This is a genomic window from Yersinia proxima (assembly GCF_902170785.1).
In the GTDB taxonomy this organism is placed as follows: domain Bacteria; phylum Pseudomonadota; class Gammaproteobacteria; order Enterobacterales; family Enterobacteriaceae; genus Yersinia; species Yersinia proxima.
Genome location: NZ_CABHYG010000013.1, coordinates 1 through 57671, shown reverse-complemented (window position 1 = coordinate 57671; position 57671 = coordinate 1). Strand labels below are relative to the sequence as shown.

Genomic DNA, 57671 nt, shown 5'->3' with positions numbered 1-57671 from the left:
CAGCGCGTAAAATTAACCTTATTATTTTGCTGCTCATGGCCGTTACATTTATCTCCATGCTGCACTATGAGCTCAATCGGGGTGGTGCCGGACTGCATCTTCCTCATAACATCATCATCTGGGTCATGATGGCGTTGCTGGTGATCGCACTCTATTGGCCGCAAAGTGAAGAGCATCAGGTGGTGAGTTCTCCGGGCAAGCTATGGCTGCTGATTGGCGCACTAATGATAACGCTTCCTGGATTGTGGCCGACATCATTGCAACATGTCGGTGCCTGGTTGCCACGCGTGCTCGGTTTGTGGGGAGGGATAGTACTGCTACTGGGGTTGTTTCGGCTGAAATTAAGCCCCGCAGCTCGGCAGGGATGGTTGCTGCTAATACTGTTATCAGTTTGGGGACAAGCCATACTGACCTCACTGCAATGGTTTGTTTTTACAGCGGATAATTGGATGGAGTTTGATCCTGCCCAACGTCCTTATGGCATCTTCCAACAAGTTAATGTTCTGGCTAGCTATTTAGCAACCGGCTATGCCATAGCAGCCTATCTATTTATGGTCTCGGGTAATCGTGCCATACAAAGCATAAGTACCCTTACGCTACTGGTTTTCCCCGGCATGTTATTGCTGTTGCAATCAAGGATTGGCTGGCTCGGAGGGGGAACAACCTTATTATTGCTTTCTCTCTATTACTGGCGTCAGCGAAAAATGGCTGGGTTGTGGCTATGTAGCCTGTTCAGCCTCTTGGTGGCTTCTTATCTGCTGGAGCAGGTGATAGGCGGCACGCTGGTATCTAAAGAGGGAAGTAACAAAGAACGTTGGTTAATACTCGAATACACCTGGCACATGATACGACAGCAACCGTGGCAAGGCTGGGGTTATGGTCGCTTTGAATCTGTCTTTGCCCACGCTCTGGCGCAAGCCGGTAAAGTACCGAATCACTTTTCTTACCCTTCTCATCCCCATAATGAAGTGCTTTATGGCTGGGCCGAAGGCGGTATTGTGGCGCTGGTAGGGATGGTGGTATTAGCTATCGGCTACATAAAACCGCTATTGATTCAGCCCAGGATAGTTTTTCCTCTCTGGGTGCTAACTTTACCCATTGCGTTACATCTGATGACCGAATTGCCTCTTTATCAATCTGTCGCACATTGGCTGGTACTGATTTTATTGGGCAGATTGATGGTTCCAGAACACATGTTGATATCAAGGCCTCTTCCCCAACCTCATTGGCGAAGCCGGCTGTATGGCATAATTGTGCTATCAGCCTTTTGCACCTTGCTATTTATGATAACGGGCTTCCACACAGGGCGAGTACTGACACTGAGTGAAAGAAGTGGTTTGGTTAACATGCAGCCGCTGGATAACCTGATAAACCCTTATATACAGTGGGAGAGATACCAATATATTCGACATATCAACCTGTTATTGCAATTTAACCACAACCCTGACCCAGTATTGCTGACCCAGTTCAGAGTATGGGGTGAGCAATACATTCAATTGCACAATGATCCTAATGTTTATCAAAGCCTTATTATGATTACCCAGTATCAGAACGATCTCGTCCTGGCTAATCACCTGCACCAAACAGCTCACGCACTGTTCCCAGATAATCCTGTTTTCCGATAATCCCATTTCAATCAGCGGATAATCACTGAATAGCCCCTTAATTCAGGGGCTAATCTGGTTAGTTTGCGAACCTTCTACAGCTTTTACCTATGTCAGTTTTCGGGCTGCTGGGCTAGTATATCGGCTGGAAAAAGGACTTAACTAGAAAACATAACCGCATGAATAATACTGACAAGCTAGATTCCCACACCCCGATGATGCAGCAGTATCTTCGGCTCAAGGCCCAACACCCTGAAATACTCCTGTTTTATCGGATGGGAGATTTTTATGAGTTGTTCTACAGTGATGCCAAGCGCGCATCACAATTGCTGGATATCTCACTGACAAAACGGGGGGCCTCCGCCGGTGAACCTATTCCTATGGCAGGTGTTCCCTATCATTCGATAGAAAACTATCTGGCAAAACTGGTTCAATTGGGTGAGTCAGCGGCTATCTGTGAGCAAATCGGTGATCCGGCCACCAGCAAAGGGCCGGTTGAACGTAAAGTCGTGCGAATCGTTACCCCCGGTACAGTGAGTGATGAGGCCTTGCTGCAAGAGCGGCAAGATAATCTTCTCGCCGCCATCTGGCAGGATGCACGCGGATTTGGTTACGCAACACTGGATATCAGTTCAGGCCGTTTTAGAGTCGCAGAACCCGCAGACCTCGAAACCATGGCTGCCGAGTTGCAACGCACCAATCCAGCTGAGTTACTTTATCCAGAAAACTTCGAGCAAATGTCGTTGATCGAACATCGACATGGCTTACGCCGCCGCCCATTGTGGGAGTTTGAGCTGGAAACAGCCAAACAGCAGTTAAACCTGCAATTCGGCACCCGAGATTTAATCGGTTTTGGTGTCGAACAAGCCCATCAGGCACTGCGGGCTGCGGGCTGCCTACTGCAATATGTCAAAGATACCCAGCGCACCTCCCTGCCCCATATTCGTGGCTTGACCATGGAGCGTCAGCAAGATGGCATTGTTATGGATGCTGCGACCCGTCGTAATCTTGAACTGACGCAGAATTTATCGGGTGGAACGGAAAACACGCTGGCCGCGATCCTCGATTGCACGGTAACCGCTATGGGCAGCCGCATGTTGAAACGCTGGCTGCATATGCCAATCCGTGACACCAAAGTGTTGACTGATCGCCAGCAAGCCATTGGCGGTCTGCAAGATATTACCGCTGAACTGCAAACACCACTGCGTCAGGTTGGAGATTTAGAACGTATCCTGGCACGACTGGCACTGCGAACCGCTCGCCCGAGAGATTTGGCAAGAATGCGGCATGCATTCCAACAACTACCTGAAATTCATCGTTTATTGCAGCCGGTGAATGTTCCCCATATACAGAATTTACTGTCACAAGTCGGCCAGTTTGATGAATTACAAGATTTACTGGAACGCGCAATTGTTGAAGCGCCGCCAGTATTGGTACGAGATGGCGGTGTCATCGCCCCTGGCTACAATGCAGAATTAGACGAATGGCGAGCGCTGGCTGATGGTGCCACCGATTATCTCGACCGGTTAGAAATCCGTGAACGCGAAAAGCTGGGGCTGGATACCCTAAAAGTCGGTTTTAATGGTGTCCATGGCTATTACATTCAGGTTAGCCGTGGTCAGAGCCATCTGGTGCCAATTCATTATGTTCGCAGACAAACATTGAAGAATGCCGAGCGCTACATCATTCCAGAGCTGAAAGAGTATGAAGATAAAGTTCTGACTTCGAAAGGCAAGGCTTTGGCGATTGAAAAAGGTTTGTACGAAGAAATTTTCGATCTGCTGCTGCCGCATTTACCTGAATTACAAACCAGCGCCAATGCTCTAGCCGAGCTTGATGTTTTGGCTAATCTGGCCGAAAGAGCCGAAACACTCAACTACAACTGCCCTGTACTGAGTGATAAACCGGGGATCAAAATTACTGGCGGCCGTCATCCGGTAGTGGAGCAGGTGCTCAGTGAGCCTTTTATTTCTAACCCGCTGACACTCTCACCTCAACGACGAATGCTGATCATTACTGGCCCGAATATGGGCGGTAAAAGTACCTATATGCGCCAAACCGCATTGATAGTCTTACTGGCACATATGGGCAGCTACGTTCCTGCAGACCAAGCCACCATTGGGCCAGTTGACCGCATCTTTACTCGAGTCGGTGCTGCTGACGACCTGGCATCCGGCCGCTCAACCTTTATGGTCGAAATGACAGAAACGGCCAATATTCTGCATAATGCCACCGAACAAAGTTTGGTATTAATGGATGAAATTGGTCGCGGCACATCAACCTATGATGGCTTGTCATTAGCCTGGGCCTGCGCTGAAAATCTGGCTAGCCGTATCAAAGCCATGACGCTATTTGCTACTCATTACTTTGAACTGACGACCCTGCCGGAAAAAATGGAGGGGGTGGTCAATGTTCATCTTGATGCATTGGAACATGGCGAAACTATCGCCTTTATGCACAGTGTGCAAGATGGTGCGGCGAGTAAAAGTTATGGTTTAGCTGTTGCAGCCTTGGCCGGTGTGCCACGTGATGTAATTAAGCGTGCGCGGCAAAAACTGAAAGAGCTGGAATCGTTGTCGAATAATGCAGCGGCAAGCAAGATTGATGGCTCGCAACTCACGTTGCTAAATGAAGAGGTATCGCCAGCAGTGGAAGCCTTAGAGGCATTGGACCCAGACTCACTATCACCACGCCAGGCGCTTGAGTGGATTTATCGCCTGAAAAATATGGTGTAACTCGGTTAGAGATTCATTGCAGCCATAAAAAAACGGTGAACTAATGTCCACCGTTTTTGTGTTTTCTTGTGATAACTCTATTTATACCCTAAATAATTCGTGTTACAGGAAAGCAGCAACCTGAAGTATAACGGATATCTTTATTCGCGGAACAATGCCTCGATGCTCAGTCCTTGCGCTTGCAGAATTTCCCGCAAACGACGTAACCCTTCAACCTGAATCTGGCGTACACGTTCACGTGTTAAACCAATTTCACGGCCAACATCTTCCAGCGTTGCAGCTTCATATCCTAACAAACCAAAACGACGGGCCAGAACTTCGCGCTGTTTTGCATTCAATTCAAACAGCCATTTAACGATACTTTGTTTCATATCGTCATCTTGCGTGGTGTCTTCTGGGCCATTTTCATTTTCGTCAGACAGAATATCTAACAAGGCTTTCTCTGAGTCGCCGCCTAAAGGCGTATCAACAGAAGTGATACGTTCGTTAAGGCGTAACATACGGCTCACGTCATCGACCGGCTTGTCGAGTTGCTCAGCAATCTCTTCTGCACTCGGTTCATGATCCAATTTATGAGAAAGTTCTCGTGCTGTACGCAAATAAACGTTTAATTCTTTAACGATATGGATGGGCAGGCGGATAGTACGGGTTTGGTTCATTATTGCCCGTTCAATCGTCTGACGTATCCACCAGGTGGCATAAGTGGAGAAACGGAAACCGCGCTCAGGATCGAACTTTTCCACTGCACGGATAAGACCGAGGTTACCCTCTTCAATCAAATCCAGCAGCGCTAAACCGCGATTACTGTAACGGCGGGCAATCTTCACTACCAGCCGCAAGTTACTTTCGATCATACGCCGACGTGAAGGCACATCTCCGCGCAATGCACGCCGGGCGAAATAAACCTCTTCTTCTGCAGTCAACAACGGCGAATAACCAATCTCACCAAGATAGAGCTGCGTCGCATCCAGCACTCGCTGGGTAACGCCTTGCGCCAACAGCTCATCTTCTGCTAACTCGCTTTCAGTAGGTTCATCTTCTACTAATGCTTTTTCGTCGAAAATTTCAGTTTCCGTACTGTTCTCATCAAAATCAGCATCTTCATGCAACTCGTTAACTTTCAGCGTATTTTGGCTCATATGCTGCTCCTACCCGTGAATCCGGCGAGCAGAATACAGCGTATTCTGCCCAATCTATCGCTGCGGAAGGTAACGCAGCGGGTTTACGGATTTCCCCTTGTAACGAATTTCAAAGTGCAATCTTACTGAACTGGTTCCGGTGCTACCCATGGTTGCTATTTTTTGACCCGCCTTCACTTCTTCTTGTTCCCGGACCAGCATTGTATCGTTATGAGCGTAGGCGCTCAGGTAATCATCATTGTGTTTGATGATGATTAGATTACCGTAACCGCGCAGTGCGTTCCCAGCATATACCACTCGCCCATTTGCTGTAGCGAAGATGGGTTGCCCGCGAGAACCGGCGATATCAATCCCTTTATTGCCTCCTTCGGAAGCAGAGAAACTATCGATCGTTTTACCTTCAGTTGGCCATTTCCAGTTACTGACTGGACCACCATTACTGGTAGGGTCACTGATAGTACTGCTTGGTGCGGTAACAGGTGCGGTTGTAGCGACAACAGCTCCTGATGATGGCAACATTTTGCCAACATTCTGTTTACCCGAGTTTTCAGAATACGCGCTAGTTGATTGAGAATCAACCGTTGTAGTTGTGTTCTGAATATTTGACGGCGGTTTCGTTAGTCCGCCTGATGTAGCATCCGTTGCGGCTAACATTCCACCACCAGAACCATTACCCAACTGGATAGATTGCCCCACATTCAGGTTATAAGGCTCAGCAATATTATTTTTTGCCGCCAGATCACGGAAGTCATTCCCCGTTATCCAGGCAATATAAAACAGCGTGTCACCACGTTTAACGGTATAGGTGTTACCACTGTAACTTCCTTTGGGGATATTGTCGTAACTACGGTTATAAACGATGCGTTCACCCGAGCTATTAGTGTCCGAGCCACTTAGCATAGTACCGGAACGATCACCACCGACACTGCTGATGGGCGCAGATGTTGTATTATCATTACTACAACCAACCAACCATAAACTCATAACCGTACATGCCGCTACCCGGCGTAATGTAATCATTGGGCTTCCCGTGCTCATGCTTCCCCCATGACAGCAATAATAAGCGATATATCCAATAGAGATGCGCGCATGCTATCAATAGCGCCCCTGCCATACCATATAATTTATGTTACTGATTTTTGTCCAATCTTTAGCACAAAAAAACCACACTTCGACTTTAGTCGAAAATTAAGACTGAAACATACCCTAAATAATTCGAGTTACAGGAAGGCGGCAATTGAGCGCCCCCCCAAGTGCTTACACAAGTAAGTGACTGGGGTGAACGAAAGCAGCCAACGCATATGCAGCTTGAAGTATGACGGGTATAATGACTTTCTGTCAGGCCTCAGGCCAACTCGCCTTTAACTAAAGGCACAAAACGAACCGCTTCTACTGTCTCGACCTTGAATTCATTGTTGCGGCGCTGCACACACTTCAATGTTTGAGCCTGTTCTCCCACAGGCAGAACCAATATCCCGCCCTCATCCAATTGCTCTAATAAAGCATTCGGTATTTCTGGTGGGGCAGCGGTCACAATGATCGCATCAAATGGCCCGCGGGATGCCCAACCTAGCCAACCATCACCATGGCGGGTAGAGACATTATGCAGATCCAGCTGTTTCAGGCGACGTTTTGCCTGCCACTGTAACCCTTTGATTCGTTCAACTGAGCAGACATGTTCGACTAAATGCGCCAAAATAGCGGTCTGATAACCCGATCCGGTGCCTATCTCTAATACGCGCGAAGTGGGTGTCAATTGCAACAACTCCGTCATACGCGCCACCATATAAGGCTGAGAAATAGTTTGCCCTGAGCCTATAGGCAAGGCTGTGTTCTCATACGCTTTATGGGATAACGCCTCATCAACAAAACGCTCACGCGGCACCGCTTCGATCGCTTGTAACAAGCGCTCGTCCTGAATACCCTGCTGACGTAACAGCATCAACAATGTTTGCATGCGTTTATTTACCATTCCCCGTCGACCTCATATTGGTTAATCAGTCATGCTGGCTAACCAGTTTTCAACCACGTCTTGAGCCCCATAAGCCGTTAAATCAACCTGCAACGGCGTGATAGACACATAACCTTGCTCAACAGCAGCAAAATCAGTGTCCTCCGCAACATCAAACTTCTCCCCAGGGGGGCCAATCCAATAGAGATCTTGCCCACGCGGATCTTGCTGACAAAATACCTGCTCTGCCGGATGACGGCTACCACAACGCGTCACCCGCATCCCTTTAATTTCAGATAAGGGTAAGTCAGGTACATTAATATTCAGTATCTTGCCGGTACGCAACGGTTTATGTTGTAACGCGCGCAAGATACGGCAAGTGACCGCTGCCGCCGTCGCATAATGCTGATGCCCATTGAGTGAAACCGCTAAAGCAGGAAAACCCAAATGCCGCCCTTCCATCGCTGCGGCTACCGTACCTGAGTAAATAACATCGTCCCCCAGATTAGGGCCAGCATTAATGCCAGAAACCACAATATCTGGCCGCGGGCGCATTAACGCATTGACCCCCAGATAGACGCAATCTGTTGGCGTCCCTTGCTGTACTGCAATATCGCCATTCGATAAAGTGGTAATGCGCAAGGCGCTATCTAGCGTCAATGCATTAGAGGAGCCGCTGCGATTACGATCGGGTGCTACGATTTGTACCTGCGCGAACTCCCGCAATGCGGCAGCCAGCGTCTGTATGCCCGGCGCAGTAATACCATCATCGTTACTCAGCAATATCCGCAGCATCGGCATTATCCTGATTCATGATTTCGCGCACCACACTGGTAGCAAAACTACCGGCGGGTAACCAGAAGCTGAGTTCCAACGTGACCTCATCCCACCAGTTCCATGCCATATTCTGCGGTTTCAGCAAAATGGCCCGGCGTGCCCCTTCAACACGTTCGCGTTTAATCAGCGCCAGTAACTCGGTTTGATCCGCTAAACATGCCTGCTCGAAAGCTAATGCTGCGCCTTGCGTGCCCAGCTCACCATCACCGGGCAATGGCGCAGTAATATTCAGTTCGCCCGCATCGACTCGCTGCTGTAACAAAGCCAACTCATCAGCTGCGGCCACAAACCAACTGCCGCGCCCCGAAAGCTGTAATGCATCACCTTCCAGCACCGTCGTCGCCTGCTGTTGAGCCAAACGCTCACTGCTAATCAGGTTGAACATGGCGCTACGGCTGGCGGATAAGTAAAAGCTACGTTTACTGCGCTCTTTCACCCGAATTTCATTGTTCGCCCACAAGCGAGCCTGCACCAGATTATTGCCACCACGACCAAATCGTTGGCTACCAAAATAGTTAGGTACGCCATGCGCGGCTATCTGTTGCAAGCGTTGTTCTACGTCCTGATTATCTGTTATGTGGCGCAATACCAAGGTAAAAGCATTGCCCTTCAATGAACCAATACGTAACTTTCTTTTCTGCCGCACAGACTCCAGCACTTCACAACCTTCCAGCTCGAAAGTCGAAAGATCCGGCGCTTCTTTACCCGGCAAGTGCAGACAAAACCACTGCTCGGTGACAGCGTGACGATCTTTCAAGCCCGCATAGCTCACCAAGCGTGGGTGAATTTTGGCGAAACGCGCCAGATAATCAGCAACAAATTGGGTGTTACAGCCATTTTTGCGGATACGAACCAATAAATGCTCGCCTTCACCGTCCGGCTCAAAACCCAGATCTTCCACTACCACAAAATCTTCCGGGTTGGCTTTTAAAACACCACTTGCCTTGGGCTTGCCGTGCAACCAGGTTAGATTGTCCATATCCATCAGTTATGCCTTAAGCCTGTTCAACTTTAATTAATAGCGCTACCGCTTCACACGCAATGCCTTCACCACGGCCGGTAAAACCGAGCTGTTCAGTGGTGGTCGCTTTTACGTTGATGTCATCCATATGACATTGTAGATCTTCTGCCAAATGAACGCGCATTTGCGGGGTATGCGGGGCCATTTTCGGTGCCTGCGCGATAATCGTGATATCCAGATTACCCAACCGGTAGCCTTTCGCCAGAATGCGGCGATATGCTTCACGTAATAAAGCGCGGCTATCAGCCCCTTTAAATGCCGGATCAGTGTCAGGGAATAACTTACCGATATCACCTAACGCCGCTGCACCCAATAATGCGTCGGTGGCGGCATGTAAGGCGACATCACCATCAGAATGTGCCAACAAGCCCTTTTCGTAAGGAATGCGCACCCCACCAATAATCAGCGGGCCGCTGCCATTTTCGCCAAATTTATGAACATCGAAACCATGACCAATTCGCATTAATTGCACTCCAATCACTTTGGATATTGCCGTTGGGTTAAATAAAACTCTGCCAGCGCCAGATCCTCTGGGCGCGTCACCTTAATATTATCCGAACGTCCCGAAACCAGTATCGGATGATAGCCGCAATGCTCTAAAGCTGAAGCCTCATCGGTGACCACTGCGCCGTCTTTTAAGGCGCGGGATAAGCACATTTTTAATAACTCAAGCGGGAAAAGTTGCGGTGTAAGGGCATGCCACAGCGCTTGACGATCAACAGTATGGGCAATGGCTTGAACCCCAGCCTCACTCCGCTTCATGGTGTCACGAACCGGTGCGGCCAGAATGCCGCCGACCTTGCTGTGTTCGGTAATCGCTAACAGCTTTTCAAGATCGCCTTGGTGCAAACAAGGGCGAGCCGCATCATGGACTAATACCCATTCAGCCTGCCCAGCCTGCTGCAAACCTGCCATGACAGAATCAGCTCGCGCATCACCGCCGTGAACCATGCTGATACGGGGATCATCGGCGATAGATAAGTGCGAGAATTGCGTGTCCTGCGGGTGTATCACCACAATAATCCGCTGAATTCGTGGGTGGCCAAGCAAAGAAAAAATAGCATGTTCAATGATAGTCTTGCCCCCCACGATTAAATACTGTTTAGGGCAATCAGCCTGCATGCGGCTACCAATACCGGCCGCCGGTACTATCGCTATAACTTCAGGAAGGGAAACTGCGAAATTACTCATTATTTATTGTTGTGCGTTATTTTGTGTCGAAGGGATACTCGCATTGCGTCTGGATTGGTCAGGAACCAAACGATAGAAACTTTCGCCGGGTTTAATCATACCCAGTTCGTTACGTGCGCGTTCTTCGATCGCCTCTTGACCACCGTTTAAATCATCGATTTCAGCAAATAGCTGATCGTTTCGGGCTTTAAGTTTGCCGTTATTGACCTCTTGGAGCGCCACGTCATCCTTAACCCGAACAAAATCATGAACACCATTCTTGCCCAGCCACAATGAATACTGTAACCAACCAAGTAAAACCAGCAATAGTAGCGTAAGTTTTCCCATTCCCGCCCCCTGAAAAACTGCCTAATCATCCCACAACTCTTCGCCGGACTCCACAGTGTGACGGAAATAGGCCACAAGCTGCAGATTAAGGAGAATTGGCGGCAAAAATACCATGTAATTCGGCAAAATGTCATTAAATGCTAATTTTCAACACACTTTCCCGCCGCCATTATCAATTAAGAAACTAGCAACCTTATGCAGAGATAAACACTGTAAATATTGATTCTGCCATTAACTTGCACTGGTCAACAGATTAAATATGCACATTTAATATCGCCATAAATAAATAACCCTCATCATAGTTGAGTTTATATTTATAAAAGTTTATTTTTATGCACTCAAACTGCATAAATAAAATCAGGCTTTTACTCATCTTTAGTTTTTAACCGGGAGATTTACATGTTTAAACGTTTAATGTTAGTCGGGACTTGTCTGGCCGCCGTATTGTCTGCAGGCGCTGCTATTGCCGCCGAACCGACTTATGTAGTTGGTTCCGGTGGCACTTATCGTCCATTCGAATATGAGAACAGCCAAAAACAACTGGAAGGTTTTGATATCGATATCATTAAAGCGATCGGCAAAGCGGAAGGTTTTCAGGTCAAATTGGTGAATACGCCGTGGGAAGGTATTTTTGCCACTTTAGGCTCAGGTGATCGCGATATCATTATTTCTGGGATTACCATTACCGATAAACGTAAGCAAATGGTTGATTTCTCAAACCCTTACTTCCCAGCAGAACAAACTATCGTCGTTCCTAAAGGCTCCAAAGTTGATTCTATTGCCGCATTAAAAAACCTGAATGTTGGCGTCGTGAATTCCAGCACCGGGGATATCGTGGTATCCGATGTTTTGGGAAAAAACAGCACAGCAATCAAGCGCTTTGATAATACTCCGCTGATGCTGCAAGAGTTATATGAAGATGGTATAGCCGCAGCAGTAGCTGATGTGGGCGTTGCCAAGTTCTATCTGAAAACCCATCCGGAAAAAGCCTTTGAACTGGTGGCTGATGATAAGTTTGAGCGTCAATATTTCGGTATCGCAGTGGCGAAAGGTAACGAAGAACTACGCAGCAAAATCAACAGTGGCCTGCAAAAAATCGTCGCTGACGGCACTTACGCCAAAATTTATGAAAAATGGTTTGATGCTCAGGTTCCAACCCTACCTGCAAAATAAATATCGTCTTATTTTAGCCACCGAGTAGCTGCGGTGGCACTCGTTTTACTTCACTGACCAGGTTGTTTGTCTTATGTCGGGATTTCGTTGGGAAATCATTCAGGAATACGCCCCACTGTTCATGGACGGTGCCTGGATGACAATAAAGTGCACCATTATTTGTGTCATTTTGGGAACCACTTGGGGATTAACTTTGGGTCTGGGGCGGTTAGCCCAGGCACCTCATGGTATCTGGAAGCCCATCCTGTATTACTTTGTTCAATGGCCGGTGCGAATCTATATCAGTGCCATTCGCGGGACTCCACTCTTTGTGCAAATAATGGTGGTGCACTTTGCTCTGGTGCCGCTGTTTATCAATCCACGAGATGGCATTCTGGTCACTAATGGCATTATGTCCTCTGATTTTGCCAGAATGCTGCGTTCTGATTACGGCGCATTTTTATCCTGTATCGTCGCTATCACATTAAACGCCGGGGCTTATGTTTCCGAAATTTTCCGGGCGGGGATTCAATCCATTGATCGCGGTCAAATGGAAGCCTCCCGCTCACTGGGGATGAGTTATGGCAAAACCATGCGCAAGGTTATCCTGCCGCAGGCTTTTCGCCGCATGTTACCGCCGCTCGGTAACAATGCCATCGCTATTGTGAAAGATTCATCACTGGCATCTGCCATTGGACTGGCTGACTTAGCCTATGCCGCGCGTACCGTCTCCGGTGCCTATGCGACTTATTGGGAACCCTACCTGGTCATTTCCGTGGTGTATTGGGTTATCACATTCTTACTTTCGCTGTTAGTTCGGCATATGGAAACGAGGTTCGGTAAAAGTGATTCACGTACATAACCTGCAAAAACAATTTGGCGAAACCCATGTGCTACGCGGTATTTCATGTGAAATCCAGCCAAAAGAAGTGGTTTGTATCATCGGCCCCTCGGGATCAGGAAAAAGTACCTTTTTACGCTGCATTAATGCACTGGAAACCTTATCCGGTGGCGAAATAACGGTGAATGGTTTTGAGATCCATAACCCAAAAACCGATCTCAACCGTATGCGCGAAAGTGTCGGCATGGTGTTCCAACGTTTCAATCTGTTCCCTCATATGACAGTGTTGGAAAACCTGATTATGGCGCCCATGGATGTCAAAAAACTGCCACGCGCGCAGGCCATCGAACGAGCTGAGTTGCTCCTGCGTAAAGTGGGTTTGTTGGACAAAATTGATGCCTATCCCAGCAGCCTGTCAGGTGGGCAACAGCAGCGCGTCGCTATCGCCAGAGCCTTGGCGATGGAACCTGAAATCATGCTGTTTGATGAGCCAACCTCGGCGCTCGATCCGGAACTGGTGGGCGAAGTGCTGGCGGTGATGAAAGCATTGGCTCTGGAGGGCATGACCATGGTGGTGGTCACGCATGAAATGGGCTTTGCCCGTGATGTTGCCGACCGGGTATTGTTTATTGATCAGGGAGTGATTCAGGAAGAGGGCAAACCGGAAGAGATCTTTACTGCGCCTGGCAACCCGCGCACGCAAGCATTTCTTAGCAAGGTGCTGTCCGCACAAAGATAAACGCTATCTGAGTAAACTTGTCACAAATTGAAGCGGGCTGTCATAAAATCAAACCGGGCAGCCCGCCGATTCACCACTCACCAACCGGTGAGAAATGAAAACAGCATCCAGAATAAACACACTACCGCAATCCCCGTTCCCCCCACGGTGATGAGTACATTACCGCGCGATAGCATACTGAGCGTCATCCCGATCAACACCGACACCGGCATCAAAGCTAAAAAGAACGGCCAGGTGTAGAGCAAGAAGAAGACAGTATTGGGGCCATAGACAAAGAAAGGGATCGCGAACGCCAGCCAATAGAAAACAAAACCTGTAACGCCACCGAGAAAGGAGTAAGACGGCTCCTCCCGTTCCCGTTGTTCGTCGATAGTAATCTGGGTGATATTGAGCATAGAAATCCTGTGGGTACAGTTTACCGGCACGCTCTGAGGGCGTTTTGCCTATACATAAAATACCCAAGGTCATTGGCTCAAAAACGAAGGGTATATATCAGGATTTGATAATAGCTCGACCACGCAGTACGTCTAACAATTGTTCAATCAAATTTGTTACTAATTGTTCACCCTGCAAATGAATATCGGGATGCTCAGGAGATTCATAAATAGAGTCGATGCCAGTGAAGTTTTTCAGCTCACCGGCACGGGCTTTTTTATACAATCCTTTCGGGTCACGGGCTTCGCAAATTGCCAACGGCGTATCCACAAACACTTCAATAAACTGGCCTGATGCCAGCATATCCCGCACCATATTTCGCTCTGCCCGATGCGGAGAGATAAACGCAGTTAGCACCACCAGACCGGCATCCACCATCAATTTAGCCACTTCTCCAACCCGACGAATATTCTCGCGTCGGTCAGTATCAGAAAAGCCCAAATCACGGCATAAACCGTGGCGCACGTTGTCGCCATCAAGTAAGTAAGTACTGACACCGCGAGCAAACAGTGCCTGCTCCAGCGCACCGGCTACCGTAGATTTACCGGAACCAGACAAGCCAGTGAACCACAGCACTACGCCCTGATGCCCATGCTGTTGCTCACGATCTTCTCGGGTCACCGCATGGGGATGCCAGACGACATTTTCGTCGGCTAGCGCGCCTTCCCGCTCATTGACACCCACATGATTAGTCTGATCGGCGTGCACGTTATTTCCCCCCTAACAGGTCACGTGCACCCCAATGTGGGAAGTGGCGGCGGACCAGCGCATTCAGCTCCAGTTCAAAGGCACTGAACTCAGTATTTTCCTGATAAACCGACTCTAGCGTTTCACGGATCAACCCAGCCCCCACCGTGACATTACTCAATCTGTCGATGAAGATCATACCGCCGGTATCGCGATTGCGTTGATAGCTGTCCAACACCAGCGGCTCATCAAACGCCAGTTCAACCAAACCAATACCATTGAGTGGCAGGCTTTCAACTACCCGCTGGGTCAGCGAGTTGATTTCAACCTGATACTGAATATTTTCGACTCGCGCACGGGTCTTTTTCCCGGCGATTTTGATGTCATAACTTTGCCCGGCCACTAATGGCTGTTCCGCCATCCATACCACATCTACCAGCGCATTTTGCGCCGCTTTCAGGGTTTCACTGGCATCAACCAATAAATCACCACGGCTGATATCTACTTCATCGGTCAGCACCAGCGTGATAGCTTCACCGGGGCCAGCCTGAGTTAAGTCGCCATCAAAAGTAACAATGCGCGCAACAGTGGATTCCACTCCTGAGGGCAACACTTTGATTTTTTGCCCAACTCGCACGATACCGGCAGATAAGGTGCCAGCATAACCACGAAAATCCAGATTTGGCCGGTTAACATATTGCACCGGGAAGCGCAGCGGCTGCTGGCGGCTGGCATTAACCACATCAACACTTTCCAGTACTTCAAGCAGTGTCGGGCCAGAATACCAATTCATCTTCTCACTGGGAGAGGCCACATTGTCGCCATCCAGCGCGGATAGCGGGACAAATTTAATATCCAGATCAGTGGGAAGTTGCTGGGCAAAACTCAGATAATCTTGTTTAAATTGCTCAAAAACACTTTCCTGATAATCGACCAAATCCATCTTATTCACGGCCACCACCAAGTGGCGGATACCCAGTAAGGTGGCGATAAAGCTGTGACGGCGAGTTTGGTCCAAAACCCCTTTACGGGCATCGATCAGCAAAATAGCCAAATCACAGGTCGAAGCACCCGTCGCCATATTGCGCGTGTATTGCTCATGCCCTGGAGTATCGGCAATGATAAATTTGCGCTGTTCTGTCGAGAAGTAACGATAAGCGACATCAATAGTAATGCCCTGCTCACGCTCAGCCTGCAAGCCATCCACCAGTAACGCCAGATCCAGTTTTTCGCCTTGAGTACCAATACGCTTACTGTCGGTGTGCAGCGTAGTGAGCTGATCTTCGTAGATCTGGCGAGTATCATGCAATAAACGACCAATTAACGTACTTTTACCATCATCCACGCTGCCGCAAGTCAGAAAACGCAGCATGGTTTTATGTTGTTGCGCATGCAGATAGGCTTCCACTCCGCCTTCGTTAGCGATTTGCTGGGCGATAGAGGTGTTTTGTAAAATCATGGATTTAGTTTCTTCAATCGGCTGATTTTCTGCCACTGATTGGTTTTGAAATTTGGTGTTCATCGGGCGCTCCTCAGAAATATCCCTGACGCTTTTTAAGCTCCATGGAGCCGGATTGATCGCGGTCGATCATACGACCCTGACGTTCACTGGTGGTCGAAATAAGCATCTCTTCGATAATGGCAGGCAAGGTTTGCGCCTCGGACTCCACCGCACCTGTCAGTGGCCAGCAACCTAACGTGCGGAAACGCACCATCTTCTGAGTGATCACTTCGCCTGGCTGCAAATCAATACGATCGTCGTCCACCATCAGCAACATCCCATCGCGCTCCACCACTGGCCGTGGTTTCGCCAAATACAACGGCACAATGTCGATTTTTTCCAGGAAGATATATTGCCAGATATCCAGCTCAGTCCAGTTAGAAAGCGGGAAAACGCGGATACTTTCACCTTTGTTAATCTGGCCGTTGTAGTTATGCCACAGCTCCGGGCGCTGGTTTTTCGGGTCCCAGCGATGGAAACGGTCACGGAACGAATAGATACGTTCTTTGGCGCGAGATTTCTCTTCATCCCGCCGCGCTCCACCAAAAGCCGCATCAAAACCGTATTTGTTCAGCGCTTGTTTAAGGCCTTCAGTTTTCATGATATCGGTGTGTTTGGCACTGCCGTGAACAAATGGGTTAATCCCCATCGCCACTCCTTCCGGATTGCGGTGCACCAGCAACTCACAGCCAAACGCTTTAGCCGTGCGGTCACGGAATTCATACATTTCACGGAATTTCCAGCCGGTGTCCACATGCAACAATGGGAATGGCAAGTTACCGGGGAAGAATGCCTTGCGCGCCAAATGCAGCATCACAGAAGAGTCTTTACCGATGGAATAGAGCATCACCGGGTTACCGAATTCGGCGGCCACTTCACGGATGATATGGATACTCTCCGCCTCCAATTGCCGCAAATGAGTGAGTCGTTTTTCGTCCATAACAGATCCTTTATGCCAAATTCACGACTGACGGGCTGATGGCCTGTTCAGTCTGAGGTTGTTGCCCAAACCAGGCAATTTGGTGATGTAAATCCACCACTTCGCCGATAACCAACAGTGCCGGTGTCGGGGCCTGATGCGCTAATAATTCCAACTCTGCCAATGTGCCCGTCAGGACTTGTTGATCAGCACGCGTGCCCCGACCAATCACCGCTACTGGCGTGGTACTGGCCCGGCCGTGGGTGATTAATTGCTGGCTGATCTCAGCCGCTTTCACTGTGCCCATGTAAATTGCCAACGTCTGGCGACCACGGGCCAGCGCCTGCCAATCCACATCATCGCCATCAGCGCGGCAATGCCCGGTAATAAATGTCACGCTTTGTGCGTAGTCACGATGAGTCAGAGGAATACCCGCATAGGCTGTCGCCCCGCTAGCGGCTGTCACCCCGGGCACGATGTGAAAGGGGATGCCCGCACGCGCCACAACTTGCAGCTCTTCACCACCACGACCAAAGATAAAAGGATCGCCCCCTTTTAGCCGAACCACGCGTTTGCCGCGCTGCGCTAAGGTGACTAATAATTGATTGGTTTCTTCTTGGGCAACCGAGTGCGATCCCGCTCGCTTACCAACACAAATGCGTTGCGCATCACGGCGCACTAAATCCAGCACTTCTGGGCTAACTAAATGGTCATACAGCACCACATCAGCCTGCTGAATAACTTGTAGACCGCGTAAGGTCAACAAACCGGGATCTCCGGGGCCTGCCCCCACCAAAGCGACTTCCCCCTGATTGCGGTTCTGCCCCTCCAATGATAATTGCAACTCTTCTTCAGCCTGCGCTAACTGACCACGGCTGATCAAGCTGGCGAAACGGCCACTGAACGCATTCTCCCAGAAGCGGCGGCGCTCACCCATTGAAGCAACATGCTGTTTAACCCGACCACGCCAACGCCCGGCGACAGCGGCCATATCGCCCAAGCTGCTGGGTAACAAGGCTTCTAACTTCTCACGCAATATACGTGCCAGTACCGGCGCCTGACCGGCGGAGGAAATCGCCACCACCAGCGGAGAACGATCGACAATCGACGGGAAGATGAATGAGCAGCGGGGTTGATCATCAACCACGTTCGCCAGAAGATGCCGTTTATCTGCTGCCGCGAAAACTGCTGCATTCAGCGCAGTATCATTGGTAGCGGCAATCACCAAAAACACCTCATCCAACTGCTCGGGCAAGAAGTCTAATGCCAGCCAGTGAATGCGGCCATCCTGATGAAGTTGCTCGAGTTCGGATGAGAGAGTCTGTGCCACTACCCGCACCTGTGCGCCCGCGCGGTGGAGTAAGTCAATTTTTCGCGCAGCAACTTCACCGCCACCAACGACCAGTACCGGGCGTCGTTTCAAGTCGGCAAAAAGAGGTAGATAGTCCACAGCATCCTTCAATTACATAATAAGCATATACGTAGGGTGACTATAGGGGGGGGTTATGACCTTATGAAATGACTAAAAGTAATTACAAGTTCCATAATGATATATAGGCGTGATAGTAAGGTTCCCAGCGATGTTACTCAGATTATCACTGCGGACAATTTTCTTATCTGCTGACATAAATATCTGCACTTTAGGAGCCATACGGATTGTCTATTACACACGACACTCCCATACTAATGACGTTATCTATGCCAACAGGTATAGCGCAGACTATAAACAAGGATATTTCGGTATGCTTTCCCGTCGTTGCCTAAAGTGGGCACTCTTTACGCTGAGTTTAACGACCGTCCTGCCACTTCAGGCAGCGACATCTCCCGCCACCGGTCAAATAGCTGAACAACAAGTTCGCCATATCAGCACCTACTTTCCTGGCCGCATGGCAGGCAGTCCTGCTGAATTACTGGCAGCGGAGTATATTAATCATCGTTTTCAGCAGATGGGCTATCAGAGTAATTTACGTGGCTTCAATACCCGTTATCTCTATACCAGTAAAAATGGCAAGCAAAGCTGGCGCAACGTCAGTGCCACCTCGGTAATAGCTGCCCACAACGCATCGACCAATAAAGAAGATGATCAAAAACAGATAGTCATCATGGCGCACTTTGATACTTACACCCCGCAAAGTGATAAAGATTTAGATAAAAATCTGGGCGGTCTGACCTTACAAGGTGTTGATGACAATGCCGCGGGGGTCGGAGTGATGCTGGAACTGGCGGAGCGCCTCAAAAAAGCGCCGTTGCGCTATGATGTGCGTTTTGTCGCGCTCAGTGCCGAGGAAATTGGCGCGCAAGGCACTGAAAATTATCTACAACGAATGAGTCCGGCAGAGAAAGCCAACACCTTGCTGGTCATCAATATAGATAACCTGATCACTGGCGATCGCCTCTATTTTAATGCCAGTAACCAACCCTCGGCTCAGGCTGCCAGGGATCAGGCACTGACGCTAGCGCGCCGCTATGGCATTACAGCCTCCACCGTAAAAGACAAAGTCACTTCGCCATGCCGGGTAGAGAAGGATGCTTTTGATTCTACAGGGATACCGGTGTTATTCGTCGAGGCTAGCAACTATACATTAGGCAATAAAGATGGCTGCCAACAACGAGCTATCAGTAAGCATTTCCCACAGGGAACCACGCGTCATCAAAGCCAACTGGATAACTTAAATTATCTGGATAAATTCTTACCGGGCCGAATCACCAAACGTACACACGATACCGTACAGATATTGCTGCCACTGATACAAGAGTTAGCTGCCGCTAAAAAATAGTTTCCACTATGCGAAACATCACGCAAAACAAGTAAAAAAACCAATTAATTCAAATCAAAGGCGATCAGTACGATCGCCCTTTTCCGTGTTTTCAGCGTATAACTTTTGGTAGGTATGATACCTATAAACAATTGACTCAATCTTGCTGGTAGGTATGATACCTACCAGCACTCACCAGGAGGTCACATGGAGAGTGGCGAATTAATAAAGCGATTGCAGGATGCGGGCTGGCAAATCAGAGGAGGTAAAAAAAACAATGGTGGGAGCCATATCACTCTGTGTAAACCAGGTATCCGTAAAGTTATTACGCTCCCTCATCCACGCAAAGAGTTATCCAAAGGCATGCTGCGGCAAGCTCAGCAGATTTCCGGGATTAAATTGATTTAAGCAACGCGGTATACCCTAAATAGTTCAAGTTGCACATCTCCAAGAGCTTACACAAGTAAGTGGCTGGGGCAGCCAACACAGATGCAGCTTGCTGCCAGACAGGTATAAACAGCTTGGGGAGTTAACCATGATCTACCCTATTTTCATCTTCAGTACTGTAGAAGGATTCGACGGCTATTTTCCCGATATTGACGGCTGCTTCTTTGCGGGTAATACCTTTGCGGAGATTAGTCAGCATGCTGAAGAAGCCTTTGCCACTCATATTGAGGCGCTAATGGATGAAGGTTTTCCATTACCAACGCCCCCCAAAGATCCACAACGGTATATCAATGATCCGCGTTTAAAAGAAGATGGCGGCATTTTAGGGTTTGTCGAGATCGATCCGGCCAAGTATGAAAGTAAGGCAATAAAATTTAATCTGACGATGTCACAGAATCTACTCACTGCGATTGATAAGTTTATCGCCACCCATCGTGGTTATAAGAATCGTAGTCAGTTTCTGGCCGAGTTGGCGCGTGAGCGAATTGCTCGTTAGTGGCCACTAAAAGAAAGGGTGCGATTAGCTCTCTCAGACTGCTGACAAACCCCAACAACTCGACCTTGCAAGGTGAAGGCAGGTAGAAGAGTAAAGCGTCCGCGCCAGGGATGGCGCAGCTCGAGCCCCCAGGGAGGGCTTGTTTTAACAAAAGAAGTGTGGCGTCTTTACGATCTGCCTGTTTTCACCGCTACGAGCACTTTGCCATTAACCTCAAGGCGCAATTAGCGCCCTATTCTCAATCTGTCACGATCAGCCTTCATGCAAACCACATTCACGTTTTAGGCCGAAGAAACGCGTCTCTTCTTCACTCATACCCGGTTCCCATTTACGGGTGGTATGGGTATCACCGACCGAGAGATAGCCCTGCTCCCACAGTGGATGGTAGCTCAAGCCATGTTGCGTCAAATACTGATAAACCTGGCGGTTATCCCAATCAATGATAGGAAGCAACTTGAAGACCCCGCGCGCAATTGCCAAAACGGGTAGTTTTGCACGACTCCCCGATTGTTCACGACGCAGCCCCGCAAACCAGGTTTGAGCACCTAAGGTTTCCAGTGCGCGATTCATTGGCTCAACTTTATTCAAATCATTGTAGCGCTCAATCCCCTCAACACCCTGCTCCCACAGTTTGCCATAGCGAGCTTCTTGCCAGGCGGGGCTTTGCTGCGCGCGAAACACCTGTAAATTGAGCTGAAGTTTTTCGGTGAGAGAGTCAATAAACTGATAGGTCTCAGGGAACAGATAACCAGTATCAGTGAGAATCACTGGGATATCAGGCTGCTGGCGTGTCACCAGATGCAAGCAAACTGCGGCCTGAATACCAAAGCTGGAAGAGAGCACAAACTCACCGGGTAGATTTTCCAACACCCAGCTGACGCGCTCCTGTGCGGTTAGATGCTCCAATTGCCCATTAACCAGCGCCAATGCCGCCGCTTGTTCCGCTTTCGGCAGCGCATTAAGTTCATTGAGATTAAATTGGCTCACACCGCCTCCTGAACATCATAAAAGTCGCGGGCTGAATCTATCACCGGAGCAATAACACCGATGCGAATAACAAAATCACCGAAACCTTCATCAGTATGACGTTCCTTCGCCCAGCGCCCGACCAATTGATCAGTAATGGCCAGAATTTCATCTTCGGTAATGTTTTCACGGTACATTCGCGGTATTCGTGTACCTTCGCGATTGCCGCCCAGATGCAGGTTATATCGGCCAACCGCTTTCCCCACCAGCCCCATTTCCGCCAATAACGCACGGCCACAACCATTCGGGCAGCCGGTGACGCGCATCACAATATGCTCATCGGGCAGACCGTGCTGTTGCAAAATACCTTCAATACGGGTGACAAATTCCGGCAGGAAGCGTTCAGCCTCCGCCATCGCCAATGGGCAAGTTGGGAATGAAACACAAGCCATTGAATTTTCACGCTGCGGGCTGACGCTGTCATCCATCAGGCCATGTTCACGGGCCAATGCTTCAATGCGCGCTTTGTCTTTTTCCGGCACGCCAGCCACAATCAGGTTCTGGTTAGCGGTTAAACGGAAGTCGCCCTGATGGATTTTGGCAATTTCCGCCACGCCGGTTTTCAGACTGCGGCCGGGGTAATCCAGCAAACGGCCATTTTCGATAAATAAGGTCAGGTGCCACTTTTTATCAATACCTTTCACCCAACCGATACGATCGCCACGGCCAGTAAATTGATAAGGTTTGATGGCTCCGAAACTCACCCCCGCGCGCTTTTCAACTTCGGCTTTAAACACATCAACACCGACGCGCTCTAGCGTATATTTGGTTTTGGCATTCTTACGGTCAGTACGGTTACCCCAATCACGCTGGGTTGTCACCACCGCTTCGGCGATAGCTAAAGTGTGTTGTAGCGGGATATAGCCAAATTCACTGGCTTTGCGTGGATAAGTATTCTTATCACCGTGAGCAATAGATAACCCACCGCCTACCAGCACGTTAAAGCCGACTAACTTGCCCTTCTCCGCCACAGCGACAAAGTTAAGGTCATTGGCATGGAGATCCACATCATTTTGCGGCGGAATGACTACCGTAGTTTTGAATTTGCGGGGCAAATAAGTGGCACCGAGGATCGGTTCTTCATCCGTAGTCGCGACTTTTTCTGCATCCAACCAGATTTCAGCATAAGCACGAGTGCGCGGCAGTAAATGTTCAGAAATCTTCTTCGCCCATTCATAGGCTTCCTGATGGAGCACTGATTCCACCGGATTCGAGGTGCAAAGCACGTTACGGTTAACATCGTTTGCCGTCGCTAATGCATCCAAACCTAATTGATTGAGCAACTGGTGAGCCGGTTTCACATTCCCTTTTAGAATGCCATGGAACTGGAATGTCTGGCGGTTAGTGATACGGATACTGCCGTATAAGGTGTTATCCGCAGCAAACTTATCAATCCCCAACCACTGTTGCGGGGTAATGATCCCACCGGGTAAACGACAGCGCAACATCATGGCATGGCGTGGTTCCAGCTTCTGTTCAGCGCGCTCGGCACGGATATCACGGTCATCTTGTTGATACATGCCGTGAAAGCGGATCAGCAAGAAGTTATCGCCGTTGAACCCGCCGGTCAGCCCGTCATTCAAATCTTCTGCAATCGTCCCGCGTAGGAAGTTGCTTTGCGACTTCATGCGCTCGCCGTCAGAAAGTTTTCCCGTCACGACCAACGGCCCAGGGTGTTTTTCACTCATCAGTACACATCCCGCTGATAACGGCGCGCCAGGCGCAGCTCACTTAAATATTCATCAGCCTGCTCAGCATCCATCGCGCCGTGCAGAGCCACCACGTCCAGTAAAACCTGCTCAACGTCTTTCGCCATGCGATTAGCATCGCCACAGACGTAAATGTGGGCACCTTGTTGGATCCAGTTCCACAGTTCTGCACCTTGTTCGCGCAGTTTGTCTTGTACATATATTTTATGGGCTTGATCGCGCGACCATGCCAGATCAATACGAGTCAGCAAGCCATCTTTAACATAGCGTTGCCATTCGACCTGATAGAGAAAATCTTCAGTAAAATGCGGGTTGCCGAAAAGTAACCAGTTCTTGCCCGTAGCACCATCGGCTTCGCGCTGCTGCATAAAAGCGCGAAAAGGTGCAATTCCGGTTCCCGGCCCAATCATTATCACTGGCGTTTCTGGGTTAGCGGGTAGACGGAAGTTATCGTTATGTTCGATAAAGATGCGAATATCACCATCCACTTCCAGCCGATCCGCCAGATAACCCGATGCACCACCTGTACGTGGCCGGCCATCAATGTCATAGCGCACCACACCGACGGTAATATGCACTTCATTCTCGGTTTCAGCCTGTGAGGAGGCGATGGAATAGAGGCGAGGTGTCAGTGGCCGTAACAACGCAACCAGTTGATCGGCATTCAGGTCTGAAGGAGCCTGACGAACCATATCAACAATTGGGGTATTTTTAGCATAGTGTTGCAGCGCCGGTTTATCCGCCAGCAAAGCAATCAATTTTTCATCACGGGAAAGTGCGGCATATTTATCGACGATCAGAGTAGTATTTTGTGTCAGTTCAAGCTGGCTGCGCAGTGCTTGCGACAGCGATATATTCTGCCCATCAATACTGACCTGCTCATCACCTTTAAGCCACAATAACGCCAACAACTCTTCAACCAATGCCGGGTCATTATCAAACCAGATACCCAGAGCATCACCCGGCTGATAGCGCAGCCCGGAGTCCCCTAAATCAATTTCAATATGGCGCACATCTTTTTCAGAGTTGCGACCCGTCACTTTTTGCTGCACAGATAACTGTGCGGTCAGTGGCGCAGCCTTGCTGTATGGGCTGGAGGTAATTTCATCAACCGCGCCGCTTTGTGTTACTGCTACCGCAGCCGCTGATTGCGCGGGGACTCTTGCCTGCAATGCCGCCACAATCTGTTGACGCCACTGTTGTGCGGATTCTTGATATTCCACATCAGCATCGACTCTCTCCAATAACCGCTGTGCACCCAACTCAGCCAATTTGTTGTCGAAGTCTTTGCCTGCCTGACAAAAATGCTCGTATGAGGTATCGCCTAAACCAAATACCGCAAAGGCCGTTTCTGGCAATTTCGGCGCTTTTTTAGAGAATAGGAACTTATGCAGGGCAACAGCCTCTTCGGCCGGCTCACCTTCACCTTGAGTGGAAGCCACAATCACCAGCAAGCGCTCTTGCGCGATCTGCTTAAACTTATAATCACCGGCGTTAACCAGATTGACGTTAAGTTTGGCAGCCAAAAGGTCATCGCGTAACTGTTCGGCCAGGCGGCGTGCATTACCGGTTTGAGAGGCAGAAATCAGGGTAATAGTTACCGCCGCAGGAGCCGCTACAGCTGGAGCAACAACCGCACCGGGTTGCTGATTAACCATGCCCCAAAAGTAGCCAGATAACCATGCCATTTGGGTTGGGGAAAACTCACCCACCGCCGCCTGCAAGCGGGCTAACTGCTCCGGCGATAGCGGAAGTAAAGAACTAGGAGGAACCTGAGTCGTCATTGCAGTACTAATTCCCTTAAGCTATAGCCAGTGTCAGCTGATATATTCAGCAAATAAATCTTGATGTTTGTAAGGTTAACCATCCCGATAATAACAATTAAAGAAGCAATAGAAATAATAAATAACCAAAACGACTAAGCGGTTTTTCAGGTAATAGATATGAGTTAAAGTGTTCAACTTATTAGGAAATTTTCGCCCACTGATATTGCGCCACAGATTGAGTTCGTCTGTATATAAATCAGTAGGCTACGCTGTAGATAAGCACAATGCGTCAGGCTCGGGAGGCCACACCGCTAGCGCATTCATAGCCAGCATCGATGCTTTCCGGTACTATGCGGCGGTTTTTTGAGTCAATAAGGTCAGAATAATGAGCACCACCCTATTTAAAGATTTTCAGTTTGAAGCCGCCCACTTGTTACCCCATGTCCCAGAGGGCCATAAATGCGGTCGTTTGCACGGCCATTCATTTATGATCCGTATCGAGGTCACCGGTGAAGTTGATGCTCACTCCGGCTGGGTGATGGATTTTGCTGAACTCAAAGCTGCGTTTAAACCGATTTGGGAACGTTTGGATCATCACTATCTGAATGATATTCCCGGTCTGGAAAATCCGACCAGTGAAGTGCTGGCCAGCTGGATTTGGCAACAGCTTAAACCGCAATTACCAGAACTGAGCGCCGTCATGGTAAAAGAGACTTGTTCTGCGGGTTGTGTTTTTCGCGGCTAATAAATCGCGGTGAACAAATCGCGGCGAGTAAGATTGATCTCCAAAGTCATTGATATTGCAGCAAGGCCGCAAGTAAATGAACCCCGATGAGCTTACATAAGTAAGTGATTCGGGTGACAAATCTGCTGGGAGCAGATTTGAACGCTGCTGGCAGCGGCCTCGCAGAGGCGAGGCCCATGGACGGGCCGAGTAATGAGCGCCGCAACACAGCTGCGGCGGCAAGGATGAAGGGGATTAAGCGATGTTTAAATACTTATGTGTCTGCATCGACAACCGCCAGTTCCTGGCAATACAGGTTTCGATACAAAGCCTGGTAGCCTCGTCTTTCTGGCTGATGGGCTGCAACGCAATAATCCGCTTTTTATCATCCGTCAGTGTTTCCAGCAGTTGCTCAAGTGATTCAATATCCCGTAAACGCCCCACCGGATGCTTAATTTCATCTGCGCGCTGTAATGCCTGAGGCAACACTTTCAGTCCACCACGCATATTCACTTTTGGCGAAACTGTGACCCAAGTGGCGGCGGAACACTGCACTTCATGAGTACCGCTGGTTTCAATCTGGCAACTGTAACCGGCCTGTTCCAACTTAGACGTTAAAGGGAACAAGTCATAAATAGCAGGCTCACCGCCGGTGATGACCACATGGCGAGCGGTATACCCCTGCTGAGAGAAAATATCCAATAATTGCTGTTCACTGGCGGTTGCCCAGGCATCACTTTCTGCAGTTTTTACCATGATGCGCTGCATATCGACTTCCCGATCGGCCTCTTTTTCCCAGGTATGTTTGGTATCGCACCAGCTACAACCGACTGGACAGCCCTGTAAGCGCACAAAGATCGCCGGTACGCCGGTGAAGTAACCCTCGCCCTGCAAGGTCTGAAACATTTCATTAATCGGGTACTGCATCAGTATCTCTATCGTCATTCAAACCAATGGGCGATTATCGCAGATTCCCGCGCGCTGACCAAACTGGCTGCACCTTAGCCGCCAGTTTGTCTGTATCAGAGTGTTACTCAATCACGCCACATGCCATTCGTGCACCGCCACCGCCCAGAGGCATCGGATGGTCGGCATAGTTATCCCCTCCTGCATGGATCATCAAAGCATGCTGCTTCAGTTCAGAGAGTGATTTCAGCCGCGGAGCCAATACCTGATAAATGGCAGTCCCATCGGTATTCACCACTAATCCGGGTAAATCACCTAAATGCCCTTTATCACTATAAGGCCCAAGGTGGACAGCGGTTTTTTGTGGGTCAAAATGGCCGCCCGCAGCTAATGCCGGCACGGCTTTACCCTCTTTTTTTCCCGGCGCACAGCTTGGATTCTCATGCAGATGGAACCCATGTATCCCCACCACCAGTCCGGTCAAATTAGGTGTGAACAGTAATCCATAAGGGGTTTCGGTCACGGTAACCGTACCAAGAGCTTTGCCATTACCTTCTGGTAGCGCTTCATTCATGGTCACGGTAACGCCTGCGGCCAGCACATTGCCGGCAAAAAGCATTGCAGGCAACATTAAATATCTCAGTTTCATCTGTTATCTTCCTTTATGCATTATTACCGAATCATTCGGGTACACATTAATGATAACCGGTGATGAATTATCTGCACGGCAGTGGTGTTTTAGATGTGAGTCAGGTGAGGTCGTTCCTGCGAGATTCAGATTAATCTCGCAGGAAACAAGCGGTAATAATAGGTTAGTTTTAGAAGAGTCAAACCAGCAAGCCGGTGTTCTACGGTATTTAAGTTTAGCTCACGGCTAACATATTACCGAGGCTGGCCCATGCACTAGAATTGGTTGGTGAGTTATATGAACATAGCATTTCGCTATTTTCCAGAATGGAAGACATTAGATCCGTTAAGGAGGCGAAGTTTCCTTCAGATGATATATCACTCTTCTGAGATGATATTACCGTGGAGTTAATATTATTCGTAACAGGTTTGTATTTCCCTTCGGCCTCATTAATCGCTTTATCAACCAATTTAACCATCTCATTCTTAAAAATATCGTGGCATTCATCAAATATAAAGTTTTCTTGGCATTTTTTGTATTTGGCAATTACCATCACACCATCAATAAATTGCTGCTCGCTATCTTCTCCATCTTCACGCTTAATACGTTTTTCAACTATATTAGTATCAATTACGCCTCTTTGAGTTTCGGCATAAGCCTGCTGAAATAAGACCTCTCTATTCGCGACTCTTTTTAATAGATCGTCAGATGCTTTGTTTTCAGTCAAAATAACCAAGTTTGAAATTTCAATAAGTCCATAATTGTGTTCGGGCGAGAGAAAGCTAATTATTTTTTTATGATCCTTTAAGCGAACATTCTGAAAAAGCCCCTCTATATTCATTTTGTCAAAAATTACATCATTCGTTTCCTTAGATAAATTCAAGTATAAAATAAAAGATTTACTCATACCTTCATCTATTTGAGATTTCTGTCTATCCAATGTTGAACTACTTTCCGATATATTGATGTCAACATTAACTCTAGCTATCCCCCTCTCAGATTCAGAGTTATTAACAGGTTCGATTATTCCTTTCGATTCCGATTCAGTATAGAGAGAATCGGTTTTCACCTTACCGCTTAAGGTATCTTGAACACCGGATACTAACTCATTGTTTATGTCTGGCTGAATATTTCCATCCTGACGCACCCCCTTTGCATACGCAAAAATGTCTTCTGAGGATAGTTCCTTGTCTCTAATCTTATTACATAATCTTTTTATTTCCTTTTTACTCACTTTAAATACATGAATAAGATAAGCATCGCTGGCAGTAATTTCCCCTTTAGCAACTGAGTATAATAATTTATTGCATACGCCGCTGTTGACCAAGGTGACTAACTCCACTGTACTAAAAGCAGCCTCACCCTTTTTTAAATTAATAATTTCAATTATATTATTACGTAACTCACTGCTCTCACCTGAAAGGACGTGATTTAAATCTATAATTAAAGAACCTGTCAAACTATCATTTACTTTATTTCCTTCAATGCTAATATTGTAGTTATATTGTTCCAAATAGAAATCCGTAATAGACTTAGAGTAATGGAGCATAGATGAATCGAATGATCCTCTCACAATTCTTTTTAAAACTTCATATCTAATACCGCTAGTCATCATTTTTTTTAAAATAACAATAGATTTATGGAAAACTATTTTATTGTTATATGCAAGTCTTGCCAGCTTTTTACTAACTCCATAATCATCTACAGTTCGAGTTATCTTCCTATTTTTCTCTATGATATCTACCATAGCATTTTTATTTGAGATCTCTATTTTTTTACTATTGAGTATTTCTTTATTTAGATGAGAAATTACTTTTTCATCAGATAATGGGAGATTAATTGTGCCCACTTCTCGCTTAGAGAATGAAGTTTCGGTTAAAGACGAATTATTAGTATACTGTTTTTTTATATTTTGTAGTATCTCCTTTTCTTGCAATAAAACATCTAAATCCTGACGTAATTTATTTATATTTATCTCGTGGGGAGAATCATGCCTACGAAATAATTCATTTATCTCATTTTCATTAACTTCATTCTTAATCAAAAAGTAAATTAGTTCATATTTATTTTCATTTTCAACAGCTTGAGACATTAATTCGTTAGATACACCAGAATCTTGCAATACTAATAATCGGGCTAAATTATATCGCGGGGATGAGCCATCAGCTTTATTCAAATAATTATCAAAATCAGATTTACTCAATTTTGGAAATAGGTGATAAAAAAGATCTGATAAACTAGACTTTCCGCTAAAATCACGTTCCATAACACTATAAATATAATCTCCTCTTATTTTAACCGCATTATTGAATTCACTTATTTTGTTTTCAAAATTATTATAGCTTAATGATGATGTATTTTCAGATAGTATAGATGAGAGGTCTCTCATATAAATCCTTATAAATGAGTAGATAGCTAATATATTTTCATATGGTCACGCCAATCTATTCTATCTAAAATAGGCTTAATGCCATCTCAAATTATCTTTATAACTATTATTATTCTTTAAAGCCAAAATAAAGCCATAAAAAAACCCGCCGAAGCGGGTTTTTCAATCAACTTTTACAGAAGATTAAGCGCAGTAATTACTGGCCTTTGACTTCTTTCAGACCGTTGAATGGTGCGCGGTCGCCCAGCGCTTCTTCGATACGGATCAGTTGGTTGTATTTAGCAACACGGTCAGAACGGCTCATAGAACCAGTTTTGATCTGGCCTGCTGCAGTACCTACTGCCAGATCGGCAATGGTAGCATCTTCGGTTTCGCCTGAACGGTGAGAGATAACCGCGGTGTAACCTGCATCTTTCGCCATCTTGATAGCAGCCAGAGTTTCGGTCAGAGAACCGATCTGGTTGAATTTAATCAGGATAGAGTTAGCAACACCTTTCTCGATACCTTCTTTCAGGATCTTGGTGTTGGTTACAAACAGGTCGTCACCAACCAACTGGATTTTGTCACCCAGAACTTCGGTCTGGTATTTGAAGCCAGCCCAGTCAGATTCGTCCAAACCGTCTTCGATAGAGACGATTGGGTACTGTTTGGTCAGGTCTTCCAGGAAGTGAGTAAACTCTTCAGAAGTGAAGGCTTTGTTGCCTTCGCCGGCCAGAACATATTTGCCATCTTTATAGAATTCAGATGCAGCACAGTCCATCGCCAGAGTTACGTCTTTGCCCAGCTCGTAGCCTGCTTGTTTTACCGCTTCAGCGATAACAGCCAGTGCTTCGGCGTTAGAACCCAGGTTTGGCGCGTAGCCACCTTCGTCACCTACCGCAGTGCTCATACCTTTAGCTTTCAGAACTTTAGCCAAAGTATGGAACACTTCAGAACCGATGCGAACGGCTTCTTTCAGAGTTTTAGCGCCAACTGGCTGAATCATAAACTCTTGAATATCAACGTTGTTATCAGCATGTTCGCCGCCGTTGATGATGTTCATCATCGGCAGTGGCATAGAGAATTTGCCTGGGGTGCCATTCAGTTCAGCAATGTGCTCATACAAAGGCATGCCTTTAGATGCTGCTGCTGCTTTCGCTGCTGCCAGAGAAACAGCCAGGATGGCGTTAGCACCAAACTGGGATTTGTTCTCAGTACCGTCCAGATCGATCATGATTTTATCGATATTAGCCTGATCTTTGGCATCTTTACCGATAACTGCCTGAGCAATTGGGCCATTTACTGCTGCAACGGCTTTCAGAACGCCTTTGCCCAGGAAACGGGATTTGTCACCGTCACGCAGTTCCAGTGCTTCACGGGAACCAGTAGAAGCACCTGATGGTGCCGCAGCCAAACCAACAAAACCGCCTTCCAGATGAACTTCGGCTTCTACAGTTGGGTTACCACGGGAGTCGATGATTTCGCGACCGATGACTTTAACGATTTTGGACATTAGATTTTCCTCAGTACAAGTTAAACTAAAACTCCAGACAGAGGGGGCGACATCGCTGCCGCCCCTTCTACCAAATATTTTATTTCACCTGGCGCTTCTGATACTCACCAGCCGCTTTCACAAAGCCGGCAAACAACGGGTGACCATCACGTGGCGTCGAAGTAAATTCTGGATGGAACTGACAAGCTACAAACCACGGATGATTTGGCAACTCGATAATCTCCACCAGTTTGTTATCCGCAGAACGCCCTGCTACACGTAACCCGGCGGCTTCAATCTGCTTCAACAACATGTTGTTTACTTCATAGCGATGACGATGGCGCTCAACGATGGTCGGCTCGCCATACATCTGACGAACCAGGCTACCTTCAGTCAGGTGACATTGCTGTCCCCCCACACGCATGGTACCGCCCAAATCGCTCTCTTCCGTACGTACTTCAACGTTGCCGTCTTCATCACGCCATTCGGTGATTAATGCAACCACCGGATACTTACAGTCTGGCACAAATTCTGTGGAGTTCGCGTTTTCCATTCCCGCTACATTGCGGGCAAACTCCATCAGTGCAACCTGCATACCCAAGCAAATGCCCAGATAAGGAATATTGTGTTCACGGGCATAACGTGCCGCCAGAACCTTGCCTTCCACACCACGGTAGCCGAAGCCGCCTGGAATGAGGATAGCATCTAATCCTTTCAGCATCTCTTCGCCGCGCGTCTCAACATCCTGTGAATCAATCAGCTTGATATTCACCGTCAGGCGATTTTTCAGCCCACCGTGCTTCAAGGCTTCAATCACAGATTTATAGGCATCCGGCAATTCTACGTATTTGCCGATCATCCCAATGGTCACTTCGCCACCTGGATTCGACTCTTCGTATAATACCTGTTCCCACTCTGCGAGATTTGCTTCAGGACAAGTTAAGCTGAATCGTTTACAAATATAATCGTCAAGGCCCTGTGATTTCAATAGCCCTGGGATTTTATAAATGGAATCAACATCTTTTAGGGAGATAACCGCTTTTTCTGGCACATTGCAGAACAAGGCAATTTTAGCCCGCTCATTAGCAGGAACTGCGCGGTCAGAACGGCAAATCAGCACATCTGGCTGAATACCGATAGAAAGCAGCTCTTTTACCGAATGTTGCGTTGGCTTAGTTTTCACTTCACCAGCCGCTGCCAGATAAGGAACCAATGTCAGGTGCATGTAAAGTGTATGCTCGCGGCCAACATCAACCGCCATCTGACGAATAGCTTCCAGGAATGGCAGGGATTCGATATCACCTACGGTGCCACCAATTTCAACCAATACCACATCGTGGCCTTCGCCGCCTTCGATGATACGTTCTTTGATTGCATTGGTGATATGAGGAATAACCTGGATAGTCGCACCCAGATAGTCGCCGCGGCGCTCTTTGCGCAGAACTTCAGAGTAGATACGGCCAGTAGTGAAGTTGTTACGGCGAGTCATTTTAGTGCGAATGAAGCGCTCGTAATGCCCTAAATCCAGATCGGTTTCAGCACCATCTTCGGTGACGAAAACTTCCCCGTGTTGTGTCGGGCTCATGGTGCCCGGATCCACGTTGATATACGGGTCCAGTTTCATGATGGTAACGTTGAGGCCACGGGCTTCAAGTATAGCCGCCAGAGAGGCTGCGGCAATGCCTTTACCCAGAGAGGATACGACCCCGCCGGTCACAAAAATATAATTAGTTGTCATGCTGAACCTGAGAGTTTAGGTTTAAAGACGATGGAAGAACCAAGACGGGAAAGTAGTATACCCGAACCTTGGTTTCGCTACAAACTATCTCCGCACCAGTAGCCGTTTTCGCCGTTTTTTCTGTGCGGAACATCGTCTTGCTATCCGTTATAATTCAATATATTAACGTAATTAAAATTCAACAACCATCCATCAAATGAATTAAAACACCTTACATTTCAGTTTCTTGCTTTTTAACTTGCTGCCAGGCAGATTCCATTTCATCCAGTGTCGCACTCTCCATAGTTTTACCTGACGCCGTAACTATTTGTTCTACCTGACGAAAACGACGTTCAAACTTACGATTTGCCGCCTGTAAGGCATTTTCAGCTTTATGGCCTAAATGACGAGATAAGTTGACGGTGGCAAACAGTAAATCACCAATTTCCTCACCTAATTTCTCTTCATCCACCACCGCCTGGCGAGCTTCAAACATCACTTCATCGATCTCTTCGTAGACTTTATCCAGCACCGGCCCCAGAGTGTCCCAATCAAAACCGACTGATGCGCAACGTTTCTGGATTTTATGCGCTTTCATCAGCGCGGGCAGCGCGTCAGGGATATCATCTAATGCCGAATATAACGCCTTCTCCGCCCTTTCTTCAGCTTTACGCGACTCCCACCCTGCCAATACAGTGTCACTGCTAATTATAGCGTCTGAAACGTTTTGCGGCGCATCAGGGAACACATGTGGATGGCGGCGTACCAACTTATCGCTGATGGCATGACAAACATCATCGAACGCAAATAGCCCTTGCTCCTGCCCCATCTGTGCATAAAACACCACCTGAAACAGCAAATCCCCCAATTCATCACGAAGATCGTCGAAATCCTTACGCTGAATCGCGTCAAGCACCTCATAGGTTTCTTCTAATGTATAAGGCGCAATAGTGTCGAAGGTCTGCTTACGATCCCACGGGCAGCCATGCGCCGGATCGCGCAAAGTACGCATAATATCCAGCAAACGTTGTAGTGCTAAAGCGGTGGTAGCAGGGGAAGTCACTGATTGGGTCATCTGAATTTATTCACTTTTTAAAAAAATTTGAGGCGTAGCGAGCGCAGGCAGATTGATTGCGGCCAGCGCACAGCCCCCGGAATGTACACCTGATCTTATAAAAATCGGTACATGAGGAGGGCAAGCACTGCCCAATATCAATATGCCAAAGCGCAGTAGCCGTCCAGATCAAAAAAATTAATTGCCGTGTAGCCGACGGGCATCTATCACATCCGGCAACTGATTCAGCTTGGCCAACACTCTGCCCAGCACCTGCAGATTGTAGATCTCGATATCCATATCGATAGTTGCCATCATCTTTTTGGTATCGCTACGGCTGGCAACCCCCAGTACATTGACCTTTTCGTTCGCCAAAATGGTAGTGATATCGCGCAGCAAGCCGCTACGATCATTGGCGGTAACCCGCACCACCAGCGAATAACCACTGGAATAGCTTTCGCCCCAGACCGCATCGACAATCCGCTCAGGTGCATGGGATTGCAATTCAGCTAGCTGCTCACAATCAGCACGGTGAATGGATATCCCCCGCCCTTGAGTGATAAAGCCAATAATTTCATCACCCGGAATAGGCTGGCAGCAGCGCGCAATATGGTGCATCAGGTTGCCGACACCTTCGACGACAATACGCCCACTGTCTTTGCTGGCATTGCGTGGCGGTGCCTGATGTTTATTATTCAGATGGCGTAACGCCTCTAAATCCGCCTCTTCCGCCGTTGGCTTATTCAGTTTGCCTTGCAGGAAGTTGACCATCTGATTCAGACGGATATCACCACCGCCAATAGCCGCCAACACTTCATCCATAGAATTCATGTTATAGCGCGGTACTAGCAGCTTCTCCGCCTCTTTCAGGCTGATATCCAGATGCTCTAACTCATCGTCCAGCATCTGCCGACCAGCAAGAATATTCTTGTCTCTATCTTGTTTTCTAAACCAGTTATGGATCTTGGAGCGACCACGGCTGGTAGTGACATAGCCGAGGTTCGGATTCAGCCAGTCACGGCTCGGGTTTGGCTGTTTCTGGGTGATAATTTCGATCTGATCACCCATCTGTAACTGGTAAGTAAACGGCACAATTCGGCCACTGATTTTAGCCCCAATACAGCGGTGGCCCACATCGCTATGAATATGGTAAGCGAAGTCCAGCGGTGTCGAACCTGCTGGTAAATCAATAACATCACCTTTCGGTGTAAACACATATACCCGATCGTCAAATACCTGACTACGCACTTCATCCAGCATTTCACCGGAATCCGCCATCTCTTCCTGCCAGGCAATCAATTTACGCAACCAGGCAATCCGCCCTTCGTAACCGGAGCGGCCGGCGGCCACAGCACCTTCTTTATACTTCCAGTGCGCAGCAACCCCCAGTTCAGCATCTTCATGCATCTGACGGGTACGAATTTGAATTTCGAGTGTTTTGCCGCGTGGCCCGAGCACTACAGTGTGAATTGACTGATAACCATTGGGTTTAGGGTTAGCAACGTAATCATCAAATTCATCAGGCAAATGGCGGAAATGGGTATGGACAATACCGAGTGCGGCATAACAATCCTGTAAACGCTCCACTACCACCCGCACGGCTCGCACATCAAACAGTTCATCAAAAGCCAGCGACTTCTTCTGCATTTTGCGCCAGATACTGTAGATATGCTTGGGACGGCCATAAATGTCGGCTTTGATTCCTTCATCTGCCATGGCTTTGTGCAATGAAGCCACGAAATCGTCAATGAATTGCTCACGATCGATACGACGCTCGTGGAGTAATTTGGCGATTTGCTTATATTCATCTGGATGCAGATAGCGGAAGCAGAAGTCTTCCAACTCCCACTTGATCTGGCCGATCCCTAAACGGTTAGCCAGTGGCGCATAGATATTGGAACACTCTTTGGCCGCCAGCACGCGCTCATCTTCCGGTGCATCCTTCACTTCACGTAAATGAGCAATACGCTCTGCCAGTTTGATGACCACACAACGGAAGTCTTCCACCATAGCCAGTAACATACGGCGCACATTATCCACTTGCTCAGAGCTCATGGAGTCATTATGGGTGGCTTTTAACTGACGGATGGCATCCATATCGCGCACACCATGCACCAGATAAGTAATACCTTTACCAAATTGTTCGGTCAGCGTGGCTTCATCCACCACATTGGCGTCCACCAGCGGGAACAGCAGCGCCGCGCGCATGCTGTCATTATCCATGCTAAGAGTGGAAAGAATCTCCACCATTTCAAGACCGCGCCACAGCAACAATGAGGCATCGGGATGGTTTTGCGTTTGCTGCTCACAATACCGCCAGGTTTCGGCCAGGCGCTCACCTGACTGCGGGTTAGAAAGCCCCAAACTGGCGATCCAATCGTCGAGAGCAAACTCGCCCGCTGGATTCAAATGTGCACTTCGTACCGCAACCATAACTTCTCCCTACTTTGCGACCCCTGGCTCCTGCATGAACAGCGCCATAGATTCAAGATGCCCGGTGTGGGGAAACATATCCAACATTCGCACCTGAGCAAGACGGTAACCGGCGGCTAACAACACCTGACTATCTCGTGCCAGCGTGGTGGGATTACACGAAACATACACCACCCGCTTTGGCGCCAGTTTAACTATATGTGACATGACCCCGGCAGCACCTGCGCGGGCGGGATCTAACAATACTTTATCAAACCCTTGTGTTGCCCATGGCTGACAACTGATGTCAGATGCCAGATTTTCATGGAAAAAAGAGACATTGGGCAGCGCGTTAATTAGAGCATTATACTGCCCATTCGCTACTAACGCCGCAACTCCTTCCACACCAACCACTTCACGAGCCAACTTTGCCAGCGGCAAGGTGAAATTGCCCATACCGCAGAATAGATCCAGCACCCGCTCATCAGGCTGTACATCAAGCCATGCTATAGCCTGAGCCACCATTTGCTGGTTGATCGTATCATTGACTTGAATAAAATCGCGCGGATGGAACGCTAAGCGTAGACCCTCAATCTGGTAATAGGGTTCCTCGCCAATGAGTTTTTCTACATTATCACTATCACCAGCCAGATAGACGGCGACCTGCTCTCGTTTGGCAAAGTCAATTAACGCCGCACGATCTACCTCTTTCAGGGCATCAAGATGGCGTAAAACTATTAATGGGCCATTATCGGCCAATACCAACTCTACATGCCCAAGGCGGCGAACAGCCTGTAAGCCTGATAAACATTGATAAAGTGGCTGTAACAAGCGCTCCAGCTCAGGCCGTAAAACCGGGCAGTGCTTAATACAAACTAAATCATGAGACTCTGTTTGGCGAAACCCCATTTGCAATCGATGCTGCTTAGGTTGATAGATCAGCCCTAACCTCGCTCGCCGCCGATAGCCGTATTCCGGCCCACAAATAACCGGATCTAATTCAGGGCAAACTCCAGCCTCTCGCACAATCAAGCGCTGGAGTGAATCTGCTTTGCTCATTTGCTGTAACTGGCTATTGGCGTGTTGCTGCTGACAGCCGCCACAAATACCGAAGTGAGGGCAAGCAGGAACGACCCTTTCGTTGCATCGATTCAACAAACGTTTAAGTTTACCGCGACTATATTGGCGCTTTTGCTCAGTAAGCTCAATTTCAGCTTGCTCTCCTGGTAGGGCGCCGGGAATAAAGATAGCTTTGCCTTTGTGGTGTGCTACCCCCTGCCCAAAAGGGTCAAGCGAGTTTACAGTCACAGTTAGTGTTTGTTTGGTCGTCACACGTCGGTTTGGAGAGTAGAATTGCGCCATATTGATTGATCAAGCATCGGTTTCGTAAGCCGCTAATTCTCCCACATTGGAATACCATGACCAAATACAGTCTCCGCGCGCGCATGATGATTTTAATCCTGGCCCCCACGCTGCTTCTTGGGCTGTTACTCAGTACAACCTTTATGGTCAATCGTTACAATGAACTGCAAAAACAATTAGTTAATGCGGGAACAAATATTATCGAACCGCTGGCGGTTGCCAGTGAGTACGGAATGACCTTTCGCAACCGTGATACTGTCCGCCAGCTAATTAATCTTCTTCATCGCCGTCATTCGAATATTGTTCGGTCAATATCTGTTTTTGACGCAGATAATAATCTTTTTGTCACATCTAACTATAATTACAATTCCTCACAATTAAGATTGCCCAAAGGCGACGCTATTCCCAGTTCACTGATGCTTTCCTATCGTGGAGACTCTTTGATTCTGCGAATGCCTATTGTTTCAGAATCTAACCTTTCCAGTGACCGAACTTCCGATTCGGATATCACCAATCGGCCATTGGGCTATATCGCCATGGATTTGGATTTACAATCCGTTCGCTTGCAGCAATATAAAGAAATCTTTATTTCGACCCTCCTGCTGCTGTTCTGTATGTGTGTGGCTATCTTGTTTGCTTATCGGCTGATGCGTGATGTCACAGGCCCCATCCGCAACATGGTGAACGCTGTTGACCGCATTCGCCGCGGACAATTAGACAGCCGGGTGGAAGGACATATGCTCGGCGAGTTGAATATTTTGAAAAACGGCATCAATTCGATGGCAATGTCATTGGCGGCCTATCACGAAGAGATGCAACAAAACATCGATCAAGCCACATCAGATTTACGTGAGACACTGGAGCAAATGGAAATCCAGAACGTGGAGTTGGGGCTGGCGAAAAAGCGTGCGCAAGAAGCTGCGCGAATAAAATCTGAATTTCTGGCTAATATGTCCCATGAGTTGCGTACCCCACTCAATGGGGTGATTGGCTTTACCCGCCAGACACTGAAAACGTCACTGACCCCGACGCAAGCTGACTATCTGCAAACTATCCAGCGATCAGCGAACAACCTGCTATGCATCATTAATGATGTGCTGGATTTCTCCAAGTTAGAAGCTGAAAAACTGATCCTTGAGCATATCCCGTTCTCACTACGCGGAGCGCTAGATGAGGTCATTATTCTGTTGGCACACACCGCTCATGAAAAAGGCCTGGAACTGACCCTACATGTTAATAACGATGTGCCGGAACAAGTGATTGGCGATGCCATGCGTTTACAGCAAATCGTCACCAACCTGCTGGGTAATGCGATTAAATTCACCGAACAAGGCAATATCGATATTCTGGTGGCCGTACGAGCGATAGCCAGCCAGCAGGTGACACTGGTAGTAGAAATTCACGATACTGGCATCGGTATTTCCGAATCCCAGCAAGCCCAACTGTTCCAGGCATTCCGTCAGGCTGATGCCAGCATTTCACGTCGGCACGGGGGAACCGGCCTTGGGCTAGTTATCACCGAAAGATTGGTGAAGGAAATGGGAGGCGATATCAGCTTCCACAGTCAGGTTGATCGGGGTTCGACTTTCAGGTTTCACCTGACCCTGGATCTCAATGAAGCCATTCCCTCCCGCCGCCCAGATATGTCGCATCTGGAAGGGAAAACGCTGGCCTATATTGAACGTAATGCCGCAGCGGCAAGAGCAACATTAGATATTCTCAGCATCACGCCTTTACAGGTGACTCATAGCCTGACGTTGGCCCAGTTACCGATTCAACATTATGATTTCCTGCTCGTCGGGGTGCCTATCCCGTACCGCAATAATATGGCTGTTCACCAAGACAAACTGATCGCAGCAATGAAAATTTCCGAGCAAGTTATTTTGGCACTGCCGAGTCAATCACAGGTAGAAGCGGAACAACTTAAACAGATCGGTGCTAAAGCGTGTCTGGTGAAACCCATATCTGCTAACCGGTTAATTCCTTTATTGTCTTATGAAAAGGCGCATTGTGAATTACCAGTGGTAGAACAAGCACATAAGCAACCCAAACTGCCTTTCAAAGTGATGGCCGTTGATGACAACCCGGCTAACTTGAAATTAATGGGGACGTTGCTGGAAGAACAGGTTGAAGAAACGGTGTTATGTGACAGCGGGGCAAAAGCCATAGCCTATGCCCGTGAAAATACGCTAGATATCATCTTAATGGATATTCAAATGCCAGAAATTGACGGCATCCGTGCCAGTGAAGTGATTCATCAGATGTCACATCATCAGGACACGCCGATCATTGCGGTCACGGCTCACGCCGTTAGAGGGCAACAGGAACAATTATTAAAATTGGGTATGGCTGATTATCTCGCGAAACCTATTGATGAAGCCCGACTGATACAAGCACTTTCGCGCTATCTACCTGATTGTGATCCACAGCCTCATGTTCAACAGCCTCATGCTTTGCAACAATCTCATTCTTTGCAACAACAGGGCGAAGATCATATTCAGTCAGTTCCGCTATCTGAATGTAAAGAGTCAATCGACTGGCCACTCGCGGTGAGACAAGCAGCAAATAAAGAAGCACTGGCTAAAGACCTCTTAACCATGTTGTTAGAGTTTACGCCACAAGTGACACAGCGTGTGCAGGCGATTCTGGCCGGTAGTCATGATGATGATATTCTGAATCTGATTCACAAGTTCCATGGCAGTTGCGCATGTAGCGGTGTGCCACGACTGCGGCAATTGTGCATGACGATTGAACAGCAATTGCGTCAACAAACTGACTTACAAGACCTGCAACCTGAGTGGCTTGAATTATTAGATGAGATAGATAACGTCCGCTTTGCTGCGCAGAATTATCTCGGCGCAGCCTAATACCGGTCGCACCAAATCTAAATAGAAAGGGCACACCGATAAGCGGTTGTGCCCTTTTTGGAGGTATCTATACTTTTACTACATAGATACCTGTCACTGCATCAATAGTGATTACTGCATCAGTAAATAGAGTGAAGTATCACCACGTTGAATGCTCAACGCCAATACCGATGGTTTGGTATCAAGGATTTTCCGCAGCTCACCCAGATTCTGAACCGGTTGCTGGTTGACACCCATGATGATATCGCCTTTTTTCAAGCCGATACGCGCAGCAGCAGTGCCTGGTTTCACACTATCAACTTTCACGCCTTTCTTACCATTCACATCAGAGTTACTCAATTCAGCGCCTTCAATCCCAGTATAGAGATTGCCGGAATCAACCTGAGTTTGGCTGCTCTGCTCTAATGTCACTTCAACATTGACCGGTTTACCATCACGCAACAGACCCAAAGTCATTTTGCTGCCCACAGGCAGAGTACCAATCTCGGCACGGAAGCCAGCAAAGCTGTTGATGGCTTTGCCATTCATGCTGACAATCACATCACCCGCTTTAATCCCTGCTTTAGCCGCAGCAGATTTTGGCAGTACCTGACTGATAAAGGCCCCTTTCTGCGCATCAACCTTCATGGCTTTCGCCAGTTCAGAGTTCAGTTCTGTACCCATAATGCCCAGTTCACCGCGTTTCACCTGACCAAATTCAACCATCTGTGAGGTCAGGTTTTTCACCATGTTACTTGGGATAGCAAAACCGATACCGATGTTGCCGCCATCCGGTGCCAGGATAGCCGTGTTAATCCCGATAAGTTCACCGTTCAGATTGATCAATGCACCACCAGAGTTACCACGGTTAATTGCCGCGTCAGTCTGAATAAAGTTTTCGTAGTTTTCGACATTCAAACCACTGCGGCCCAACGCCGACACGATACCGGAGGTGACGGTTTCACCCAGACCATAGGGGTTACCGATCGCGACAGTATAATCCCCAACTCGCAGTTGATCGGAGTCGGCAATTTTAATCGCAGTTAGATTCTTAGCATCTTTCAGCTGCAACAATGCAATATCAGTACGTGGATCTTTACCAATCACTTTTGCTTCATAACTACGGCCATCACTGAGCTTAACGTTGATTTTGGTTGCATTATCGACGACGTGGTTATTGGTAACGACATAACCTTTAACTGCATCAATAATTACACCTGAACCCAGTGCACGGAAATCCTGCTTGCTGGGTGCTCCACCTCTGCTACCAGGCCCAGCCTGACACATTGGTGACCCCTGGAACGGAGAACCGTCCTGACAGAATGGTGAATCATCACCAAAGAATTGCTGGAACTGTGGAGGAATGCCGCCAGCACCTGCATTACTTACCTGAGCACTTCCCTCCACATTAATACTCACAACCGAAGGCATTACCTTCTCTAGCATTGGCGCCAGGCTAGGGAGCTGCTGGCTGCTGGAAGAAGCCGTTTCTGCCGCAATGGCAGAAGAAACCGGCCCCATGGCTAGACCGATGCTCAATGCCAATGCACTTAACACTAAAGTTGTTTTTTTCATGTATTCTGGCTCTCGCTATACAATTAATAATGAGTCAATAAATGGTGTATAACAGACTTATCCAATAATAATTGACGTTGCTGCCGGTTAAGCTGATGAACCCGATAATCGAACTCAATTTAGTTAATCGGGTGGATGCAGCGCAACAATGCAAGTTAAGAAGGATATAGTCGTCTTGCATAGTAAGATTAAATATGGGGGGTGAAGTTCAGAGAACCAATAATTGGAAAAGTAAAAAATATTGTCCGTCTTTACAAATCTATAGTTAATTAAACGGACAATTCAGTTTTTCTGCATACTATTCCGCAGCCATCAAACGTCGATATTCATCGTAAGCATAAAGATCGGTCATCCCACTGATATAATCCTGAACTAAACGAGCACGATAATAATATTCATATATCTCATATTGTTCTGCTGGCAAATTACGTAGCCGCTCTACTGATTCAGCATAAGCCAGGCGGTGCTTAGTCGACAGTTTATGGAACAAACGCGTCTCAATAGGGTACTCCCGATGACTGTCTTCAGCGACTAATTGCGTAAATGCCGTTTGTGGCATAGCTAATAGCGGACTATAAATATCAAGTAACCCGCTAATCACCCTATACCCTTGTAACTCAAGCTGTTCTACTTCTGGATAATTGAATACATGTTTCACTGCCACCTTTTTAAAAATTTGCAGTAATTTACACGCCGGGCTGGAATCTTCTAATAAAGCCTGATTAAACGAACCAGAAAACACTGCAGGTAGATTCTCAATAAAACGCTGAGCAGCATGCGGAACTAATTTCCCTACGGTATTCACCCGCAAATACATAAAGAATTGATCTTCCGAACTGCGCCGTCCTTGCCCTCGACCTAATTGACGAAACGCGCCACCTACAACTTTATCAAACAGATCACCATGCGCAATCTCGCCCCACTCTTGCACCATATGGTCATAAAGTTGTTCAACACTGAAAATATTTTTTTCGACCGCATCCTCTAAATCGGCAATACAATAAGAGATGTCATCCGCAGCTTCCATAATATAGGTCAGCGGAAAACGATTAAACTCCCCCATATTCAGTTCACGACGTAAATCTTTAACATAGTCTTCTTCAGCGAGATAAAAGCCTGGTTTCTTCATCAAATAGTTATGGGAAGCGGGAATATCACCTGACCAATAAGCCGGTTTGGTATATTTAAGAATACAGCCAACTTGTGCATAAGTGAGGTTCAGTTTTAATAAGCTATAAACCAAACGAATCGCTTGTGCGTTACCTTCAAAATGGCTTAAATCCTGGCGAATTTTACTACGTAGAATATTGAGTTCAGTCTCCCCTTCCCGCAATTTTAATATATTAACCAGGCATTGATCCTTGCCCCGCGGCTCTGCACCGCCACCATTAGGATCCATTTGTTTAGTAAACCAATTATTAATTGCTGATTCACCGAAATGCCCAAAAGGCGGGTTACCGATGTCATGCATCAGACACGCCATTTCTACAATACTTTCAAAAGGATCTAGCAGTTTATCCAGCCCATAGACGCTGATTTTTTTATCTTGCTTAAAACGATTGAGGATCTCTTTGGCGATATAACGGCCAACTTGCTGAACTTCCAGCGAATGAGTCAAACGGCTACGGACAGCGGCATTGCGCTCTAACGGGAAGACTTGTGTTTTTTGTTGTAAACGCCGGATAGCGGCAGAGTTTACAATTCGGCCGCGATCACTTTCAAATACCCGGGTAATCTCATATTCATCTTCAGCCGAGCTGGGTTTACCAAATGGCCGCTGAACACTAATTTTCTGTTTAAAGTCGATCCCGGACATATTACCCCCTGATCATTCATCTAAATACAGTGATACTCACTCTCAGCAGAAGATGCAATTGATTACGTGTGAACTTTGGCTGATTGCATATGAACTGCGGCACATTACGCATTATCTTTGGTGAACTACCCGGCAATCTCACTTACCTGATAAACTGTGTATGGCTTATTACAGATTAATTAATCCTTTAAAATCGGTGGGTATCCATATGAAAGTAGGAATTATTGGCGCAATGGAAGAAGAAGTCACATTGCTACGTGACCAAATTGAAAATCGCCAAACTTTATCTCGCGCAGGTTGTGAGATTTACACTGGCCAGCTCAATGGCGTTGATGTCGCCTTACTGAAATCCGGTATCGGTAAAGTGTCTGCCGCAATGGGCACCACTCTCTTGTTAGAACATTGCCAACCCGACATTGTTATCAATACCGGTTCTGCTGGTGGCCTGGCCTCTAGCCTGAAAGTCGGTGATATCGTGGTTTCTACCGAAGTTCGCTATCACGATGCTGATGTGACAGCTTTTGGCTACGAGCCTGGCCAAATGGCTGGTTGCCCAGCCGCGTTCATTGCTGATCCAAAGTTGATTGAATTAGCTGAAAGCTGCATCAAACAATTGGATTTAAATGCAGTACGCGGCCTGATTTGTAGTGGTGATGCCTTTATCAATGGTGCAGCTCCTTTGGCTCGCATTCGCGCCACCTTCCCGAGCGTTGCAGCAGTTGAAATGGAAGCGGCGGCTATCGGTCATGTTTGTTACCTATTCAAGACACCTTTTGTTGTCGTGCGAGCTATTTCTGACGTTGCCGATCAAGAATCTCATTTAAGTTTTGATGAATTCCTGGTTGTTGCCGCTAAGCAATCGACGCGAATGATTGAAGCTATGTTAACCAAGCTGGCTAAATGCGGTTAATGGTACGGTTTAATATTCCGTCCAGGGTTCGAGCAGCAATAATTCTGCCCCAAGCAGTGATGCTATTGTTGCTCGGCCTGTTTAACTCACCCGCGCTGGCGGCAGAGCGGATTATCAGTTTATCACCCAGCACCACAGAAATGGCCTATGCCGCTGGGCTTGGGGAGAAACTGGTTGCCGTAAGTGCTTACTCTGACTACCCAGAAGCCGCTAAAAAACTAGAACATGTTGCTTCGTGGCAAGGGGTAAATGTCGAACGTATTCTGGCATTAAAACCTGATTTGATTCTCGCCTGGCGTGGGGGGAATCCGCAACGTCCACTAGATCAATTAGCCTCTTTTGGTATTCCGATCTTCTATTCTGATCCCGTTAATATTGATCAGATAGCGGATGACCTGGATAAATTGGCCCAATACAGCCCATATCCAGAGCAAGCACATCAATCTGCGCAACAGCTACGCCAGGAAGTTCGCGAGTTACGTAACCATAATGCGCGCAACCAACCATTACGCACGTTCCTGCAATTTGGTACTCAGCCTCTGTTTACCAGTTCCGGACATACATTGCAGAGTGAGGTTATTTCCCTTTGTGGTGGTGAAAATATTTTTGCTGGTAGTCGCGTTCCCTGGCCGCAGGTTAGCCGTGAACAAGTGATGATCCGCCAACCACAGGTGATCGTAGTCAGCGGTGATAAGTCTCAAGCAGATAACATCAGCGCTTTCTGGCGTCCCCAACTTGCAGTACCAATAATAACTCTTAATGAGGACTGGTTTAATCGCGCTGGCCCACGTATTCTGCTGGCCGCTAAACAGCTGTGCCAACAAATGGCCAGCCTTCCATCCTCTGTGGCGGAGTCACATTAATGCTGGTTTATTGGCTGGATATTTTAGGTACTGCGGTATTTGCAATCTCTGGTGTATTGCTGGCGGGGAAGCTGCGTATGGACCCGTTTGGTGTGCTGGTATTGGGTGTGGTGACAGCCGTTGGTGGTGGCACAATTCGCGATATGGCCTTAGCCAATGGCCCTGTATTTTGGGTGAAAGATCCCACAGATCTGGTTGTTGCGATGGTAACTTGTCTGGCAACTATTTTGCTGGTGCGGCAACCACGACGAACCCCAAAATGGATCCTACCCGTACTGGATGCTATTGGTCTGGCGGTATTCGTGGGTATCGGGGTCAATAAAGCCTTCGCTGCAGGTGCCAGCCCACTAGTTGCTATCTGTATGGGGGTAATAACCGGTGTTGGTGGCGGGATTATTCGTGATGTTTTAGCTCGCGAGATCCCCATGATTCTACGTACTGAAATCTATGCCACTGCCTGTATCATTGGTGGCATTGTGCATGCTACGGCGTTTTATACTTTTGGTATGCCACTGCAACAAGCAATGATGCTGGGCATGGTGATAACTCTTGGTATCCGGCTTGCCGCTATCCGCTGGCGCTTGAAACTGCCCACATTTGAAATAGAGCATTAGTCGTAATTCCAGTTTTTGATTGTCAGGTGTAGATTATATTTTATACAATGCACGTTCTTACGGGTTCTTGTAGAACCCGTAAGTTTTCTTATCTGTGCTGTAAATAAAGATGAAATCCGTTTTTAGTGCGAGTTAAATCTTCAAGTTTTTAAATAATTAGCCGATATCTAGTGTTATCTCTGCCGACTCCGGTAGCGGCAGTTAAAAATGTAGTTATAAATTATGAAATACTTTTTGTTGATGTTTTGGCTGGTCTTTCTTGCCAGTCCGTCGCTAGCCCAGGGGCTAAGCGGCACAATAGATTTACATCTGACTATAGTGTCATCTTGTCAGATACGATCGCAAAATCAAAACAAACACGTAGTCAATGACCTCAAAATGAATTATCCAGAAATACAGTGTCATAGAGGAAATGGATTGGTTACAGAACCTAAAATCAGCCATTCTTTTATTGCATCAAATGGCACGCATGTTAGCAAAACCCGTGCCGACCAAATGGCGCAATTGATTACTGTAGAATGGTAATATTCAGATATAAAAAAACCGCAGTTGTTAAAGCTGCGGTTTTTTTATCAAAAATCTAGCTGTGGTCTTATACCCTAACTCATTGCTGTTAAGGGTAAATTAGATGCTGAAAGAAGAACCGCATCCACAGGTACTCTTCGCATTCGGATTAGTCACGATAAAGCGAGAGCCTTCCAGACCTTCCGTGTAATCCACTGCACCACCAACCAGATATTGTAGGCTCATAGGATCAACGACCAACTCGACACCTTGCTTCTCAATAGTCATATCGCCATCGTTGATCTGATCATCAAAAGTAAAGCCATACTGGAACCCGCTGCATCCACCACCGGTAATGTAAACCCGCAGTTTCAGATTTGGATTTTCCTCATCAGAAATCAGCAGCTTCACTTTCTTTGCCGCTGCCTCGGTAAACTGCAGGGGCAGTACTGTTTCATCGCTCATACTCATCACTCCCAACCGGTGTTCGAGGTGCAGGTTACTACAATGGCAGCCTGATCTATGTATTGATTATCTAATACCCGAGTAATTCATTCAAGTATTGTGGCTTAATGTTATATATTATCTACCTGTTTGAGTGCTACTTTCAACCGCTGCTTGCTCTTCTGCAGCCTTTGCTGCCTGCTCTTGTCTTTGTAATGTGCGGGCCAAAATAGCTGAATACAAGGGCTGCCCTCCCATAAACTGCGCGATTAAAGTCGCTCCCAGACAAGTGACTATCATTGGTAAAATAAGCTGATAATTATCGGTCATTTCCAGCACCAATACGATCCCGGTCAATGGCGCACGAACCGAGGCGGCAAATAGCGCCCCCATCCCAGCAATGGCAAAAGTACCTGCATCAATGCTGTATTGAGGGAAAAAGTGCGCACAAGACAAGCCAAAAGCGGTTCCCAGAATGGTTCCCAGAGCCAACATCGGAGCAAATATCCCACCTGGTGCACCAGAACCAAAACACAGTAAAGTGGTAATCACTCTGGCAATAAAAATAAAGAGCAGCATACCAATGCTGAAATTACCGGCGACTGCGATAGGAATTAATGCAAACCCGCCGCCCACTGCCTCACCATGAATCAATGCAAGTAAGCCACACATCCCACCCAGCAGGCCACCTATCAGTACCAACTTGCGCCAATCGCCTCCGTGAAAACGCATAAACAGATCTTGTGTACGAAATATTAGTGCATTGAATATCACTCCCACTGCACCAAAAATAATGCCTAGCAACAAATAGAGCCATAAGGTATTCAGAGGAACATCACTGAGTTTACCTACATCAATAATTGCACGCTCACCATTAAAATAGCGGTAAACGATAGTTGAAGTAATAACTCCAACAAAAACAGCTTTAATTGAAACCAAGCTATAGCGAAACTGCGACCGCATCTCTTCGATAACAAATAAAATCCCGGCTAGCGGAGCATTAAAAGCAGCTGACAGCCCCGCAGCGGCACCGGTCGCTAATAATGAGTGACGCGCTTCAGCGCTGCGTAGGCGGAAGATATCGACAACCATCCGCCCACTGTTACCCCCCATTTGTACCATTGGCCCTTCTCTGCCCAACACCATGCCGGCCCCAAGCGTACCAAGCCCGCCAATGAACTTGACCGGAATAACCCGCCACCAGCGAACCGGGCGCATTTCTTCCATTGCCCCTTCTATTTCAGGTATCCCTGAACCACCCGCCTCGGGCGCAAAACGACGCACCAGAAAGTAACCCACCATGGCCAGCAATGCTGACATAAGAAAAGCCAGCGGCCAGACTAAAATCGCACTATCAGCAACCTTAGCAAGAGTCGCTAACCTTTCTTGCTGTATCCAATCAACCCCACGATCAAATGCTACCCCCAACAAACCTGTGACTGCCCCCACGACTGCAGCCATGATAAGAATAACTAAGGGTGTTGTGTCGCGATTAACCAAAGCATGGATAAAGCGCCCACGTTTAACTTCAGAAATACTTTCACTAGTTATATTTTGTGTCGAATCAGTCATAGTTTGTATGCTTGTCAGTTAAATAATAAGTAATACAAATCCGCTGTATGAGTCTAGCTTACACGCTGCTAGTACGCCTGTTTAAACACCAATGAAATGATCTTGCTCAGAAAAGGCTTTTTTCTTGAGTTTGCGGCTCATCGCGCAAGCTATTTGCTAAATATACCCAATCATTTGATAACCGCAGCCAGTACTTTAGAATAAGCGGCATTGTTGATTGCCAAGGCTGATGTTACCAATGTTAATGTCGCCTAATTCAGGAGCCATATATGAGTAAATCCGAAAGTCTGTATACCCAGGCAAAAGAGTTGATTCCAGGCGGGGTTAACTCTCCAGTGCGAGCCTTCACTGGTGTTGGTGGCACCCCCTTATTCATCGAACGTGCCGATGGCGCATATCTGTTTGATGTAGATGGTAAAACCTATATTGATTATGTTGGTTCCTGGGGGCCAATGGTCTTAGGGCACAACCATCCGGCAATTCGTCAGGCCGTGATTGAAGCTGTGGAGCGTGGCCTGAGCTTCGGTGCGCCGACAGAGATGGAAGTCAAAATGGCCGAGTTGGTCACCAATTTAGTCCCAACGATGGATATGGTGCGGATGGTCAACTCCGGAACGGAAGCAACGATGAGTGCCATTCGCCTGGCCCGCGGCTTCACCGGCCGCGATAAAATCATCAAATTTGAAGGCTGCTATCATGGCCATGCAGATTGCCTGCTGGTTAAAGCTGGTTCAGGCGCCCTAACTCTGGGTCAGCCTAACTCACCCGGTGTGCCTGCAGATTTTGCCAAACATACCCTGACTTGTACTTATAACGATTTAGCTTCTGTACGTGAAGCCTTTGAACAGTATCCAGCTGATATCGCTTGTATTATTGTCGAGCCTGTCGCCGGTAACATGAACTGCGTGCCACCATTGCCAGAGTTCCTGCCTGGTCTGCGCGCATTGTGTGATGAGTTCGGCGCACTGTTGATTATCGATGAAGTGATGACCGGTTTTCGCGTCGCATTAGCGGGGGCACAAGATTACTACAATGTGATTCCTGACCTGACATGTCTGGGTAAGATAATTGGTGGTGGTATGCCGGTCGGCGCATTTGGTGGCCGTCGCGATGTGATGGATGCACTGGCACCTACTGGCCCGGTCTATCAAGCCGGAACCCTGTCTGGCAACCCAATTGCCATGGCTGCCGGTTTTGCCTGTCTGACTGAAGTTGCACAGGTGGGGATTCATGAAACACTGACTGAATTGACTGATTCACTGGCAGATGGCCTGCTAGCAGCGGCTAAAGAAGAAAATATCCCACTGGTGGTTAACCACGTTGGCGGTATGTTTGGCTTATTCTTTACTGATGCCCCAACAGTGACTTGCTATCAGGATGTGATGAATTGTGACGTCGAGCGCTTCAAACGTTTCTTCCATTTGATGTTGCAAGAAGGTGTTTATTTGGCTCCTTCAGCTTTTGAAGCTGGCTTTATGTCTGTAGCGCACAGTAAAGAAGATATTCAGAAGACTGTAGACGCTGCACGTCGGTGTTTCGCTAAACTTTAATCCCTGAGAAACTGCATCTTTTCTTTCGATGCAGTTTTTTAGCACTGATATATTACCCTTAATCGTAGACAATCCGCAGAGTGCAGACAATCCAACTATGTGAGTCAGTTAATAATGTTGGCATTTCTATACAGAGGACACAGAGAATTTTAATTATAAATATAAATAACCGCTCAAAAAAACTTAAATTTACTCCAGTCAATACACACCAGAATAGAATCAGTTATATTTTAGTGAATCAATAAGTTGCCTTACACAAACTTGATATCTACACCAAGTGTTATCCCCCCATGAAATGCATAAATTCATTTACATAACTAGCCAATAATCTCATAGTAAGCAGAAACTTTTAAAACCCATTAATAAAGAGCGTTATATATCAAAAAAACACCACCAATATGAAATTATTTTCAAAATCAAACTGTATATCTTCTATATTTATAGTGATTGATAATCATCACTAGTAAAGTGAGTAAATCTATAAATAAGTTAATCTATAAATAAGTTAATCTAACGGTAGTTTATCTGAAAAAAGAAATCGCTGCCAAAAATAACTGAGTGCAGTACTGCCTAGTGTTCCACTCAAACCAGCAATAGCATATGTGAAGTAAGGTTCACTATTTATCTCTATACTCAGCAAACCACCTAATAACCCGGTAAAACCCGATACTACAATTTGGCTACTCGCCCCAATCCAGCACCACTGATTACCTCTCTGTTGACTATCAATAATATACCTAACCAGCCCTCCCCAAATAGCCAAACCACCAATTATTATCCAGGTAATGTCTTTCACATCCTCTTGAAATAACGGATCCATTAAGCCCCCTTGTAATCTATCCTTTACCATTTAGTCAATTTCCCTAAGTACATTAGGCTTATCGATAATATGAAATAGGGTCATCTCACTAAAACCACCGCTAATCAGTATAGAGTAGTCACAATTAAATTAATCATTTAAAATCCAATTCATTAAACTTCGAATATTTATATCGAAATAAACAATCTCATATCATCCAATGACACTTACCCATAGTTATAATGCATCCCCCCATCGATATAATATATCGACGGGTAATGCAAAAAATAAAGGGGCCTCTATATACGGCCCCCTTCTTATCTCTTATGTTAATATAACTATTTTTTTATTTAACAAACGTAATTGGAACACCAATATTTCCCATATAAACACTCCCAAACTCCTGGTTTTCACTGCCTTCTATCCAATTAGGTATAATAAACCAATCATGTACTGCACCTGTTGGTAATATATCACTTGATAGATATTCAATAATTGCAGATCCACTGGTATCTGTTGTAACTGAAGGTGATACAACCCATCCATATTTTTTCTCGAGTGGTACTGAACCCGCTGAGGTATAATAGCGCACTAAGACAGATTTTAATATTAACCCTTTAACAGGAACACCACGAGGTGAGGTAATTGTATACTTAAGCGAATTTTTATCCTTACTATTAGCTTTCGCGCCATTCTTTATTACTGTTATATTCAAACTAGGAATAGAAAGGCGAGTATTTTCAGCCGTAAAAGATACTCCATTTTCAGGAGTAACAGTTATTATAACGACGCCTTGAGATATGCCAGCATAGCTCACCTTAAACTGTCCATTGCTGTCTGTCACATCCGTAGCAGGTGTTATTAACGTTAGCCCAGCGTTTGGTGTTTGCGCACTTTTGTAGGCTAAGCTGACAGCAACTTTTACCCCCGCAGGAGCCGGTATCCCGACGCTATCTTGTAGCAAAAACTGCGTAGTATTATATTCTGCACCATCCCCCACAGGCCCTCGTGGCATAGCCAAATCTGAGAGCGTAATATAAGACGCTACTTTATAAATGTTATGGATAAAGGTGACTATTTGTCCTTTAGCTATTCCATTGTCTAGAGTAGCCGTTATTGTGACTTTCTCGTCGACAGTATTACTAAGACTAACGCTGGTTTTACCAGTAATATCTGTCACACCTTTCACAGGAACCAATATTGCTGTTGTACTGCTACTTGTAAATGTGACATTAACGCCGCTAACTGGGTTATTTTTCCCATCTAAAACCAATACATCAATTTTATTCTGTTTTACACCATCAGCCACACTGTTATCCGTAACCGTTGTCAGAGTGACTGTTGCACTATTGTTGTCGGCAATAAAGTGACTGTTACCATTCACGGTCTGACCATTACCCAGTGCCGCCGTCAAGAGCAGGGTTTCTGCCACTGTATTGCTGACACTGACCATTGCGGTGCCGTCAGCCGCAGTAATGACACTGCTTTCGGCCAGCACGGCACTCGTGCTACTACTGCTCAGCGCCACACTCATCCCGCTTACGGCGTTACCTTTTCCGTCCAACACCTGCAATTTATGCTGATTCTGCGCCACACCATCAGCCACACTGTTATCCGTAACCGTTGTCAGAGTGACTGTTGCACTATTGTTGTCGGCAATAAAATGACTGTCACCATTCACGGTCTGACCATTACCCAGTGCCGCCGTCAAGAGCAGGGTTTCTGCCACTGTATTGCTGACACTGACCATTGCGGTGCCGTCAGCCGCAGTAATGACACTGCTTTCGGCCAGCACGGCACTCGTGCTACTACTGCTCAGCGCCACACTCATCCCGCTTACGGCGTTACCTTTTCCGTCCAACACCTGCAATTTATGCTGATTCCGCGCCACACCATCAGCCACACTATTATCCGTAACCGCTGTCAGGGTAGCTGTTGCATTATTGTTGTCAGCGATAAAGTGGCTGTCAATTTTTGCACTAAGCCCATTATCCAACTTAATTGTTAAAATAACGGTTTCCACTACTGTATCGCTAAAATAAACCAATGCCTTACCATCTTTCCCAGTTATTACATTCTGCGTTGCTAATATTGCCGTAGCACTGTCAGTCGTAACAGAGAGAGGAACATCGCCGAGCGCATTACCTTTATCATCTTTAATCCAGACTTCTACGCTATCTTGTGCTATCCCATTGGCAGGCTCATTATCTTTTAATAACTTAAGATTTATAATAGCTTTATCCAGATGAGATACGAACGTCCCAGTAGCACTGGCTTGATGTCCATTATCAAGTACTGCCGTTAGCATAATATTTTCAGCGCGAGTATTCGTAAAACTGATCAATGCGTTTCCATTACTATCGGTTACTTGTTTTGCTGGAGTAAGTACTACTGTAGGACTATTGCTACTGAATGAAACATATATACCCGAAAGAGGAATGCCGCTTTCATCTTCAACTAACGTAGTTGCAATATTCATCGCAGAGCCATTCGCAACAGAGCCGTCAGTTGTTATGGTGAGATTATTAATCCGAGCTGTATCAGTACTCGCAACAAATATTGATTTTTTTTGAGCCAGTTTATTGCCAGATTCAGCTGTCAACATTACAGTTGCAGCTTGAGCTGAATGAAACTCAGCAAGGGCTTGTCCATTATTATCAGTTAATGTCTGCGCTGTTACAATTTGTGCTGGTAAACTGACGAACCAACGAACCGGAGCATTTGCTATTGGCTTATTATTAATATCAGTTATTGTTATCTTTGCGATATTGTTATGCTGGTTATCTGCAACACTTTGGTCTTGGATTATATCCAACTTTATATCATGCACAACGGGCTGATTAAATTGACTATTCTTCTCAGCTGTAACCTCACCTGACATTGCCTGAAGAATAACAGTTTGAGCAAGTTCATTAGTGAATTCTATCCGAGCGATACCATTACTATCCGTTGAGGATATTGGCATTTTGAGTTTTGCCTTACCCGTTACATGCCAATTTATTGCAGTACTGGCAATAGGGTTACCAGAGGCATCGATCGCCTTTACAATAGCTGTATTTGAAGTTAATCCATCTGCAGGACTATTATCAACGATCACCGACAAATCAAGAGAAAATACACTTTGTTGAGCTTTTTTCTTATATTGTAAGACTATATTGTTATTTCGATTAACCAAATCGTAGCGGCTATAAGACAAAATACGCTGATTTTTCACTTGAGTTGAGTCTATTTGCTTAGACCAGGCACTTCCAAAACTATAACGTAAATCGACTTTAAATTTTGTTTCTTTAAGAGCACCCTGCCCGCGTTTATGATCAATATTTAATGTCACCAGTGGAATTGGTGTGTAATTTAACCCAACTGTAACTGCCGATGGATCTTTTTGCAGATGATCGCTGCCAAATAATCCAACACTTTCACCATAATATTGTTCATACATAGTTCTCATACCAATATGGGGATAGGAAGGAATATATCCCTCAGCTCGAATATCGAATCCACTAGCTGCTGTTTCATTATACTCCGTAAAATCACGAGATTGGTGCCAGTTGCTACTTGTCATATAAGTGTTAGTAGAAAATTTCACAAAATCTGCCCATGCTTCGGCACCAATGCCAACTCGCCGATTCTTTCCAGTTAAGTCATTATCAAAGAAAGCATTGCCTCCATACATCCAATGACGAGTAAAAGTTCGTATACCAGCACCTACATTATTGGTAATACGATTATCTTGTTCTCTTACACCTAACTGAGTAAACAATATTGATTTTTTATCTTCATACAGTGGTGTAAGAAAGTCTAAACTGCTTCCATCCAATTTACCGTTATTATCAATATTTAACTGAACTTGTGCAGTACCAAATTGTTGAAGCCAATTTTGTATCGAGTTTGTTGTATATCCTGATGCTGTGGATATAGCCTGATTAGCTATATTTTTAGTGCCACCATTAGCAGCACTATTCGCGGCAGAAGATAGAGTGTTTGAAAAGGGGATCTCAAGTGGCACTTGTTCTGACTGGTGACTGTTTTCCCTATCAACACTAAACACAGACTCAGGCTCTTGTTGTTTTAATGCTCCTATGGCTGATGCTGGATAATTAATAGCAATAGGAAAAAAAAACTGAAAAAAGATCTGCAGCCAGGCTAAAAATAAAATAGTCTTCTTTTTAAATTCTTTGAATTTACCCATTTTTATCCACAATAATCAAATGGTGAGCGGAGGCATAGATATCTGTCCGATGAAACTCAAGTATTAATAAAAAAATGTAGCTATATAGTAAATCTGATACCATGTTATTATTATAGCAATGCAATAACCCAAAAAAAATAGGACATTTCTTGCCATTTTATTGCTTAATCGCCAAACAACCCATAATAATCAATTTGTTATATATAGAGAGAGAACATTTATTCATTAGAGTAAATATGAAAATAAATGATTTCTTTATTGGGAATTTGATATTTAAAAAATAATATAGTTATAACAATCAATATTCTGGAATTAGACAGAATAAAAAATCCAGTGGGTTTTAAAAGCAATTGAAGAAGGCAAGATGATTTTTTGTAGAGAAAAATCGAGGAATTAAGCCAACGCGACACCAGGGTTTGATATTTTTCACATAGATAAAACTGCCTATTTTCGTTGAGGAATAAATTAGATCAAAAACAGGCAGCATGTAACTTTAATGACAAGTTTAGGTTCAAATGGTATAAATATGTTATTATCAACCTTCATCAATATGATGCATTTCTTTATCACCTCTACACCACCATCTGGAATCTTTTCCACGCCCTTCAGAATAGCATTCCACTTTATTTTTTTTCACCCAATAAAGTAAATCTAATCGGGTAATATAAATATCCAAATCACACAAATTTGCAATATCTCTCGTTTTTGGAGCATGACATAACTCTATAGAGCTTGAGCTACTTTTCTTAGACAAACTTTCACTACAGAAATCGGTTAAAGTAGTTAAAACTTCTAAACGTCTAACGTCTGCATTATTCATTGAGTTACCTATTTCCATTAAAATATAACCTGGTAGTGGCATGGAAGTACTACCATAAGTTTAAATATTCATCTCATTAGTGAACAATTTTTAGTGTTTTTTTATCAAGATTAGTCTCAGACCTCCTCCTCCTTTATCTAACCGTTAAGTTTTTGTAATCTATTTATATAATATGTTCGTGGATACCTAACTTTCCATCATTAACCAACATAAGCCAAATATTCGATATAAAACTCTGTATAAAACATAAATTAAGCGAGAATTAAGGTTAAAATTCCAAACTTAATATTAATAAAGAAAGAGCAATAGATATTAAATATCCCACAAAATATTTTTGAATCAGATTAACACCTAGACCACATTAAAAAGTTTTAATTTATAAATTTAATTTTATAGAATAAATTAATTATTGCTGTAAGGATGATTAAATTTATACATTGACTACCCAATTTATTACCAACATACAAAGCAGGCATCAATTTAATATTGACACCTGCTTAAATATAACTCTATTTATTGCACAGCGTTTGTACCCCAAAAAAATAATGGCAACAACCAAATAGGAGACTAACTTATCTCAAAAAAACAAATAAAAGCGGGATAGTAAAGAGTGGAGAATATAAGTCCATTTTTCCCATAAGGTGTCAACACGATAGTATCTGTCGCATCACTTATATAATGCAGTTTCATTAGTATTATTTTTGCGATAGACTCACTGACATTATCGTAATTATCTATATCTACATAATCATTCTCAAATTTATATACATTATTATTCCTATCTATTTCTTTATAATGAAAATAGATATTTCTAAGCAGCCGAAATGTCTTCACATCTTTACTATCTCTATGCTGAGACTCAATTGTGCCATTCATTGAATATACACTATTCTTTCCTTGACTGAGTAAAAGAATTATAGATGCATTTAGAGTCAATGTTTCCTCTTTAGTAAACAAATTAACACTAATATTCGCCTCGCATTTTCTTTGTATATAATGTGGCATATCTATAATTTCATCAGTATTTTTAAATAAAAAAACAAAAAACAAACCTAGAGCAATAATCAGGATTAATATTAACAAGGTTTTTTTATGCATTATCATACGCCACCAACAATTAAACTTAGGACGCTACGACAGTTATACATATAACCTTTATTGTCTTTTTTACAGATGGAAACAAAGTGTCTGTTATTATCAATACTAACAAATGTAGACGTGTAAATG

At 46.2% G+C, this 57671-nt stretch carries 46 protein-coding genes (1 of these 46 running past the window's edge); 14 read left to right on the top strand and 32 right to left on the bottom strand.

Annotation, left to right across the window (positions count from 1 at the left end):
- Together waaL-xs and mutS are read left to right on the top strand one after the other, a co-directional pair.
- Nucleotides 1-1625: the 3' portion of an O-antigen ligase-like protein WaaL-xs gene (gene waaL-xs, locus FTB31_RS11245; RefSeq protein WP_227720423.1), read on the top strand. The gene continues 40 nt to the left of window position 1, outside the view; the window shows 1625 of its 1665 coding nt (coding positions 41-1665); its start codon lies beyond the left edge, outside the window; the stop codon is at nt 1623-1625.
- A gap of 158 nt (nt 1626-1783) precedes the next feature.
- The gene (mutS, locus tag FTB31_RS11240) at nt 1784-4339 is read left to right on the top strand and encodes a DNA mismatch repair protein MutS (protein WP_046051555.1); all 2556 of its coding nucleotides are present in this window, start codon (nt 1784-1786) and stop codon (nt 4337-4339) included.
- 140 nt (nt 4340-4479) lie between these two features.
- Here mutS and rpoS read toward each other — a convergent pair whose 3' ends face one another.
- The 8 genes from rpoS to ftsB form a co-directional block, all read right to left on the bottom strand.
- A complete protein-coding gene (rpoS, locus tag FTB31_RS11235) occupies nt 4480-5478 on the bottom strand; it encodes an RNA polymerase sigma factor RpoS (protein ID WP_005167303.1) in 999 nt (332 codons plus the stop codon).
- 54 nt (nt 5479-5532) lie between these two features.
- Nucleotides 5533-6498, bottom strand: a complete 966-nt coding sequence (nlpD, locus tag FTB31_RS11230; RefSeq protein WP_050075998.1) for a murein hydrolase activator NlpD — start codon at nt 6496-6498, stop codon at nt 5533-5535.
- A 325-nt stretch (nt 6499-6823) separates the two neighbouring features.
- Nucleotides 6824-7450, bottom strand: coding sequence for a protein-L-isoaspartate(D-aspartate) O-methyltransferase (locus tag FTB31_RS11225; RefSeq protein WP_050075997.1), 627 nt, complete (start codon nt 7448-7450; stop codon nt 6824-6826).
- Between the two features lie 21 nt (nt 7451-7471).
- On the bottom strand, nt 7472-8224 hold the full coding sequence (gene surE, locus FTB31_RS11220) for a 5'/3'-nucleotidase SurE (protein WP_050075996.1): 753 nt from the start codon (nt 8222-8224) through the stop codon (nt 7472-7474).
- On the bottom strand, nt 8202-9251 hold the full coding sequence (gene truD / locus FTB31_RS11215) for a tRNA pseudouridine(13) synthase TruD (RefSeq protein ID WP_050075995.1): 1050 nt from the start codon (nt 9249-9251) through the stop codon (nt 8202-8204). Before truD ends, surE begins: the two co-directional genes overlap by 23 nt.
- 10 nt (nt 9252-9261) lie before the next feature.
- The gene (gene ispF, locus FTB31_RS11210) at nt 9262-9750 is read right to left on the bottom strand and encodes a 2-C-methyl-D-erythritol 2,4-cyclodiphosphate synthase (RefSeq protein ID WP_050075993.1); all 489 of its coding nucleotides are present in this window, start codon (nt 9748-9750) and stop codon (nt 9262-9264) included.
- Between the two features lie 14 nt (nt 9751-9764).
- Entirely contained in the window at nt 9765-10478 is a 714-nt protein-coding gene (ispD, locus tag FTB31_RS11205) for a 2-C-methyl-D-erythritol 4-phosphate cytidylyltransferase (protein WP_139344296.1), read from the bottom strand.
- Nucleotides 10479-10481: 3 nt separating this feature from the next.
- Nucleotides 10482-10805, bottom strand: a complete 324-nt coding sequence (ftsB, locus tag FTB31_RS11200) for a cell division protein FtsB (RefSeq protein ID WP_050075991.1) — start codon at nt 10803-10805, stop codon at nt 10482-10484.
- A 399-nt stretch (nt 10806-11204) separates the two neighbouring features.
- On the opposite strand from ftsB, the gene FTB31_RS11195 reads away from it, so the two are divergent.
- From FTB31_RS11195 to FTB31_RS11185, 3 genes are all read left to right on the top strand, one after another.
- Complete coding sequence (locus FTB31_RS11195; RefSeq protein WP_050075990.1) at nt 11205-11978, top strand: basic amino acid ABC transporter substrate-binding protein; 774 nt, start codon at nt 11205-11207, stop codon at nt 11976-11978.
- 73 nt (nt 11979-12051) lie between these two features.
- Nucleotides 12052-12819, top strand: coding sequence for an amino acid ABC transporter permease (locus FTB31_RS11190; protein WP_019080445.1), 768 nt, complete (start codon nt 12052-12054; stop codon nt 12817-12819).
- Nucleotides 12803-13537, top strand: coding sequence for an amino acid ABC transporter ATP-binding protein (locus FTB31_RS11185; protein ID WP_174849946.1), 735 nt, complete (start codon nt 12803-12805; stop codon nt 13535-13537). The genes FTB31_RS11190 and FTB31_RS11185 overlap by 17 nt, the downstream gene beginning before the upstream one ends.
- Nucleotides 13538-13614: 77 nt before the next feature.
- Here FTB31_RS11185 and FTB31_RS11180 read toward each other — a convergent pair whose 3' ends face one another.
- The 5 genes from FTB31_RS11180 to cysG form a co-directional block, all read right to left on the bottom strand.
- Nucleotides 13615-13932, bottom strand: coding sequence for a DUF3561 family protein (locus FTB31_RS11180; RefSeq protein ID WP_050075987.1), 318 nt, complete (start codon nt 13930-13932; stop codon nt 13615-13617).
- 97 nt (nt 13933-14029) lie between these two features.
- Nucleotides 14030-14680 (bottom strand): adenylyl-sulfate kinase, encoded by a 651-nt coding sequence (gene cysC / locus FTB31_RS11175; RefSeq protein WP_320407164.1) that lies wholly within the window; start codon nt 14678-14680, stop codon nt 14030-14032.
- Nucleotide 14681: 1 nt separating this feature from the next.
- The gene (gene cysN / locus FTB31_RS11170) at nt 14682-16181 is read right to left on the bottom strand and encodes a sulfate adenylyltransferase subunit CysN (protein WP_196299161.1); all 1500 of its coding nucleotides are present in this window, start codon (nt 16179-16181) and stop codon (nt 14682-14684) included.
- Between the two features lie 10 nt (nt 16182-16191).
- Nucleotides 16192-17100, bottom strand: coding sequence for a sulfate adenylyltransferase subunit CysD (cysD, locus tag FTB31_RS11165; protein ID WP_019083933.1), 909 nt, complete (start codon nt 17098-17100; stop codon nt 16192-16194).
- A gap of 10 nt (nt 17101-17110) precedes the next feature.
- Nucleotides 17111-18529 carry a siroheme synthase CysG gene (gene cysG, locus FTB31_RS11160; RefSeq protein ID WP_077174201.1) on the bottom strand — a complete coding sequence of 473 codons (1419 nt, stop codon included), beginning with the start codon at nt 18527-18529 and terminating at the stop codon, nt 17111-17113.
- 292 nt (nt 18530-18821) lie between these two features.
- On the opposite strand from cysG, the gene FTB31_RS11155 reads away from it, so the two are divergent.
- The 3 genes from FTB31_RS11155 (at nt 18822) to FTB31_RS11145 (ending at nt 20778) form a co-directional block, all read left to right on the top strand.
- Nucleotides 18822-19856: an aminopeptidase gene (locus FTB31_RS11155; RefSeq protein WP_077293274.1), complete on the top strand. Its 1035-nt coding sequence runs from the start codon at nt 18822-18824 to the stop codon at nt 19854-19856.
- A gap of 186 nt (nt 19857-20042) precedes the next feature.
- Nucleotides 20043-20243 carry a type II toxin-antitoxin system HicA family toxin gene (locus FTB31_RS11150; RefSeq protein ID WP_050075983.1) on the top strand — a complete coding sequence of 67 codons (201 nt, stop codon included), beginning with the start codon at nt 20043-20045 and terminating at the stop codon, nt 20241-20243.
- Between the two features lie 127 nt (nt 20244-20370).
- Nucleotides 20371-20778: a type II toxin-antitoxin system HicB family antitoxin gene (locus FTB31_RS11145; RefSeq protein WP_050075982.1), complete on the top strand. Its 408-nt coding sequence runs from the start codon at nt 20371-20373 to the stop codon at nt 20776-20778.
- A gap of 252 nt (nt 20779-21030) precedes the next feature.
- Here the strand turns inward: FTB31_RS11145 and FTB31_RS11140 are convergent, their stop codons facing one another.
- Genes FTB31_RS11140 through cysJ form a run of 3 tightly spaced genes read right to left on the bottom strand, consistent with a single transcriptional unit; the run spans nt 21031 to nt 25297 of the window.
- Entirely contained in the window at nt 21031-21765 is a 735-nt protein-coding gene (locus tag FTB31_RS11140; RefSeq protein WP_077174202.1) for a phosphoadenylyl-sulfate reductase, read from the bottom strand.
- Nucleotides 21762-23492: an assimilatory sulfite reductase (NADPH) hemoprotein subunit gene (gene cysI / locus FTB31_RS11135; protein WP_077174203.1), complete on the bottom strand. Its 1731-nt coding sequence runs from the start codon at nt 23490-23492 to the stop codon at nt 21762-21764. The genes FTB31_RS11140 and cysI overlap by 4 nt, the downstream gene beginning before the upstream one ends.
- Entirely contained in the window at nt 23492-25297 is a 1806-nt protein-coding gene (gene cysJ / locus FTB31_RS11130; RefSeq protein WP_077293280.1) for an NADPH-dependent assimilatory sulfite reductase flavoprotein subunit, read from the bottom strand. The genes cysI and cysJ overlap by 1 nt, the downstream gene beginning before the upstream one ends.
- 367 nt (nt 25298-25664) lie before the next feature.
- Here cysJ and queD point away from each other — a divergent pair, with 367 nt between their 5' ends.
- Nucleotides 25665-26024, top strand: coding sequence for a 6-carboxytetrahydropterin synthase QueD (gene queD, locus FTB31_RS11125; RefSeq protein ID WP_019080455.1), 360 nt, complete (start codon nt 25665-25667; stop codon nt 26022-26024).
- A gap of 234 nt (nt 26025-26258) precedes the next feature.
- Here the strand turns inward: queD and queE are convergent, their stop codons facing one another.
- The 8 genes from queE to rlmD form a co-directional block, all read right to left on the bottom strand.
- Nucleotides 26259-26930 carry a 7-carboxy-7-deazaguanine synthase QueE gene (gene queE, locus FTB31_RS11120; protein WP_227731384.1) on the bottom strand — a complete coding sequence of 224 codons (672 nt, stop codon included), beginning with the start codon at nt 26928-26930 and terminating at the stop codon, nt 26259-26261.
- Between the two features lie 103 nt (nt 26931-27033).
- The gene (sodC, locus tag FTB31_RS11115; protein WP_227731383.1) at nt 27034-27558 is read right to left on the bottom strand and encodes a superoxide dismutase family protein; all 525 of its coding nucleotides are present in this window, start codon (nt 27556-27558) and stop codon (nt 27034-27036) included.
- Nucleotides 27559-27772: 214 nt separating this feature from the next.
- Nucleotides 27773-29926 carry a hypothetical protein gene (locus tag FTB31_RS11110; RefSeq protein WP_227731382.1) on the bottom strand — a complete coding sequence of 718 codons (2154 nt, stop codon included), beginning with the start codon at nt 29924-29926 and terminating at the stop codon, nt 27773-27775.
- 196 nt (nt 29927-30122) lie between these two features.
- Nucleotides 30123-31418 carry a phosphopyruvate hydratase gene (gene eno / locus FTB31_RS11105; protein WP_005164105.1) on the bottom strand — a complete coding sequence of 432 codons (1296 nt, stop codon included), beginning with the start codon at nt 31416-31418 and terminating at the stop codon, nt 30123-30125.
- 79 nt (nt 31419-31497) lie between these two features.
- On the bottom strand, nt 31498-33135 hold the full coding sequence (gene pyrG, locus FTB31_RS11100; RefSeq protein WP_005167247.1) for a glutamine hydrolyzing CTP synthase: 1638 nt from the start codon (nt 33133-33135) through the stop codon (nt 31498-31500).
- A 211-nt stretch (nt 33136-33346) separates the two neighbouring features.
- The gene (gene mazG, locus FTB31_RS11095; RefSeq protein ID WP_077293286.1) at nt 33347-34189 is read right to left on the bottom strand and encodes a nucleoside triphosphate pyrophosphohydrolase; all 843 of its coding nucleotides are present in this window, start codon (nt 34187-34189) and stop codon (nt 33347-33349) included.
- A gap of 177 nt (nt 34190-34366) precedes the next feature.
- Nucleotides 34367-36601: a GTP diphosphokinase gene (gene relA, locus FTB31_RS11090; protein ID WP_050075971.1), complete on the bottom strand. Its 2235-nt coding sequence runs from the start codon at nt 36599-36601 to the stop codon at nt 34367-34369.
- A 9-nt stretch (nt 36602-36610) separates the two neighbouring features.
- Nucleotides 36611-37942 (bottom strand): 23S rRNA (uracil(1939)-C(5))-methyltransferase RlmD, encoded by a 1332-nt coding sequence (gene rlmD, locus FTB31_RS11085; RefSeq protein ID WP_227727260.1) that lies wholly within the window; start codon nt 37940-37942, stop codon nt 36611-36613.
- 56 nt (nt 37943-37998) lie between these two features.
- On the opposite strand from rlmD, the gene barA reads away from it, so the two are divergent.
- Nucleotides 37999-40809: a two-component sensor histidine kinase BarA gene (gene barA, locus FTB31_RS11080; RefSeq protein ID WP_227731381.1), complete on the top strand. Its 2811-nt coding sequence runs from the start codon at nt 37999-38001 to the stop codon at nt 40807-40809.
- Between the two features lie 111 nt (nt 40810-40920).
- Here barA and degP read toward each other — a convergent pair whose 3' ends face one another.
- A complete protein-coding gene (gene degP / locus FTB31_RS11075; RefSeq protein ID WP_227731380.1) occupies nt 40921-42363 on the bottom strand; it encodes a serine endoprotease DegP in 1443 nt (480 codons plus the stop codon).
- 298 nt (nt 42364-42661) lie between these two features.
- The gene (dgt, locus tag FTB31_RS11070; RefSeq protein ID WP_077174210.1) at nt 42662-44179 is read right to left on the bottom strand and encodes a dGTPase; all 1518 of its coding nucleotides are present in this window, start codon (nt 44177-44179) and stop codon (nt 42662-42664) included.
- A gap of 208 nt (nt 44180-44387) precedes the next feature.
- Here dgt and mtnN point away from each other — a divergent pair, with 208 nt between their 5' ends.
- Genes mtnN through FTB31_RS11055 form a run of 3 tightly spaced genes read left to right on the top strand, consistent with a single transcriptional unit; the run spans nt 44388 to nt 46566 of the window.
- Entirely contained in the window at nt 44388-45089 is a 702-nt protein-coding gene (gene mtnN, locus FTB31_RS11065; protein ID WP_050075964.1) for a 5'-methylthioadenosine/S-adenosylhomocysteine nucleosidase, read from the top strand.
- Nucleotides 45089-45952 carry a vitamin B12 ABC transporter substrate-binding protein BtuF gene (gene btuF / locus FTB31_RS11060; protein WP_175631671.1) on the top strand — a complete coding sequence of 288 codons (864 nt, stop codon included), beginning with the start codon at nt 45089-45091 and terminating at the stop codon, nt 45950-45952. Before mtnN ends, btuF begins: the two co-directional genes overlap by 1 nt.
- The gene (locus FTB31_RS11055; RefSeq protein WP_019211026.1) at nt 45952-46566 is read left to right on the top strand and encodes a TRIC cation channel family protein; all 615 of its coding nucleotides are present in this window, start codon (nt 45952-45954) and stop codon (nt 46564-46566) included. Before btuF ends, FTB31_RS11055 begins: the two co-directional genes overlap by 1 nt.
- Before the next feature lie 624 nt (nt 46567-47190).
- Here the strand turns inward: FTB31_RS11055 and erpA are convergent.
- Both erpA and clcA read right to left on the bottom strand, forming a co-directional pair.
- Nucleotides 47191-47535: an iron-sulfur cluster insertion protein ErpA gene (erpA, locus tag FTB31_RS11050; RefSeq protein ID WP_004706254.1), complete on the bottom strand. Its 345-nt coding sequence runs from the start codon at nt 47533-47535 to the stop codon at nt 47191-47193.
- A gap of 117 nt (nt 47536-47652) precedes the next feature.
- Nucleotides 47653-49086: a H(+)/Cl(-) exchange transporter ClcA gene (gene clcA, locus FTB31_RS11045; RefSeq protein WP_077174212.1), complete on the bottom strand. Its 1434-nt coding sequence runs from the start codon at nt 49084-49086 to the stop codon at nt 47653-47655.
- 269 nt (nt 49087-49355) lie between these two features.
- Between clcA and hemL the strand changes: the two genes are divergently transcribed.
- Nucleotides 49356-50636 carry a glutamate-1-semialdehyde 2,1-aminomutase gene (gene hemL / locus FTB31_RS11040; RefSeq protein WP_077174213.1) on the top strand — a complete coding sequence of 427 codons (1281 nt, stop codon included), beginning with the start codon at nt 49356-49358 and terminating at the stop codon, nt 50634-50636.
- A gap of 505 nt (nt 50637-51141) precedes the next feature.
- Here hemL and FTB31_RS11035 read toward each other — a convergent pair.
- The 4 genes from FTB31_RS11035 to FTB31_RS11020 form a co-directional block, all read right to left on the bottom strand.
- Nucleotides 51142-51456, bottom strand: a complete 315-nt coding sequence (locus FTB31_RS11035; protein WP_050075958.1) for a phage holin family protein — start codon at nt 51454-51456, stop codon at nt 51142-51144.
- Nucleotides 51457-51781: 325 nt separating this feature from the next.
- A complete protein-coding gene (locus FTB31_RS11030) occupies nt 51782-55624 on the bottom strand; it encodes an Ig-like domain-containing protein (protein ID WP_227731379.1) in 3843 nt (1280 codons plus the stop codon).
- 535 nt (nt 55625-56159) lie between these two features.
- Nucleotides 56160-56486, bottom strand: a complete 327-nt coding sequence (locus FTB31_RS11025; protein ID WP_077174215.1) for a hypothetical protein — start codon at nt 56484-56486, stop codon at nt 56160-56162.
- 525 nt (nt 56487-57011) lie between these two features.
- Nucleotides 57012-57542 carry a FidL-like protein gene (locus FTB31_RS11020; protein ID WP_050075954.1) on the bottom strand — a complete coding sequence of 177 codons (531 nt, stop codon included), beginning with the start codon at nt 57540-57542 and terminating at the stop codon, nt 57012-57014.
- Nucleotides 57543-57671: the final 129 nt, after the last annotated feature.

Coding starts and splice junctions, on each gene's coding strand:
- mutS (WP_046051555.1), top strand. CDS start 1,784: ATGAATAATACTGACAAGCTAGATTCCCACACCCCGATGATGCAGCAG.
- rpoS (WP_005167303.1), bottom strand. CDS start 5,478: ATGAGCCAAAATACGCTGAAAGTTAACGAGTTGCATGAAGATGCTGAT.
- nlpD (WP_050075998.1), bottom strand. CDS start 6,498: ATGATTACATTACGCCGGGTAGCGGCATGTACGGTTATGAGTTTATGG.
- FTB31_RS11225 (WP_050075997.1), bottom strand. CDS start 7,450: ATGGTAAATAAACGCATGCAAACATTGTTGATGCTGTTACGTCAGCAG.
- surE (WP_050075996.1), bottom strand. CDS start 8,224: ATGCTGCGGATATTGCTGAGTAACGATGATGGTATTACTGCGCCGGGC.
- truD (WP_050075995.1), bottom strand. CDS start 9,251: ATGGATATGGACAATCTAACCTGGTTGCACGGCAAGCCCAAGGCAAGT.
- ispF (WP_050075993.1), bottom strand. CDS start 9,750: ATGCGAATTGGTCATGGTTTCGATGTTCATAAATTTGGCGAAAATGGC.
- ispD (WP_139344296.1), bottom strand. CDS start 10,478: ATGAGTAATTTCGCAGTTTCCCTTCCTGAAGTTATAGCGATAGTACCG.
- ftsB (WP_050075991.1), bottom strand. CDS start 10,805: ATGGGAAAACTTACGCTACTATTGCTGGTTTTACTTGGTTGGTTACAG.
- FTB31_RS11195 (WP_050075990.1), top strand. CDS start 11,205: ATGTTTAAACGTTTAATGTTAGTCGGGACTTGTCTGGCCGCCGTATTG.
- FTB31_RS11190 (WP_019080445.1), top strand. CDS start 12,052: ATGTCGGGATTTCGTTGGGAAATCATTCAGGAATACGCCCCACTGTTC.
- FTB31_RS11180 (WP_050075987.1), bottom strand. CDS start 13,932: ATGCTCAATATCACCCAGATTACTATCGACGAACAACGGGAACGGGAG.
- cysN (WP_196299161.1), bottom strand. CDS start 16,181: ATGAACACCAAATTTCAAAACCAATCAGTGGCAGAAAATCAGCCGATT.
- cysD (WP_019083933.1), bottom strand. CDS start 17,100: ATGGACGAAAAACGACTCACTCATTTGCGGCAATTGGAGGCGGAGAGT.
- FTB31_RS11155 (WP_077293274.1), top strand. CDS start 18,822: ATGCTTTCCCGTCGTTGCCTAAAGTGGGCACTCTTTACGCTGAGTTTA.
- FTB31_RS11150 (WP_050075983.1), top strand. CDS start 20,043: ATGGAGAGTGGCGAATTAATAAAGCGATTGCAGGATGCGGGCTGGCAA.
- FTB31_RS11145 (WP_050075982.1), top strand. CDS start 20,371: ATGATCTACCCTATTTTCATCTTCAGTACTGTAGAAGGATTCGACGGC.
- cysI (WP_077174203.1), bottom strand. CDS start 23,492: ATGAGTGAAAAACACCCTGGGCCGTTGGTCGTGACGGGAAAACTTTCT.
- cysJ (WP_077293280.1), bottom strand. CDS start 25,297: ATGACGACTCAGGTTCCTCCTAGTTCTTTACTTCCGCTATCGCCGGAG.
- queD (WP_019080455.1), top strand. CDS start 25,665: ATGAGCACCACCCTATTTAAAGATTTTCAGTTTGAAGCCGCCCACTTG.
- queE (WP_227731384.1), bottom strand. CDS start 26,930: ATGCAGTACCCGATTAATGAAATGTTTCAGACCTTGCAGGGCGAGGGT.
- sodC (WP_227731383.1), bottom strand. CDS start 27,558: ATGAAACTGAGATATTTAATGTTGCCTGCAATGCTTTTTGCCGGCAAT.
- FTB31_RS11110 (WP_227731382.1), bottom strand. CDS start 29,926: ATGAGAGACCTCTCATCTATACTATCTGAAAATACATCATCATTAAGC.
- eno (WP_005164105.1), bottom strand. CDS start 31,418: ATGTCCAAAATCGTTAAAGTCATCGGTCGCGAAATCATCGACTCCCGT.
- pyrG (WP_005167247.1), bottom strand. CDS start 33,135: ATGACAACTAATTATATTTTTGTGACCGGCGGGGTCGTATCCTCTCTG.
- mazG (WP_077293286.1), bottom strand. CDS start 34,189: ATGACCCAATCAGTGACTTCCCCTGCTACCACCGCTTTAGCACTACAA.
- relA (WP_050075971.1), bottom strand. CDS start 36,601: ATGGTTGCGGTACGAAGTGCACATTTGAATCCAGCGGGCGAGTTTGCT.
- rlmD (WP_227727260.1), bottom strand. CDS start 37,942: ATGGCGCAATTCTACTCTCCAAACCGACGTGTGACGACCAAACAAACA.
- barA (WP_227731381.1), top strand. CDS start 37,999: ATGACCAAATACAGTCTCCGCGCGCGCATGATGATTTTAATCCTGGCC.
- degP (WP_227731380.1), bottom strand. CDS start 42,363: ATGAAAAAAACAACTTTAGTGTTAAGTGCATTGGCATTGAGCATCGGT.
- dgt (WP_077174210.1), bottom strand. CDS start 44,179: ATGTCCGGGATCGACTTTAAACAGAAAATTAGTGTTCAGCGGCCATTT.
- mtnN (WP_050075964.1), top strand. CDS start 44,388: ATGAAAGTAGGAATTATTGGCGCAATGGAAGAAGAAGTCACATTGCTA.
- btuF (WP_175631671.1), top strand. CDS start 45,089: ATGGTACGGTTTAATATTCCGTCCAGGGTTCGAGCAGCAATAATTCTG.
- FTB31_RS11055 (WP_019211026.1), top strand. CDS start 45,952: ATGCTGGTTTATTGGCTGGATATTTTAGGTACTGCGGTATTTGCAATC.
- erpA (WP_004706254.1), bottom strand. CDS start 47,535: ATGAGCGATGAAACAGTACTGCCCCTGCAGTTTACCGAGGCAGCGGCA.
- clcA (WP_077174212.1), bottom strand. CDS start 49,086: ATGACTGATTCGACACAAAATATAACTAGTGAAAGTATTTCTGAAGTT.
- hemL (WP_077174213.1), top strand. CDS start 49,356: ATGAGTAAATCCGAAAGTCTGTATACCCAGGCAAAAGAGTTGATTCCA.
- FTB31_RS11035 (WP_050075958.1), bottom strand. CDS start 51,456: ATGGATCCGTTATTTCAAGAGGATGTGAAAGACATTACCTGGATAATA.
- FTB31_RS11030 (WP_227731379.1), bottom strand. CDS start 55,624: ATGGGTAAATTCAAAGAATTTAAAAAGAAGACTATTTTATTTTTAGCC.
- FTB31_RS11025 (WP_077174215.1), bottom strand. CDS start 56,486: ATGCCACTACCAGGTTATATTTTAATGGAAATAGGTAACTCAATGAAT.
- FTB31_RS11020 (WP_050075954.1), bottom strand. CDS start 57,542: ATGCATAAAAAAACCTTGTTAATATTAATCCTGATTATTGCTCTAGGT.